Here is a 57671-nt window from a genome sequence, read left to right on the forward strand (position 1 = left end):
GCGAGTTCATAGTCAACGCGGCACTGCGTCGCCGTGATAATGGTGAAATCTTCACTAACGTCATCGCCGCGAGTGATGAGTTCTTTGCCCTGCCAGCCGGTAATCCGGCGGGCGGCCAGGCTGTTCGCACCAGCCAGGGCAGCTTGAGCGCCTGGGCGACCGAGTATGAACTCTTTGATGACGCCACTACGTGGGCATCATCTGAGAAGGCCTTCAATTCCCAAGATGCCGATGGCAAGCAGCAGACCACCCCGAATATGCTGTATTGCCCCGCAGCCGAGAAATTTCATAAAGATTTCAGCCCCCGTGGATTGAATCCTTATGCCAAGTTGATGGGTGAGATTTCAGAGATTAAGAAGCGCACCAATCAGCTGACTAAGCAGACTTTTACTATCGCGCTTATCAACTATCCTGCCGGTGAGTTGCCAGTACTTCTCCCATCCGATGCCCCAGTTAAGCCCGGCAATGTCTTCGATGGCACGGTATTTTTGGCCTTCGGTGCCGGCTTCTGGGCCAGCCGCGAGGATAAGTAGCGCCCGAGCAAGAATTAATGTGCAAGCTCTTTACGGTCCGCATGTGAGCGACTAGCATTTCCCATATCGGAACTAATTATCCGAAAGGGAATAAACTATGAATATTGGCGTGGCAGAGCTTGCGCTCATCGGGATCGCCTTTGCACCTGCAGTACTCTTTGTCTGGTTCGGAGCATATCTGGTGCTGAACTTTCTGCGGGGCTACTTCGATGACGCCCCACAGGCTTAAATAGTTGAGGATCAGCAAATCCCGCTTAGAGCCAAAGGGAGCCATAAGCGGGATATATGCGCAGTAAGGGCTGAAAATACTAGGCGTTTACGGAGACTGCAGCCTTTGGTTCAACTGAGATGGTGCGTTCAACAGCTGGGGACTTCGGGATGGCCATGGTGCAAATGACACCGATGACAGCCACGCCGGCGAACATGCCGAATGCCCAGGTGGACCCCAGACCCGCGCCGACAATCAGGCCGGTGACGGATGGGCCAACAATACCGCCCAGGCGGCCGAAGCCAGCACACCATGCCACGCCCGCAGCACGTGCGGAGGTATCGAAGTAATTTGAGGTCAGACCGTAGGTCAGCACCTGGGTACCCAGAACACCAACACCGGCAATCACGATTGGGATATACGTCAGCCAGACATTATTAGTAAATGGCAGAATCATCAGTGAGATAGCCGCCAGGGTAAAGGTCACGGCAATAACAGCCTTCGCACCAATGCGGTCAGCAACCATGGAGGCAAAGAGTCCACCAATCACGGCACCGCCATTGAGGAAGAGCAAGGTGTACATCGAGTGCGCAGAGGATGCGCCGTTATTTTCCATAATCACTGGCAGCCACGTATTCAGGCCGTAGGTCGAGAGCAGGCCGACAAAGCTCATGGTGCCAATCAACAAGGTGCCGGGCAGGTAGACGCGGGAGAAAATCGCTGCGAATCCAGTCTTTTCGGTAGCCACAGCTTTGCTTGCCGATTCCTCAGTTTTCTTTTCCACGCGTGGCGCCGCGAGGAATTGCGACTCGGGCAGGCCGTGTTTGTTGACTAGGATCTTGGCCTTTTCTGTTTGACCAGTTGCCACGAGCCACTTTGGCGATTCCGGAAGCAGGAACCAGGCTGCTGGCAGCAGGAAGAGGACTGGGGTTGCGCCGATGAGGAAGAGCCCGCGCCAGCCAATGGCATCTTCCAAGAGCAGCGCCAGAATGGATGCCATTACACCGCCGGCGGGGACACCGGAATAAGCAATAGCGTTAAAGAAATTACGGCGACCGGCCGGAGCGTACTCCGCGACGATTGCACCACCGGTAGCCACGATGATGCCCACACCCAGGCCGGTGAAGAAACGCAGTGCACCGAACGCAAAGATGGAGGTAGACAAGGCGGTCAAGCCCATGCCGATAGAGAACCAAGCAATCGCGGTGAGGAAAACGCGGCGGCGACCCAGACGGTCACCAATAGCACCGGCGGATAGCGCGCCGATGGTCACGCCGATCATCGCCCACGAGCCCAGCGTGCCGCCGACTGCGGGGCTCAGCTCACCGATATGTGTGGGGTCTGCCAATAGCGTGGATAGAACCGCGCCATAAACGACCAGGTCATAGCCATCAAATAGAATGGCTATGGCCACGATGGCCAAAACGCCATAAACTGTTCTCCTGTGGGCGGGTGACTCCCAAGTCTTATCCGCCGTATTTGGCTTAGTTGCTGATGTGGTCATCGCTGCTCCTTTAAAGTGTGGCCACGAAAGTCAAGTGAAATAGTGCAAGTGTGCTTTTCACATCTTCCATCCAACAGTGACGCAGAGCATTCGTCTTTAGGGAAATTCCTATATTCAACCTAGGCTGGCACGTTCCCTATACGCACTTCCCGTCTACGCCTGGAAAAGGGCATAAAAATAGCCCGGCGGGCACAACAATTGTGCACTGTCCGGGCTGGTGAAAGAAGGTTTAAGCCACCGATTCAGCAACCTTGAATGGTGCGCCGGTGATTTCCTTGAGCTCTTCAACGGTAACCTCAGGGGCCAGCTCCACCAGGGTCAGACCCTCGGTGGAGTCAACATCGAAGACAGCGTGGGTGGTGACAATCTTGTCCACGCACTTCGCGCCGGTTAGAGGCAGGGCACATTCTGCCAAGATCTTGGGGGTGCCCTTCTTGGTGACGTGATCAGTCATCACGATGATGGTTTCAGCACCGTGGACCAAGTCCATAGCGCCGCCCATTCCGCGGACCATCTTGCCCGGAATCATCCAGTTAGCCAGGTCGCCGTACTGGGAGATTTCCATCGCGCCAAGGACTGCGACGTCGACGGAGCGGGAGCGAATCATGGCAAAAGACATCGAGGAGCTGAAGAAGCTCGCGCCCGGTGCCTCAGTGATGGTTTCTTTACCGGCGTTGATAAGTTCCGGATCCAGCTGCTCTTCGGTGGGGTATGCGCCAACACCGAGGATGCCGTTTTCCGAGTGCAAGATGACCTCGCGGCCCTCTGGCAAAAAGCCTGGCACCTTGGTGGGAAGCCCAATGCCGAGGTTGACATATTGGCCATCGGAAAGTTCTGCGGCCACGCGTGCCGCCATCTGATCATGTGTCCAGGTCATTAGCTCTGCACCGTCCTGTACTCGATTCCTGTTTCTTGCTCGCCGACCACAACCACGCGGTCCACGAAAATGCCGGGGACGTCGACCTCATCCGGATCAAGAACGTCGACAAAGTTTTCAATCTGCGCAATGGTGATCTTGCCGCTCATCGCTGCATCTGGGTTGAAGTTCTGCGCGGTCTTGCGGAAGGACAGGTTGCCGTAGCGGTCACCCTTGTGCGCGTGGACCAGTGCGAAATCGGTACGGATACCGGTCTCCAGTACGTAGGTTTCACCATTGAACTCGCGAGTTTCTTTTGGCTCGGAGTACTGCGCGACGGAACCGTCGGGGTTATAGCGCATCGGCAAGCCGCCCTCCGCGACCTGCGTGCCCACGCCAGCGATGGTGTAAAACGCTGGAATGCCAGCGCCACCAGCGCGCATACGCTCAGCCAAGGTGCCCTGTGGGGTGAATTCAACAGCAATTTCGCCGGCCAGGTACTGGCGTGCGTATTCCTTGTTGAAGCCAATGTAGGAGCCGATGGAATAAGAAATCAGGCCATCTTCCAACAGCAGGCTCAAACCGAAGCCATCGGCGCCCAGGTTATTGGACACGATGGTGAGGTCATTCGGCGCGAGCGTGCGCACCGCTTCGATGAGCACCTTGGGAATACCAACGAGTCCGAATCCACCGACCGCGATCGATGAACCGGAAGTAATGTCTTGCACCGCCTCTGTGGCGGAATTAGTCCTTTTATCAACCATGTGGTTCATGCTACACTGAAGTTCATAATTAGTACAGTGGTTCGCAATGCGCACATATGGGTACGCATTCGCAGCTGTTCATCAAAGAAAGGAGCGGTGATGACCAGTCCCTCAAATGACTTCGTGCAGTCATTTGCCCGCGGCCTCATGGTGATTCGGTCTTTTGATGCCTCAGCGCCATCGCAAACGCTGTCCCAGGTGGCAAGCTCCACCGGGCTCTCACGCGCGGCGGCACGTAGGTTTTTGCACACGCTCGTGGAAGAAGGCTATGCCGTCAATAATGACGGGCAATTCTCTTTGACCCCGCGCGTGCTGGAGCTGGGCTATAGCTACCTCTCCGCCCTCACCTTGCCAGCACTGGCCCAGCCTCGCCTGGAAAGCCTGTCCGCGCAGGTGGGTGAATCCTGTTCGATGTCGGTGCTCGATGGCACGGAGATTCACTATGTCTCGCGTGTATCGGTGCGCCGAATCATGACGGTGAACATCACCATCGGCACGCGCTTTCCAGCGCACTCCACGTCCATGGGTCGCGTCATTCTGGCTGGCCTACCGGATGCTGAGATCACCGAGTTCTTGGATTCTGTCCCACTCGGCCACGGGCTTACCCCGCGTTCTTTGACCAATAAAGAACAGCTCTTTCAAGAAATCATTGCCGTGCGCAACCAGGGCTGGTCTTTAGTGGACCAAGAACTGGAATTGGGTCTGCGCTCTTTGGCTGCCCCCATCACCAATGCCGATGGCGATGTTGTTGCGGCGATCAATATCTCCGCGCAGTCCGCGGTCAGCTCCGTGAAGGAATTGACCACCAATTACCTACCAGTGCTGCTGTCGACGGCGCGGGAGATTTCCCGCGACCTCATCATGGCGGGCAGCACCTAGACCATTAGCTCACCATTTCTTTCCTCTCACTTTAAAAGGAGTCTTTTCAATGACTAACCAATCCGATAATGACATTGTTTTTTGCTCCCCTCTGCGCACGCCAGTGGGCCGTTATGGCGGAGTCTTCCGCGATATTCCAGTAGAAGATCTGGCTACCACCGTGGTGGATGCGATTGTGGAACGCACCGGCATTACCGGTGCTGATGTGGATGACATCATCTTGGGCCAGGCCAACCCTAATGGTGCAGCCCCTGCTCTGGGCCGTATCGTGGCGCTGAACTCTCAGCTGGGCATGGATGTACCAGGTATGCAGCTGGACCGCCGTTGTGGTTCCGGTCTGCAGGCAGTGATGACCGCCGCAGCACACGTGGCGATGGGCGCATCCGACCTCATTATCGCTGGTGGTGCGGAATCCATGTCGCGCACCGAGTACACCGTGGATGGCTCCATCCGCTGGGGTGTGAAGGGCGGCGACATGCAGCTGCGTGACCGCTTGGCTGAGGCACGCGAGACCGCCGGCGGCAAGAACCACCCAATTCCGGGCGGCATGATTGAAACCGCTGAAAATGTTCGCCGTGATTATAAGATCACGCGCGAAGCACAAGACCAAATGGCCGCGGCATCCCATGAGCGTGCACTGAAGGCACAGGCAGAGAACCTCTTTGAGGAAGAAATCGTGCCAGTCTCAGTTCCTGCTAAAAAGCGCGGTCAGGAGCCTACTGTGGTCACCACCGATGAAGGCCCACGTGAGGGTTCCACCCCAGAAAAGCTGGCTACCTTGCGCACCATTCGCGGCAAGATTGATGAGGAAGCAACCGTGACCGCCGGCAACGCTTCTTCCCAGAATGACGGCGCAGCAGCGATGATTGTCACCACCCGCGCGAAAGCGGCGGAGCTCGGCCTGACCCCGATGTTGAGCCTGAAGAGCTGGGCCGTTGCGGGCGTTGCACCAGAGACCATGGGCATTGGCCCAGTCCCTGCCACGAAGAAGGCGCTGGAGCGTATCAACCTGGGCCTGGATGCTCTGGATGCCATTGAATTGAATGAGGCTTTCGCAGCCCAAGCACTCGCCGTGCTGCAGGATTGGGGCGTAGCGTGGGATGATTCCCGTCTGAACACCTTGGGTTCGGGCATCTCTCTCGGCCACCCAGTGGGCGCAACCGGTGCCCGCATGCTGGTCACGCTGGCACACCGCCTCAAGCGTGAAGGTGGCAAGCTGGGTCTGGCCACCATGTGTATCGGTGGCGGTCAGGGCATGGCAGCAGTAGTAGAAAAGGAAGGCTAAACCATGACGCAATTGCACTTTGTTGAATACGGCCCACGCAAGGCTGAGCAGCCCCAGGGCACCTTGGTGTTCATCGGCTCCATTGGCTCCACCACCGACATGTGGTTGCCGCAGCTTGACGCGCTATCCGATGTCTTTCGCGTCATCGCCGTTGACCACCGCGGCCACGGTAATTCCCCAGTTGTCGAAGGCCCAGCTTCTATTGCGGACTTGGCAGCAGACGTGCAGGAAACCATCGGCACGCTCGGCGTTGAGTCTTATGGCGTCGTTGGTCTTTCCCTGGGCGGTGCCGTTGCGCAGTACCTGGCAGCCAATGATTCCAATGTCACTTCAGCAGCGTTCTTGTGCACCGCACCGAAGTTCGGCACGCCCGAGTCCTGGCATGAGCGCGCCCGCACCGTGCGTGCGGATTCCACTGCAGCGCTCGCCGATGGCATCGTCGGCCGCTGGTTCTCCGAGGGCTGGATTGCAGAAAACCCTGCATCCACCGACTTCTACCGCGAGATGATTGCCACCACCCCAGCCGAAGGCTACGCGTCTTGCTCTGAAGCACTCGCCGATTGGGACTTTGCGGACCAGCTCGGTTCCATCACCGTTCCGGTATTGGTTCTGGCAGGCGCTGATGACCCTTCCACCCCACCTGAGGTACTCAAGGGCATCGGCGACAAGGTCTCCGGCGAATCCACCTATGTGGAAATCTCACCCGGCGCGCACGTGCCCACGATCGAGGCACCCGAGGGCGTCACCGACGCCCTGCGCGCTCACTTTTCCAAGTAGTTCCCACTACTGACCAGCGTGTGCGGTGGCACGAACACGCTAAGTACCCCTGGCACCACGATTGTGGCTGCCGGGGTTTACTCGCGCAGTGCTTGCGCAAGCGCTGATGGCAGCTCCGTGCGGGTGCGGATGCGCAGTTTGCGGTAGATGCGGGTGAGGTGGAACTCCACAGTTTTTGGCGAGAGGAAGAGCTGCGCGGCGATCTCTTTATTAGTAAGGCCGCTGGCGGCATGCTGCGCGACTTCGAGTTCCTGGATAGTGAGCGAGGATGCGGAGCTTTGCCGCGGACCGAGGCCGCCCGCTCGGCGTTCACGGTTGATCTTTTCCACATGTGCGTGTGCACCCATTGATTGATAGACCTCAGCGGCGCGCGCCAGATAGTTGTCGGCTTGGCGCCTACGACCCAAACGGCGCAGAGACTGACCAAAAGCAAAAAGCGTACGGCCCTGGTAGGGACGCATGTGGGAGGTGGCCATCATTTCGATGGCATCTTCATAGAGTTTCACGCCACGGTCAGGCTCACCGAGAACAAAAGCTTGGTGGGCACGCTCGGCGACGAGTCGAGCTTGCAGACCAAAATTATTGACCTGATCGGCGTCTTCTTCAGCTTCGGATAACAGATCATCGGCTTCATCAAGACGCTTGGTATTAAGCAGTACATTAACGGCCAAATCACGCCATGGCCAGAAACCTGGCTGACTAATAGAGGTCTCTTTGTCCAAGGCTATGAGCTGGTCTGCGGCACGGGTGGCCTCCAGCATCTGGTTTTCCCGCAAGCCTGTAACAATCCGCGTAATCGCGGCGGGCACGCGCTGGACAACAAAAGCATCATTGCCGATAACCAACCGGTTGCGATAATTCGCCGCAATAGAATAGGAACCACGTAGCTGCGCGATAATAGCGCCGGTCCACAACATGAGTGGGTCAAGGAGATCAATACCGTATTGATCAGACTGGAAAAGGCCGCGTTCCACGGTGGCAACCGCCGCATCCCACTCGCCTAAGAGAAACTCCGCGCGCGCCAGCCAGGCCAACTGCCACAGGTCAATACGGGCAGCGCCTTCTTCGCGTGGAAGCTGCTGCAATTCTTGTCGCGCGGAAATCGGGTCATCATAAGCAACTTTGATCCAGCCATTGGCCATGTGACGACGCTGTGCCAACACCGAGGACTCCCCTGGCCTAGCCGGTAACTCCGCATGATTGCCGGTCTTCGCGGATCGAGCCACACTTGCGATATAACTTGCGGATAAGGCTGGTTCCGAGTCTGGTCCGCCCCAGCGTGCAGCATCATCAGCTGCAGCAATAACCTCATCAAGGTTCCAATCAGCAATCGCCGCGAGTGCTTTACGGCTAGCAAGCTGGGCCTTGACCTCATCGGGCGCGGCGGTATCGTGCGCCGCGTTGGTAAAACGCGAGATAGCTTCCATGCGCCGGCCCTGGTGAATAGCCAAGTACCCGAGCAAAGAATCCCGCCACATATTCGGCGCACGCGTGTCCAACGTACGGGCCCGGTGCGCTACTGCGCGAATATTCGAGGACGCGACAAGAGCCTCAAGCTGGTCCAGCTCATAACGGCGCTGCTGCTCGATGTTCGCGCTCAACTCGGATGCCAGTTGATAAAATTCCGCAGCTTCTCGCCAGCGCCCCGCACTACCTAACTCTGCGGCGGCGACAGCCAGCTCAGATGCAATATTTCGATCATGCGAGCTGATACTTAACGCATGATGCACCAGTGCCTGGGCTTTATCACCACGCGCTTCATAATAGGTATGCGCACCCTTATGGAATTCGCGGCGACGGGCAGGGCCGACCATTTCACCAAGAGTCGATTTATCTTCCACCGCGCTAAAGCGCAGCTCCGGCGGAAACACACCGGCAACTACTGACACCACTCCTGCTTCGATTGCTCGTTCCACAGCCTGGTCAATGTCCGGGGCATCCACCATGTGCTCTAGCAGGTCCAAAGTGACGGGCTCATAGATACATGCCATGGCCTGCAAAACCAGAATGGTGTCCGCATCAAGGCAGTCAGATTTATCCGCCCAGCGCTTGCACCATTGCTGCGGTACTTTGATCAACACATTGCGCTTATTCCACGCATCAGAAGGCATGGTCATCATCAGCTCATGAACCAATCCGAGATATCCACCGGACATGGTCTGAATCCGCTCAGCTAGATCAAGCGGAATACGCGCACCGATATCAGATAACGCGAAAGATTGAATCTCTTCGGCGCTCATCGCGGTCACCTGTGCCTTATAGCTGGCATAAGCAATATAGGCAGCATTGGACGAGCCAGTCATAAGGACAACGAAGCGTCCGACCTCAATATTTTTCAGCGTGTCTTGAACCTCACGCACGGTTGTTTCATTCAACAGATGGGCATCATCAATATGAATCAAGGTAGACGCAAAAGGCACATCCACCATCTTCAGTAGGCTCTCTAAGTTGTGCTCAGAAGCCTGCGTCTCTGCTTCGTGCTCGGATGGTGAGTCAACCGCCGAGTCGGATGAGTCAGCTACATTTTCACTTGGGGATTCGCTTGGGGCTTCGCTTTCGGCGTTCACCAGGACCTGATTCATCTTCTCCACTAGGTCTTCAGTGGTCATGTCTGAAGTAGCGGTCATGGAATAGGCAGACCACCCCTGCAGGTTACGCAGAATAGAGCGCGCCAAAGAAGACTTACCTGTCCCGGAATCACCATGGATTGCCAAAATATGACCAACACCAGGTGACATATTGTTAATCACCGACATCACTTGCTGGATGTCTGGGCGTGCCAACAAAGACAGATCAATTCCGCTGCGCTGTGAGAGAGAAGAGACCATTGAGGTCATTTTAAAGTATGAAGGCATCATAATATGCAGAAATGACAGGCGGCACTAGCCTTGCTTTAAGTCCAGTGCCGCCTGTTTACTTTCTTTATCTAGGAGGATGTCAGGCTTTTAGCCTTGGTCACCACCGGAGACGGGTAGAACGGAGCCGGTGATATAGCTTGCTTCTTTTGATGCCAGGAAGCAGATGGGCGCAGTCTGCTCATCAAGCGTGCCGTAGCGCTTCATCAAAGAAGAGTCCACGGTCTGGTCCACAATCTGCTGGTACCACTGCTTTTCCTGATCATCATCAGGCAGCGGTCCGCGTTGTACCGTACGGGCTGGTGCGAGAGTTCCGCCCGGCGCGGCTGCCACAACGCGCACATTGTGGTGTGCTGCTTCGTGCGACAGTGCCGAGACAATCGCGTTGACGCCGCCCTTTGCTGCCGCATAAGGCACACGGTTGATACCACCGGTTGCTGTCGAAGACACGTTGACAATGACGCCACCGGTGGATTCTTTGTCGGAAGAATCCACCGAAGAAGAATCACCAATGAAGGCCGGCAGAACCGCGCGGCACATCCACAGAGTTGGAAAAAGGGACCGGTTGATCTCTTTTTCAATCTCTTCTGGGCTGTAGTGCTCATAAGGCTTAGCCCAGATAGTGCCGCCAACATTATTGATGAGAACATCAACCCGTCCAGCCTTCTCCAGCGCAAAGTCCACGGCGGACTGCGCACCGGCGAAAGTTTCCAGGTCGGCGGTGGCGGCATACACTTCGCCTGTGCCGGCATCGGCAAGCTGCTCAGCTCGCTCATGCACCAAGTCTGCGCGATCGACGAGCACCACGGTGCCATCTTCGCGCGCAATGCGCTGGGCAACGGCAAAGCCAATGCCCTGGGCTGCGCCGGTGACAATCACAACCTGGTTTTCAAAGCGCTGCGGGGTGAAAATGCCCTGTTCGTCGGCAGCGCCGCCTTCCGGCATGCTCATCTAGACGCTCACCTTGTCAGCCACGTCCGCAGCCTTTTCCGCGACCTGCTCGCCGGTTTGTGCATCTGCAGCGCCCGGCTGCTGATTGGCGTTGAACTTCTCATAGTAGAAGTTCAGTGGCGGGGTGTCGTGGTTATCAAAGTACTTGCGTACTGCCTCAACCATTGGTGGTGGGCCACACAGGTAGGAATCAGCTTCGCCCTCAGCAAGGTGCTCCACCGGATCCATGTGGTCAGTAACAAAGCCCTTGCGCTCATGGTCATCATCCTGAGACAGCACGGTGAAGAAATCAAAGTCCGCGATACGGTCCTTGTAGGCTGCGATTTCTTCCAGACGCACCAGGTCCACGTTGGTGTTCGCGCCATAGATGAGACGAACTGGAACATCCAGCAGCTCATCATTCGCCAGTGATTCCATAATGGACATCACTGGCGCCAGACCGGTGCCACCGGCCAGCAGCAGAACTGGCTGCAATGGCTCACGCAGGAAGAAGGAACCCATTGGACCTTCAAACTCCAGCTTGTCACCAACCTTAGCCACGTCCTTGAGCCAATTGGTCATCAAACCATTCGGGGTGTTCTTGATCAGGAACGCAATCTTTTCCACGTCTGGACCGGTTGCAAAAGAGTAGGAACGGGTCTCACCAGAGCCTGGAACGGTGATGTTGACGTACTGACCAGGGAGGAAGTTGAGCTTTTCGCGGTTTTCTACCTCGAGCTCCAGCTCAAATACGGTGTCAGAGAGTGCGCCGACCTTGGTGACGGTTGCGTTGAAGGTTTCTGGACCGGTCTTTGCCAGTACAGAAGTGGTGCGGATCTGCAGGACCATGTCGGAGCGTGGCTTGGCCTGGCATGGCAGGCAGAAACCATTGTCCAACTCATCTTGCGTCATGGCATCATCAACGAATTCGCCTTCGTCGAAGTCACCGGACTCGCAGAATGCCTTACAGGTACCGCATGCGCCGTCACGGCAGTCAAAAGGAATGTTGATCTTCGCCTGGTAAGCAGCGTCCGCAACAGTTTGCTCTTCGCCACACGGAATGAACTTGGTGATTCCGTCTTCAAAAGCGAGAGCAATCTTGTGATCGGTAGTGGTAGACATTTCAATGTCCTCCTAAGAAATTTGAAAAAGTAGCAAGTATCCGAAAAGATTCGGATTTAGACCATGTACACGTCGACGATGTGGTGAATGAAGTCATTGCGCAGGATGATGCGCTGCTTCTTAAACAGTGGCTTGCCGGTGGACAAATCCAAGGTTGCAAAAGTGGTGCCGAAGTAGTTATCGGTGGTCTCGTAGCGGTAGTAGTAGTTGGTCCAGTTGAAGCGGATATCTACTTCATTCTCACGACGCTCGAGGATTTCCACGTTGGTGATGTTGTGACCGGTACGTGGGTCTGGCATGGAGGTTGCAGAAGAACGCTCAGTGCGAATACGGAAGATTCGGTCTTCAAGACCTGCACGCGTTGGGTAGTAGATGAGTGAGATTTCCTTCTGTGGATCTTCAGTTAGCTCATCATTGTCATCCCACGCTGGCATCCAGTACTCAGCGTCTTCGGTGAAGCACTCGATCCACTCTTCGAATTGGCGGTCATCGAGCAGGCGTGCCTGGTAGTAGAGAAAGTCCTCTACTTCAGTGCGGGTAATTTGCTGTGTTGCAAGTGTTTGAGTCATGGGGGTCAGACCTCTTCCTTGAAATTTAGAATGTGAAATTTTCTTGTGCGCTGTCTTGAGCTGCGCTGGGCGCTAGCGACGGTGCGCTTAGCGCCTGCGGGAACGGCGGCTACGGCGTCCAGTGCCCTCAGAGGAAGCGGATGCAGCTGCCGCTGCTTCCTTCTTGGCTGCTGCAGCCAAAGCAAATTCGCGGGAAGATTCGGAAGCCGCCTTGGCGTCAAAGAGGTCCTTATTGACGGAAGAATCCATCTTGACCGCGTTGCGCATGACGTCTTCCCAGTAGCCGTGCTGGATTGGGTACAGACCCTCATCCTCAGTACGTGCACCGGAAGAAAGTACTTCATTGAGCTGTAGCTTCTTAGCCAGCTCGCTTGGGCCGCTCTCCTGCTGGTGCAGACCACGGGTCATGTCATTCCATGGGAAAGAGGTTGCCAGGTAGGTCTTCTGGCAAGAGCGGAACTCTTCCAGGTCATCTGGGGTAGCCATACCGGTTGCGTTGAAGAAGTCCTCGTACTGACGGATACGGTTAGCGCGGGATTCTGCGGATTCGCCCTTTGGCGCGATGCAGTAGATGGTGACCTTGGTCTTATCCACAGAGACTGGCTCGAGGCGACGAATCTGGGTGGAGAACTGGTCCATGACGTACACATTTGGGTACAGGCACAGGTTGCGGGATGCGCCGACCATGAAGTTTGCGCGCTCTTCGCCGTGCAGTTCCTTCAGGGTTTCCAGGCGGTCATACACCGGACGGTCTTCTGGGTTTGCCCACTGGCTCCACAGCATGAGGTGGCCATTCGGGAAGGAGAAGTAGCCACCACCCTGGTTGCCCCAGTCACCGGCGCTCATCGCGCGGGTTTCGTTCTTGGACTCACCGGAGTCACGGCGGGAAGTAGTTGCCGCGTAGTTCCAGTGGGTGGAGGACACGTGGTAGCCATCAGCACCGTTTTCGGCCTGCAGCTTCCAGTTGCCATCAAAGGTGTAAGTGGATGCACCGCGCAGAACTTCCAGGCCTTCTGGGGACTGGTCAATGAGCATATCCAGGCTGGCGCGTGCATCACCCAAGTGCTCCTCCAGGGAGACAACGTCTGGGTTGAGGGAACCAAAGAGGAAACCGCGGTAGGACTCGAAACGTGGGACGCGACGCAGGTCATGGCTGCCGTCGGTGCGGAAGTTTTCTGGGTATCCGCCGGTTTCTTCATCCTTGACCTTCAGCAGGCGACCGTCGTTGGAGAAGGTCCAGCCGTGGAATGGGCAGGTAATAGTGGTGCGGTTATCCGTCTTGCGGCGGCACAGCATGGCGCCACGGTGAGAACAAGCGTTGATGAGCGCGTTGAGCTCGCCATCCTTGGAGCGGGTGATCATGATTGGCTGTCGACCAATGTTGGTTGTGTAGTAGTCACCGACCTCAGGGATCTGGGACTCATGAGCCAAGAAGATCCAGTTACCTTCGAAGATGTAGCGCATTTCCAGGTCAAATAGCTCCTGGTCAGTGAATACCTTGCGGTTGACGCGAACCACTCCGTCTTCTGGACGGTAGTCCAATGCGTTTTCCAGAGTTTCTTCAACCGAATTACGGCGCGCTTGTACAGACATTGTACGCTCCTTGAATTTTTAGTCTTGGGGAACTTTGGCCACTTGGCGATGATTCTCAGTGGAAAATCGTCTTTCTTTCCAAGCTTTCAAAGCGTGTTCTCACCTTCAGGTTCAGACACTTTTTGAAGTGTGTCTCTCGCAGGAATCTGTGGTGATGTACGACTCACAATACGGATTGAAGCGAAGCGGAACACTAGTTAAGGCCCTAGGGTTTACCAGGGTACTTTTGTTCGTCAAGCGAACTTCTGCCGATTTAATTGAATCTACCTGCAGTTTCATCTCGTAAAGCGCCCTTAGCTCAGTGAAATAAACTTTTTTGAGAGCAAAATTCGATTGACATTGGTCATGTTTCAGACCACAGTATTAAGTAGCAGGCAGTTCACATCACAAGTAATTTTTCGACGACACCGCGAGCGGCCGCTTGGAGCATCACCGCCCGCAATGATGTTCAACTCGCTGCTTCCCACCCATCCATCTTGCTTCTATTCTCCACGGTAGAAGTAATTACAAGGAGGTCTCCCCATGACTAATACTCCAGACGAGCAGAATGTAGAGCAGGCAACCGCCTCTGCTTCCGGTAATGCAGCAACTGACAAGTTCAAGAACTCCCGCACCCCACATGCGGACACTTCTCCTGAGCGCGCAGCGGCCATCTACAAGGACCTCTTTGCAGCATTCGAAGAGATCACCCTGAAGCACCAGGTCACCTACGATGAGTACGAGGTGCTTAAGTGGTGGATGATTCAGGTCGGCGAGAATGGCGAGTGGCCACTGTGGCTGGACGTCTTCTACGAGCATGTGGTTGAGAAGGCTAACTACAACCGCAAGGGCTACACCGGCACCCAGGGTTCCATTGAGGGCCCTTACTACGTAGAAAATTCCCCTAAGCTCCCAGCTGAGTGTGAGATGCCTATGCGTGACCAGGACCGCGAAGCACAGGCGCTGTACTTCACCGGCCAGGTCACCGACGTTGATGGCAACGGCCTGGGTGGCGCAACCGTTGAGCTGTGGCACGCTGATAAGGAGGGTTACTACTCCCAGTTCGCACCGAACATTCCAGAGTGGAACCTGCGCGGCACCATCGTCACTGATGAAGAGGGCAACTACAACATCAAGACCCTGCAGCCAGCGCCTTACCGCATTCCACACGACGGCCCAACTGGCTGGTTCATCGACTCCTACGATGGCCACCCATGGCGCCCAGCTCACCTGCACCTGCGCATCAAGCACCCTGGTTACCGCACCATCACCACCCAGCTGTACTTCGTTGGTGACGGCCACCTGAATGATGACGTTGCATCCGCTGTTAAGCCTGAGCTGGTTCTGGATCCTCAGCCTCAGGAAGACGGCTCCAACAAGGTTGTTTACCCATTCGCACTGGATAAGGAAGACTAATCCAGTTCCCTAGCTAAACGCTTACTTGGCCTCGTGCCCACACTTTTCCCGCAGCCCGCATTATCTGCGCGCGGGCTAATGTGGAGCACGAGGCTTTAGTCATGAAAGGACACTATAAGTACATGTCAGCACCAACTATTGAGGCCATTGAGACGCGAATTCTTGATGTTCCGCTTATCCGTCCGCACAAGTTCGCGACCTTCACCGCCAATGAGCAGCCAATCCTGCTTGTCCAGGTAAAGCTTTCTGATGGCGCAACCGGGTTCGGCGAAGGCGTCGTGCCAGGCGGCGCCTGGTGGGGCGGTGAGACCGTCGACACCATGCAGGTCATCGTGGAGAAATACCTCGCGCCAGCAACCATTGGCCGCAAAGCTTCGGAGATTTCCGGCATCGTGCATGATTGGGAACGCGTTGTTGCCAACATGCGCTTTGCCAAGGCTGGGCTAGAAATTGCACTTTTCGATGCTTATGCACGCTCCTTGAACATCCCACTCGCCGACCTTTTGGGCGGCAAGTTCCGCGATAGCCTCGATTGCACCTGGGCACTCGGCGTCTTGCCGCTTGAGCAAGCCGTGGCTGAGGTCGAAGAGCGCATTGCATCACACGGACACAAGTCCTTCAAGCTCAAGATGGGCTCCGGCGACCCGGCAACCGATGTCTCCCGCATTGCTGAGCTTGTCGATGCCCTCGAGGGCCGCGTCTCCTTCCGCATTGACATCAATGCCCGCTGGGACCGCCTGACTTCCCTGCGCTTCCTGCCTGTTCTGGCAGAAGCCGGTGTGGAGCTCTTTGAGCAGCCAACGCCTGCCGATGACCTCGATACCCTCCGTGAGATCACCCAACGCATTGGCGTGCCCGTGATGGCCGATGAGTCTGTCTGCTCCCCTGCTGACGCACTCGCTGTCGTCTCCAAGCAAGCTGCCGATGTCGTTGCCATCAAGACCACCAAGCTGGGCGGTCTGCTGGCTTCTAAGAAAACCGCCGCCATTGCTGAAACCGCCGGTCTCGCATGCCACGGCGCTACCTCCCTGGAGGGCCCTTTCGGTACCGCCGCATCCCTGCACTTCTGTGCTTCTACCCCAGCGGTCACCTACGGCACTGAGCTCTTCGGCCCAATGCTGCTAAAGGAAACTTATGTCGAAAACGACATCGAGTACCGCGACGGAAAGGTCTTCGTCCCCGAAGGCCCCGGCACCGGGGTTAACCCTGACTGGGACCAGATCAACAAGTTCACGCGTAAATAGTCTTGCTAAAGCAAGAACTATTTACGCGTGAAAGAACCGAATAGACACTATTTAGTAGAAAGGGCACCACATGCTGTTTTTAGCACGAATGGACGTTAACTTCCCCGACTCTCTCACCCCTGAGCAGACCGCTGATTTCCAGGCCCGCGAGAAGGAATACTCCGGCAACCTGCAAGAAAAAGGCATCATGCGTGCTATCTGGCGCGTCGTCGGCGAGTACGCCAACTACTCCATCTTCGACGTCGATGACCACGATGAGCTGCACACCATCCTCAGCGGCTTCCCCATGTTCAAGTACATGGACGTAAAAATCACGCCACTATCCAAGCACCCAAATGCGCTGAAGTATTACCTGCGCGAGGATTAAGTTCTTCGTACAAGCGCTGAGAACTTAATCCCTGAAATAAGACACAAGCCCGGGCGTCACTGCAGAATATTGCAGGATGCTCGGGCTTTTGGACTCAGGCACCTCTATTCCTGTTCATCTAATTCAGAAAGTTAAGGAATCTCTCTCAGCGGGGCATGCAGGAAAGTCAGCGCTGTGGTTGTCAAGGGCTCTATTGAGCTTTCCTAGTGCAATAATGACCTCACGCATTTGTGTCTTTCCTTTGCGTTCATCGCTCATCTGATAACAGTCAATAATGCATTGACTGGCGTGCCACGCAAGCTTTAACGGCTGTTCCGGTTTTAGAGTGCATGAAATTGATTCGATCTCGTCTAGGGAAGAAATACCCCTTCCAAAATCGCGCAATTCCCGCCCTTGCAAATTGAAAGCAACTGCTATATATTCCCAACCAAGGAAATTAAACCTCGAGAAGGCGGAATACTGGACGAGCAGAGTTCAGGTTCAGTAATCAGCAATGCCTCTTCGGCTTCCCAGAGATGAATCCCTTACCACATCACAACACGGGATAATATCCCTACCGAAGGACCTTGAATGAAAATTCCATTCCGGAAGCAAACAATTTCCTGCGCTGTTGCCGTCGCAATTTCATTGACAGCAATACACTCGCCAAGCGCACTAGCAGAAAATTTGGAACCAGTGAACGCAGAAACGTGTGTGGCCTGGGGCGAAGGCGATCCAGTTCAGATTCCCTACCATGCCATAACAGAGGCGAACGAACTCATTGCCAATAGTGCAGCCGAACCTGAAGTAATAGAAGCCCTCGAAGGCGTCGACGTAAACTACGAGATTGTCGGCCCTCAGCCTATGGCGCTTCCTGCTGTTGCTGCCATAGCAGTTGCTGCAGTTGCTTGGTGTGTCAAGGGAGCCCTCACAAGCCTTCCTGCATCTGGGATACAACAGATGGCAAGTATGGCGCATGACGACATCGCTCCCCCAACCTGGGTAATGAACGCGATCTTCGGTTGCGCCGGCAGCCCTGTTTTGGGAGCTCTCACTAGTCAGGCGATGAGAGTGAATTTTGCCGCAGTCGTTCTAGCTACAGTAATTAAGTTGAGGAACTTTGGGTAGTATTTGGTTTCCCCTCCTAGTCGTAATTGGTGCTGCAGTAGTTTCCGCGAGTGCGTTTGTCTCCTCCAAGAAGCCCAATCCTAACCACCCGTTAGTAGTCCACCCATCAAAATTAGGTGCGTGGTCATTTCTTATAGCAACTCTGGCCTACGCTTCAGCAGGGTTTCTTCTCATTAGAGAACAAACCATTTTTGCACTAGTCCTAGCTTTCATCGGACTCTTTGCTTGCGCCATAGGCTATGGAGCACCACGGAAGAAATAGATATAGCCCTAGTATCACTGCACTTCACATGCAGGATGCACGGGCCTTATCGCTTAATCCCTGAAAGTGGGAACCGCTTTCGCTTACTTCACAACCAGGTTGACCATGCGGCCAGGAACGTAAATCTTCTTGACTACGGTCTTGCCTTCGGTGAGTACGATGATCTTTTCATCGGCAAGCGCGGCTGCAAGCACGGTGTCCTGGTCGGCGTCCGCTGGGACGGAGACGCGGGACTTGACCTTGCCCATGACCTGGATTGGAATCTCAATCTCATCGTCCTTGAGCCACTTCTCATCAAAGATTGGGAAGTCGACGAAGGTGATGGTGTCATCATGGCCGAGCTTATTCCACAGCTCCTCAGCGATGTGCGGCGCAACCGGTGCCGTCATGACGATGGCCGGCTCAATCGCAGCACGTGGCACCTCATTGCCGTAGTGCTTGGTCAGATAGTTGGTGTACTCAATCAACTTCGCCACGGCAGTGTTTGCGCGCAGATTAGCGTAGTCATCACGAATACCGGCGATGGTGCGGTGCAGCTGTTTATTGTCATCATCGGAAAGCTCGGCATCATTAACCGTAATCTCACCAGTGTTTTCATCGATGACCAAACGCCACAGGCGCTGCAAGAAGCGCTGCGCGCCGACAACGTCCTTGGTTGCCCATGGACGTGAGGTATCCAATGGACCCATGGACATCTCATATACACGCAGGGTATCGGCACCGTATTCTTCACAGAACTCATCCGGAGCAATCGCATTCTTCAGCGACTTGCCCATCTTGCCGTACTCCTGGTTGACCTGCTCACCGTTGTAGAAGAACTTGCCGTCCTTCTCCTCTACCTCAGCGGCTGGCACGTAAACACCGCGGGAATCGGTGTAGGCATACGCCTGGATGTAGCCCTGGTTGTAGAGGCGGCGGTATGGCTCCTTGGATGATACATGTCCAAGGTCAAAGAGTACCTTGTGCCAGAAACGGGAGTACAGCAAGTGCAGCACGGCGTGCTCCACGCCGCCGACGTACAGGTCAACACCACCCGGATCATTCGGGCCATGGGTCTCTGGCTGCGGACCGGTCCAGTAGCGCTCATTTTCAATATCCACTACGGCTTCATCATTGACCGGGTCAATGTAGCGCAGCTGGTAGAAGGAAGAACCCGCCCACTGCGGCATGACGTTGGTATCGCGGTAGTAGGTCTGTGGACCATCGCCCAAATCGAGTTCAACCTCTAGCCATTCCTTCGCCTTCGCCAGCGGTGGCTGTGGCTCAGAATCAGCATCATCCGGATCGAAAGACACCGGCTGGTAGTCCTCTACCTCAGGCAGCTCAATCGGCAGCATGGATTCAGGCAATGCGTGTGCCTGACCGTCTGCGTCGTACACGATTGGGAAAGGCTCGCCCCAGTAGCGCTGGCGTGCAAACAACCAGTCACGCAGCTTGTACTGAATCTTCTCTACGCCCAGGTCCTTTTCCTGCAGCCACTCAATGGTCTTGGCAATTGCATCAGCCTTGTTCAGGCCATTGATATCCAAGCCCTCAGCATTAGCGGAATTCACCAAAACGCCATCGCCGGTGTAGGCCTCCTGCGTGATGTCGCCGCCGGAAACAACCTCCGTGATAGGCAGCTCAAATTCGGTGGCGAACTCATAGTCACGGGTATCGTGCGCAGGTACCGCCATAATCGCGCCCGTACCGTAGCCCATCATGACGTAGTCGCCGATGAAGATAGGGATCTGCTTGCCATTGACAGGATTGGTGGCATAAGCACCAATGAAAACACCGGTCTTTTCCTTATTCTCTTGACGCTCCAAGTCGGACTTGGCGGCAATATCCTTCAGGTACGCGGCAATCGCGTCCTTTGGATTGCCCTTGCCATAAGTCCACTTAGTGTTGATATCCGCGCCATAAGCGTCATCGCTGGCCAGCTCCTGCACCAGGTCATGCTCAGGTGCCAGCACCATGTACTCAGCACCAAACAGGGTGTCAGGACGCGTGGTAAATACGCGGATGTCGTGGCCCTGGGCATCGAAAGTAACTTCTGCACCGCGGGAACGGCCAATCCAGTTGCGCTGCATGGACTTGACCTTGTCCGACCAATCCAGCAGCTCCAGATCATCCAACAGGCGATCGGAGTACGCGGTAATGCGCATCATCCACTGGCTCAAGTTCTTGCGGAAGACTGGGAAATTGCCGCGGTCAGAACGGCCATCAGCAGTAACTTCCTCATTCGCCAAAACCGTACCCAGACCCGGGCACCAGTTCACGGTGGAGTTAGACAAGTAAACCAGGCGGAACTCATCGACAGCCTTAGCCTGCTCAGCCTTGGACAGCTCGTTGTACACTGCGCCATCCTTGGTAGCACGGGTACCAGCTTCTAATTCTGCAATGAGTTCAGAAACCGGACGCGCCTTATTCTGCTCCTCATCAAACCATGCGTTATAAATCTGCAGGAAGATCCACTGCGTCCACTTATAAAATTCTGGATCCGTAGTAGCTACCGAACGGCGCTGGTCATGGCCCAAGCCCAGCATGCCCAGCTGACGACGCATGTTTTCAATATTCGCCATCGTGGTCGTGCGCGGGTGCGTACCGGTTTGAATAGCGTACTGCTCCGCGGGCAGACCGAAAGCGTCATAACCCAAAGTGTGCAAAACGTTCTTGCCTAGCATGCGGTTATAGCGCGCAAAGACGTCAGTTGCGATATAACCCAGTGGGTGACCAACGTGAAGACCCGCACCGGAAGGATAAGGGAACATGTCCTGGACAAAGAGCTTGTCCTTAGGCAATGGCTTATCGGTGGCTAACTTCCCTACTGGGTTGGCGGCATCAAAAGTACCGTTATCAATCCAGTACTTCTGCCAGCGCTGTTCAATCTCAGTCGCCAGTTCCGGGGTATAGCGGTGCGTAGTGGTTTCACTAGGGTTCGTCATAGCATCACAGTCTAGTAGGTCAACCCACCAGCAGCGTAAGTTGGATACTTCTCCCCTGCGCTTAGCCACATCATGATGTCGAGTCCATCACATTCAGGTCGCTCGAACGTCCACCCCGGCGCGCTGAATGTCCTGGGCCAGGACGACGATGGTTTCTCCGTCATGATTGAGGGCGGCGCCATTGACTGGACTGGTCACGCTAACCAGTCCGCGCGTGAGATTGAAGAAATGCAGGACTTCAACGCTTCCGTTGACGCTGCTATCGAGTGGGTCGAGACCAACTCCAACTGGGAAGAAACCCTGTTGATTGTTACCGCTGACCACGAAACCGGCTACCTCTCCGGCATGAATGAGCCAGAAGACGGCAAGTGGAACGTCATGGCCGGTGACACGTCTACCCTGCCGACTCACGAGTGGTACTCCGGTAACCACACCAACCAGGTTGTTCCTTTCTTCTTCAAGGGCGCGGGCTCTGAAGACATCATGGGCCAGGTCAAGGGCACCGACCCGGTGCGCGGTGACTACATCGACAACACTGACATCGCAAAGCTAGCGAAAAACACCTGGTGGACCGACGGCAGCAACGCCGGTGGCAACGACAATGACGACAAGAAGCCTGTTGCTTCTGGTTCCAGCAACGCTTTCTCTGGCCTTGCGGGCGCGGGCATCATGGCTGCTGTCATTGGCGCGCTGGTAGCACTCGCCCAATCCGTAGGCGTTGTCTCCATTGACACCTCCGCGATTGACCGTTTGATCCGCCAATTCAAGTAGTTCGCAATCACCAGTTTCTGGCTGGTGCTTTAATGGACTGCATGAACGCACGCGTTGCCTCCACCAATATTGCCGTCCCCCGCGACAATGCGGCTGGTACTTACAGCCGCACCGGGATCGATAAGCAGCCGGCCGAATCCATCTCTGTGTTCGCGCCCGGGCCCAACTACGGCGACGGCTCCGGCGTGACCGGAGATTTTATTGGCGATGACCAGCACCACGGCGGCGCACACAAAGCCGTGTATGCGTTCTCGCGCGAAGAGCTGGACTTTTGGCAGGATGAGCTAGGCAGAAAGCTTATCGATGGCTCCTTTGGAGAAAACCTCACCACCCACGGCATCGACCTGGGTGGTCTTGTCATCAATCAGCGCGTTCGAATTGGAACCGCGGTTTTAGAGGTCTCAGTCCCCCGCACCCCGTGCGCGACTTTTGCCGCGTGGTTAGCAGAAAAAGGGTGGGTGAAAAAGTTCACCGCACGCGGCGACTGTGGTGCTTATTTTCGAGTTATCTCCCCTGGCACCATCACCCCGAATGATGAGCTGATTCTTGAAGAAGCACCGAGCCACGGAGTCACCATGGCTGAAGCTTTCGCCGTGAAGATGGGCGCCAAAGAAAACCTAGAAAAAGTGGTGAATGCCCATTGTTTACCTGGGCATCACCACGAACAGCTTGCACGCCGTTTAGAGCGGGTAAATTAGCCGTTCACCACGTGTGGGTAGGCCAGGCCCTTGAGGCCTTCGACACCGAACTCGACGCCGTAGCCGGAGTTCTTGGTACCGCCGAATGGGATGCGTGGGTCCACGTTGCCGTGGGCATTGATCCAGGTGGTACCGGCTTCGAGCTGCGATGCGACCTCGAGGGCGCGCTCGCGGTCAGCGGACCAGACTGAAGACCCAAGGCCCACATCGAGGGAGTTGGCCATCTCAATGGCTTCATCGACAGTCGAGTACTTAATGATCGGCAGGGCTGGGCCGAACTGTTCCTCGGCAACCAATGGGTTGTCGTTGTCGATATCAGCAACCAGGGTGGTAGGGAAGAAGTAACCCGGCTGGTCGTAGTCAGGCTCACCACCGACGAGCACGCGTGCTCCGCCGTCCTTTGCAGCCTTGACCAGCTTGTCGACGATATCGAACTGCTGCTTATTCTGCAGCGGCCCCAGCACGTTCTCTTCTTCCAGGCCAACGCCCATTGGCATGTTCTTGGCTACCTCAACGAGCGCTTCAACAACCTCGTCATAGATGGATTCCGGAACATACAGACGCTTCATTGCGGCACAAGTCTGACCAGTGTTGATGAATGCGCCCCAGAATAAACCTTCAGCGATTTCCTTAGCGTTGACATCGTCAAGCACAATGCCAGCGTCGTTGCCGCCGAGCTCCAAGGTCACGCGCGCAAGGGAAGCGGCGGTGGATTCCACAATCTTGCGGCCGGTCTCGGTAGAGCCGGTGAACATCAGCTTGTCGATGCCCTGGCTCGTCGACAGCGCCGCGCCCACCTTGCCATCGCCAGTAACGATGTTGAGCACGCCTTCTGGCAGCACACTGTTGATGACCTTGACCAGCGCCAGAACAGACAGCGGAGTGTATTCGGAAGGCTTCATGACAACCGTGTTGCCCATGCGCAATGCTGGGGCCAGCTGCCATACGGAAATCATCATTGGCCAGTTCCATGGGCCAATTGCGCCAACCACGCCGAGCGGACGGTAGAAGACCTTCGCGGTGGTCTCACCATCTTCCACAACAGTGTGGTCAGGGGACTCGAAGGATGCGGTGGCGCGCAGCCAAGCGGAACACGCACCAACCTCAAAGCGGGCGTTTGGACCGTTGAGTGGCTTGCCCTGCTCGCGGGAGAGCAGCTCTGCGAGTGGTTCAGCCGCGGCTTCGATGGCATCGGCGGCAGCGAGCAGCAGTTCATTGCGCTTTGCCTCGCCGAGCTTTGCCCATTCCTTCTGCGCATCGCGTGCGCGGGTGATCGCTGCTTCCATATCTTCTGGGGTGCCGGCCGGGGCAACGCCCACAACTTCGCCGGTGGCTGGGTTTTTCACTTCATCGCCGGATTCAGCAACGATGGAAGCGAGTAGGGAATCATAGGTATCGAACTGGGACACGAAGTGCTCCTTATGTGTAGGTAACCGTGAAGAATACGCTTATCTCTAGGATATATATCACTTGCTTTTATTGTTGTGTTTGCGCGCACAGCACTTGTTTCTTAATGTGAACCACACCGCGCACGTGAGCGATATAGTTGGAACATGCCGCAATTACCTGCAACTACCTTGGACCTGACTAGGTGGCGAATGGCGTCGCGCTCAATATTCGGACAGCTTTCCGTGGACACGGATGACCCGGATGCATTCGAAGTCGAACTGCGCACTGCAACAGCAGGGGATGTGTCCCTGTTTGATATGCGCACCAGCCCGCATACGGTAGCCCGGCGCGCTGAGCACATCGATGCTGCCGATGTGCCGTATTGCAAGCTCAGCCTGCAGATTCAGGGCACGTCCACCATGCGTCAGGATGGCCGCGAGTGCACGTTGGAGCCAGGGGACTTGGCGCTGTATGTCACGCAGCGGCCTTATGAGCTGGAATATACCCATGACCAGCATTCTTTGGTGGTGCATTTTCCGCAGTCTTACCTGCACCTGACGCCGTTCCAGTTGGAGGCAATCACCGCCCGCACGGTTTCACGTGACCAGGGTTTGGGCCGTGTGATGGTGCCGCTGTTTGAGCAGCTCGCGGAAAATATTGATGTCCTGGAGGGACCACACGCGGTGGCGTTGGTTCAGTCTGCGTTGAACATGCTGGTGACGGTGTTCGCCTCGGAACTTGATTCGCAGCCGGGCATGAATTCAGAGAACTTGTTGTTTGAGCAGGCGCAGCAGTTCATTGATCAGAACATTGGGAACTCGGACTTAGGCCCGCAGATGATCGCCGATGCTTTGTTTGTCAGCGTGCGTCAGTTGCATGCGCGTTTTGCCGCTCAGAAGACCACCATCGGCGGGCACATCCGCGCCAAGCGCCTGGAACATATCAGGGAAGACCTGGCTAACCCGTTGATGAAACAAGACTCCATCGCCACCATTTCGGCACGCTACGGGCTACATGATGCATCGCAGGTTTCACGCGCCTTCAAGTCCGAATTTCGGGAATCACCCAGTGCATTCCGCGCGCGAGTGTTTCAAAGCTAGCCAGAGTTAAACCAGAGCTAAACCAGCAACAAGCAGGGGAGAAGCCCATGACTAACCAGTTTCCGCAAGCCTTTACCTACCAAGCCCTTCCCATGCGTGTGCGCTTCGGCGAGCCCGCGTTTGATGTCATTGCCGAGGAGCTTTCACACTTGGGCCTGCGCAAGGTTGTGGTGTTGTGCTCACCAGGCAGGGTAGAGCTGGGGCAGTTGCTTGCCGGTGCCATCCGCAACACCGTCGGCACCAGCGGAGGAGACTCCGACGCCACGTGTGCAGGTGTCATTGCGAAGGCGGTGATGCACGTGCCGCGTGAAGTAGCGGAAGAAACCATCGCTGAGGTGAAGCGCCTGGGCGCTGATGGTTGTGTGAGCATCGGTGGTGGTTCTGCGATTGGCCTGGGCAAGGCCATTGCGTTGGAGTTGGGATTGCCCACGGTTGCTATCCCAACGACCTATGCCGGTTCTGAAATGACCACCATGTGGGGCATGACTACCGATGGCAAGAAGACCACCGGCCGTGATGAATCGGTTCTGCCGAAGAGCGTTATTTATGACCCGGCGCTCACTTCCGGACTGCCCGTTGCAACATCTGTCACCAGTGGTTTCAACGCCATGGCCCATGCGGTTGAAGCGCTCTACGCACCCGATGCCTCACCGATCACCTCGCTCATGGCGGAAGAGGGAGTGCGGGCTTTGACCGCAGCTTTGCCTGGCGTCGTGGACAATCCTGAAGGGCTCACCGCGCGAAGCGAGGCCCTGTACGGCGCATGGCTATGCGGGGCGTGCATGGGTTCCACCACCATGTCGTTGCACCACAAAATCTGCCATGCCCTCGGCGGCACATTGAATCTTCCACACGCAGAAACCCACACGGTGGTGTTGCCGCACGTCCTGGCCTTCAACCAGCCGGCTATTCCAACAGCCGTCGGCGCACTATCCCGCGCGCTGGGCGGCACGAAGAACCCCGCGAAGCGCCTGTGGGAACTCGCCCATAAACTGGGCGCACCAATGTCTCTGCAAGAACTGGGTATGGACCGCGGCGACATCCCGAGCATCGCAAAGCAAGTGCACTCCGGCACATACGGAAATCCGCGTGAAGCTTCCGAAGAAGACATCACGCGGATTCTCAACGCCGCCTGGGCAGGGGAGTCACCGGCCATTTAGGTAAAGTTAGACAGATGATTCTCAAGGTTACCGTCGCGTCTCCTGCCAGACACGGGAACTAGCACTCAAAGTGCCAAAGCGAAGTCTCCTTCAATGCGCTATTCCCACTTCACATGAATGTTTGACCTGTGGGTTTCGCACGATCAGCAAGGTTTCCAGAAAGTGAGAAGCGAGTATGTCCCGAATTAATCCCTATTACCGCACAATCATTGATTTGCTGCAGTCGCGTTCGTTCTCTATCGATGATTACCAGCGTGAGTATAAATGGGATACCCAGAATATTGACGAGCTTTTATCTGACTTGCTTAATGCCTTCGAGAGGGATTACTCAGAGGGAGATTTGCCGAATCGGGTCCCAAATTACGGGGAGTATTTCCTTGGCTCAATCATCGTTTCCAAGAGGGATGGCAAGAACTTTCTTGTCGATGGTCAACAGCGCGTAACTTCATTAACGCTCCTGCTGATTCACCTCTACAGAGTAGCTTCAGAACGTGGGCTTGGTGTCGCCAGCACCATGAGCCCATTAATCTCTTCCGATAGTTTCGGCCAAATGAAGTTCAACCTCGATATCCCCGAACGCGTGGGAGCCCTTCATGCGATGTACGAGGGGACTGACTATAACGCCGACAATGACGACGAATCCGTAAAAACAATGCTTGCTCGTTTTGATGACATCGCGAACTCTGATCTTGAAGAGGAACTCGGAGCAGGATTTGAGGTCTTTGTTTACTGGCTCCTGCACAATGTAGGGCTTATTGAAATCGTCACAGAGTCCGACCAAGATGCGTATGCAATCTTCGAAACCATGAATGACCGCGGCAAGCCGCTTAGCCCTACTGACATGCTTAAAGCATATTTATTGGCGCCAATCTCTACTGCCGAGGCACGAAGCCGCGCCAATAAATCATGGCGCGACATTGTCCAAAGCCTCAACAACTCCGGAGATGATTCACACTCCGACCGCGATGTTGACTTCTTCAAAGCCTGGTTGCGCTCACAATACGCTGACTCCATGCGCGAAAGGAAGGTTGATTCCAGGGACCGAGACTGGGAACTCATTGGTTCTACCTACCACCGCTGGGTGCGTGACCAGTCGGAGAAGATCGGTGCCGGCAGCGAAGCAGGTAATCAGGAGATTATTACTAAAGAAATTCCTTTCTTCGCCCGCGCCTACCATCTGATTATCTCCGCTTCCAGGACTTACCAACCAGGCCTCGAAGCAGTCTTTTACAACGCCCATAATGACTTCACCTGGCAGCCAACCGTACTTCTAGCGGCACTAGATATGAATGATGACGAAGAGACAATCCGCCGAAAGATTAACGCTACGGCGACCTTCCTCGACATCTGGATTATGCGCCGAACGGTGAACTACATCAGGGTCGCTTACTCGAGCGTCTCCTACGCCATGTTTGCGCTCGTCCGCGATATCAGGCGTCTGCAGCTCGATGAGCTAATCGATGTCCTTCGCGCCAAGCTTGATGAGGAGGAGCCACGTATTGGTTTCCACGGCAGCCCGTCTCGTCATCGTGGCGGCGTTAAGGATCTGGCTCTCAATCAGTTCAGTCGACGCTACATCTACCACTTGCTCGCTCGCGTAACTGCCTTTGTGGAAAAGGAATCAGGCAAACCAGATCTCTTTGCAACCTTTGTAGACCGAGAATCAAAGAACTCCCTCGATCTGGAACACATTTGGCCTGCCAAGTACGAGCCTTATTCCAACCAATTCGAATCAAGGGATGAATTCTTCGCGTATCGGGACTACATCGGTGGCCTGTTGCTTCTTCCAGCAGATGTAAATCGAAGCTTCAAAGACAAGCCTTTTGAAACTAAGTCCTTGCACTATGCCAAGGAAAATCTTTGGGCAGCAAGTATGACTAAGCAGGCTTACGAGCATGCTCCGCAGTTCAAGAATTTCATTGCTCGTCACGGACTCAATTTCCATCCTTATGAGGAGTTCGGACGTGAAGAACAATAGGAACGCAGAGAGTTGCTGGAGCAACTGTGTGAGTTGATCTGGAGTCCTGACCGTCTGGAAAAGGAACGTCCTGGGCAGTAATAGATTCGAGGGTTAGGAACCTCGAACCCTGTAAGAAATGAAAAGTCTCGGTTCTTCCAATAGTTTGTGGAAGAGCCGAGCCTTCAAGCGATTTCCGCCCGCGCTTTTACTTCTTAGAGTCCACCCTTGAACTTGTCGGCCAGGCCGCGGGTGGCGGTGGCGAGCTGCTGGACGTCAGCGCCGATGCAGACGAACGCTGCGCCGGCGTCGACGTAGGCCTGGGCTTGTTCGAGATTGAAGGCGTTGATGCCCACGAGCTTGCCGGCATCACGCACAGCCTTGAAGGTCTTGTCCACCGCAGCGAGCACGTCGGGGTGCTGCTGCTGGCCAAGCAGACCCATGGATGCTGCCAGGTCGGATGGGCCGATAAAGACGGCATCCACGCCATCGACAGCCGCAATGTCGGCAGCGTCCTCTACTGCCTCAGCGGATTCCACCTGCACGGTGAGGCTCACAGTTTCGCTTGCCTTGTTGAGGTAATCCTCCACACCATTGAAACGAGACGAACGGGCGAGTGCCGCGCCAATACCGCGGACGCCACGTGGTGGATAGTGCATCGCCGCAACAGCCTTTTGTGCCTGCTCAGCGTTGTACACCATCGGAACCATGAGGTTCTGCGCGCCCAAGTCCAGATACTGCTTGATCAGCACGGTGTCATTGACCGGAATACGTACCACTGGGGTTGCTGGGTAAGCCTGCACGGTGCGCAGCAAACTGGTGACAGTCTCCAGACCGTAAGGGGAGTGCTCCGCATCAAGCAGCAGCCAGTCAAAGCCAGCAGAGGCAACAATTTCAGCGTTGGTCTCAGAACCAGAGGTAATAAACAGACCAACCTGTGCCTTGTCCGCGTCCGTGACGCGCTTGGCAAAGGTCTGTGGAAGTTCTACTGGAATCGGCATGTGATTGCTCCCAACTCACCGTAATCGGCATGGACGGTATCGCCTGGGTGAACCCACATTGGCTTGGTAAAGGAACCAGCCAAAATGATTTCCCCGGCCTTGAGGGTTTCACCGTGTGCGTGCAGCTTATTAGCCAACCAGGCAACACCCATCGCTGGGTGATTGAGCACAGCAGCGGCAACGCCGGTGTCTTCGATGGACTCATTGCGGTACAACAACGCGGAGACCCAGCGCAGGTCAACAGCGTCTGGTGCAACGGGGTTTCCGCCGTACACCATCGCGCCCAGCGCCGCGTTGTCAGAGATGGTGTCCACAATCGTGCGGCCTTCCATCTCAATGCGGGAGGAAAGGATCTCCAACGCAGGAACGACGTATTCGGTTGCGCGCAGCACATCGAAGATAGACGCGTTTGGGCCAGAGAGGTCTTCCTTCAGCACGAAAGCCAGCTCTACTTCAATGCGCACATTGGAAAACTGCGCGTGCTCAATGACTGAACCATTTTCAAAGATCTGGTCTTCAAAAATCGCGCCGTAGTCTGGCTCGGTAATGCCGGTGGCTTCCTGCATGACCTTGGAGGTCAAACCGATCTTGCGGCCAACCAGCTTCTGACCCGCATCAATCTTGCGCTGTACACACTGGCCCTGGACCGCATAGGAATCCTCCACGGTCATATCTGGATAGGTCGCGGTCAGGCGCGGAATCATGGTGCGGTTATTTTCCGCCTCATGCAGCTGTTTAGCAATATCTTGTAGTTGTTCTTGAGAAAGCATGTGATTTTCTCTCTTTTGCTCGAAGGGTTCTAAAGCGTAAACAAGCCCAAGCGCAGGTATCCCTCACGCTTGGGCTTGATTCTAGGCGGAGGGTTTAAAGCTGGTTGCCCAACTTGTACTCGCCCTTCTTCCAATCCGGTAGTTCCTTCTCGTCCTCTTCACGGGTGTAGGAGAAACCATCAGCACCGATGGTCTTTTCCATCTCGGAGGCATCGGAACGCTCAACCAGTGGCTGCACGTTGCCATCTAGGTCCAGAACGCGGGAGCCATCGGTGTACCAGGAAGGTACAACCGGGGTGCCCCACCAGTCACGACGCTGGTTATCGTGCACGTCCCAGGTCACGGTTGGGTTGTCTGGGTCGCCGGTGTAGTAGTCCTGGGTGTAGACCTCAACGCGGTGGCCGTCTGGATCGCGCAGGTAGAGGTAGTACGCATTAGAGACACCGTGGCGGCCTGGGCCGCGCTCAATCGCATCAGACTGGCGCAGCGCGCCCAGCTTGTCACAAATCGCGATGATGTTGTGCTTCTCGTGCGTTGCGAATGCAATGTGGTGCATACGTGGGCCATCGCCACCGGTCATCGCGGTGTCATGCACGGTTGGCTTGCGGCGCATCCACGCAGCATAGACGGTGCCTTCATCATCGCGGATGTCCTCGGTGATGCGGAAGCCCAAGTCCTCCATGTACGCAACTGCCTTAGGTACGTCTGGGGTGATCTGGTTGAAGTGATCCAGGCGAACCAGCGCGCCCGGAATGTGTGCATCATAAGCCCACGCGAGGCGCTCACGGTGCTCAACCTCGTAGAAGAACTCATAAGGGAAGCCCATTGGGTCCACAACGCGGACGGAGTCACCAATGCCGCGGACAAAGCCCTCTGGGTTGCGGCGGACTTCGCAGCCACGTGCCTCATAGAATGCCACTGCCTTATCTAGCTCCTCTGGGGAGCGGACGCGGTAGGAGAACGCTGCCACAGCAGCGGTATCGCCCTTGCGCAGAATCAGGTTGTGGTGGATGAACTCTTCATAGGTGCGCAGGTAGATGGCCTCATCATCTTCGTAGGTCACAACCAGGCCGAGGGTGTCCACGTAGAACTTACGGGACTCTGCCAGGTCGGTAACGATGATCTCCATGTATGCACAGCGCAAGATATCTGGTGCTTGAACTTCAGTCATGATGACTCCTTAGATATTAAGAAGGAAAAGGGGAGTGAGGGATAGCGCGGATTAGTCAGTCTGCTTGCCGAAGACTGGGTTGTGTACTTCACCGAGGTTGATGTGTACTGCCTGCTGGTCGGTGTAGAAGTCGATGGAGCGGTAGCCGCCCTCATGACCCAGACCGGATGCCTTGACGCCACCGAATGGGGTGCGCAAGTCACGGACGTTGTTGGAGTTCAACCACACCATGCCAGCGTCTACGTTCTGTGCGAAGTTGTGGGAGCGCTTCAAATCAGAGGTCCAGATGTACGCTGCCAGGCCGTACTTGGTGTTGTTGGCCAGCTCCAGTGCTTCCTCATCGGTGTCAAATGGGGTAATTGCAACGACTGGGCCGAAGATTTCTTCCTGGAAGATGCGTGCTTCTGGGTCAACATCCACGAACACGGTTGGCTGTACGAAGTTGCCTTCTGGGAACTCTTCTGGGCGCTCGCCGCCGGCAACCAGCTTTGCTTCCTGCTTACCGATTTCGATGTACGAGGTGACCTTGTCATAGTGCTCTGGGTGAACCAGGGCGCCGACCTCAGTCTTTGGATCGGAAGGCAGACCGACCTTGACGCGCTTTGCCTGTGCTGTGTAGCGCTTAACGAACTCATCGTAGATGCCGCGCTGAACCAGGATGCGAGAACCAGCGGTGCAACGCTCACCGTTGAGGGAGAAGACGCCGAAGATGGTGGCATCAATAGCTGTGTCCAGGTCAGCGTCATCGAAGACAACTGCTGGGGACTTGCCGCCCAGCTCCATGGACAGACCCTTCAGGTAAGGAGCTGCGTTGCCGAAGATGATCTGGCCGGTGCGGGATTCACCGGTAAAGGAGATAAGTGGCACATCTGGGTGCTTGACTAGTGGGTCACCGGCGAAGCCTTCTTCACCGAAGCCGTTGACCAAGTTGAAGACACCCTTTGGAAGGCCAGCTTCCTCGAAGATGCCTGCCCACAGCTGTGCAGACAGTGGGGTGAACTCAGCTGGCTTCAGGACGACGGAGTTACCGGTGGCCAAAGCTGGCGCGAGTTTCCAGGATTCCAGCATGAATGGGGTGTTCCATGGGGTGATCAGGCCAGCAATGCCGATTGGCTTGCGGTTGACGTAGTTGATCTGACGGCCAGGTACCTTGTACGCATCATCAGCCTGAGCCACAATCAGGTCAGAGAAGAAGCGGAAGTTCTCAGCCGCACGTTTTGCCTGACCGGTTGCCTGAGTAATAGGCAGACCGGAATCGAAGGACTCCCAAGCAGCGAGGGTCTCCGCGCGGGTCTCGACAACATCAGCGATCTTATCCAGCACGCGTGCGCGCTCACGTGGCAACATGGTTGCCCATGGGCCGTTTTCAAAGGCTTCCTTTGCCGCAGCAACTGCCTTATCAATATCTTCTGGCTTACCGGATGCAGCCTTGATGTAAGGCTCATTGGTTACTGGGTCGATGACATCAAACTCATCGCCGTCAACGGAAGCGACGAATTCACCGTTGATGTAGTGAAGGATCTTCTCTGGTAGGTCCTGTGGCTTTGCAGCGCCATTGTTAAAAGTCATGTCTTACTCCTTATTCTTGTGCGATTCTTAAGCGTTTGATTGAGCAAAAGTGGGATCTTCAGCAGCCAGCTTCTCTTCTGAATCCAGCTGCTTACGGTAGGAAACGGAGGTTTGTAATCGGTGGTTTCGGGCTTGAGCTTCGATGTAAAACTGATCCGCCTGGGCCTCAAGGAGAGCAACGAGTCTGTCATGTTCTGTCACCGAATCACGAGCCCGGTGCGGGACGTACCTGAAGGTAGAAACGCGGTGGTACTGCAGGTTCTCCCATTCATCGAAAAGCAATTGCACCAACCGGCTATTGGGGCACTTACGAAATAGCACTCGATGAAACTCTTTATTCAATTGTGTAAATTCCACCGGGTCGAAGTCATCCAATAGTGCGCGCATCTTGTCATTGACTCTGCGGGCCTCAGCGATATCCTGCGCGTCCAACAACGGCGCCGATAGGGCAGTGGCGCGCCCTTCCAGCACGGCGACGGTCTCCATAGTTTCGAAGTACACCTCTTGGTTGTAGGTAGAAACCCTGGCGCCTACGTTGCGTTCGTAGGTGACCTGGCCTTCTGCCTCCAACTGACGGATAGCCTCGCGCACGGGGACCACGCTGACTGACAGCTCATCAGCAATGGAGGAGAGCACCAGCCGGTGCCCGGGCTCATACTCACGGGTCCGGATTTTCTCCCGAATCCATGAATAAGCAATCTCCGCTTTGGATTTATTAGCTGTTTGAACTGTCATCAGACTGTGCCTGCGCAGGTTCCGGAACCGGGTTGGCTGCCAGGTATTCCTGGTAGGCCTCCTTGTTCTTTCCGGTCGGCGGGAAGAGGCCATCTAAGCTGGCGCCTTCTTTGACGCGTTCTGCAACCCATTCGTCTTCGTGTTCCTTGGCCAGTGCGGCATCGACGACTTCTTCGGCCATGTCGCGTGGGATGACCAGGACGCCGTCATCATCACCGACGATGATGTCGCCTGGCTGTACCGCGGCGCCACCACACGCAATGGTGATGTCGGAGTCCCATGGCACGTGCTTGCGGCCAAGCACGGATGGGTGTGCTCCCTGGGTGAATACCGGAAGGCCAATGTTTTTGACTTCCTCATAGTCACGCACACCGCCATCGGTGACCACGCCGGCAGCACCATTGGCTTGAGCTCGCAGAGCCAAGATATCGCCGAGCGTGCCCGAGCCGCGCTCACCGCGTGCCTCGATGACAACAACTTCGTCTTCGCGCAGCGTGTCAAAGACGTGCTTTTGCTCATTGAGGCCACCACCGTGGGACTTGAACAAGTCCGGACGGAACGGAATAAAGCGCAAGGTGCGCGCAACGCCAACCATCTTGGTACCCGGGGTCTGTGGGAAGACACCTTCGATGAAGCAATCCACGTTGCCACGGCCGCGCAGCTGCGCCGATAGACCTGCGGTTGGGGCTGCGAGCAGCTTAGCCTTCAGGTCAGCTGGCAGAGCCTGCTTGTCCTCGACAGGCGGCAGGCCAGCAGATTCACGGTCACCATAAGCATCTTCGCGCTGCTTGTCATCAACATTTGGCAGCATGCCCACGGCTGGATCGAACTCCGCAGGAACCTCAGTCACGGTGGTCTTCAAACGGCCAGAGGTCACGCCACCAGGAACATCAACTTCCACCTCAACGACGTCACCAGGGACGATGACGGTGGAACCAGCAGGAGTGCCGGTAAGGATGATGTCACCGGTTTCAAGGGTCATGTGCTGGGACAGGTCTGCAACGAATTGTGCGAGCGGGAAGATGAGGTCCTCATCGGAGGTGCCATCTTCCTGAACAATTTCGCCGTTTACCCAGGTGCGCAGACGCAGACCCTTCGGGTCAATGGTCTGAGCATCAATCAGCTCAGGGCCGATTGGGGTGTAACCGTCGCGCGACTTGGAACGGGTGTTGGAACCCTTATCCTGCGCGCGGTAGTCATACAGGCCGATATCGTTGGATGCCGTCACGTATGCGACATGCTCCCAGGCCTTATCCAAAGAAACGTTGCGCGCTGGCTTGCCGATGACCAAAGCCACCTCACCCTCAAAGGCCAACAGCTCCGTGCCGGCGGGACGCTCTACAACGCCACCGGATTCGGCCAGGGTGCTTGTCGCCTTGATGAAGTAGCTGGGATACTTTGGCCGGCGTCCACGCTGTGCGGCACGTGACTCAAATGCCACATGCACGGCTATCATTTTGCCCGGGTTCTCCGGGAGGAACGAAGGAACAGCCACGAAGAATTCCTTTCTGCTCATTGCTATTTGTCCTAAATCGTATATTATTTGATTGCGTTGGGCAAGTGCCTCACATCACAAACGCCCGTCTTGAACAATCAGCACCACAAAATTGAAAGGGGTTTTAATGACCTCGACAACCACAACCAGCGCCAACGCGTCTGCCAAAGAGCGTCGGCGGGTTTTGGCCGCAACAACCATCGGCACAGCCATCGAATGGTATGACTACTTTCTTTATGCATCAGTGGCCGGACTTGTATTCAACCAGGTCATGTTCGGCCCCCTCGAAGGCGGTCTGGCCAGCATCATTGCCTTTCTGACGGTGGGCATCTCATTCTTATTCCGCCCGCTTGGCGCCTTCTTGGCCGGGCACCTCGGTGACCGCTTGGGACGTCGCTGGGTTCTTATGGTGACGCTTTTTGCCATGGGTGGCGCAACCACCTTGATCGGTCTGCTTCCGACCTACGAGACTATTGGTTACTGGGCGCCAGTTCTTCTGATCCTCCTGCGTATCGTGCAGGGCGTTTCCGCCGGCGGTGAGTGGGGCTCCGCCGTTCTTCTGGCCGTTGAGCACGCACCACGTGAAAAGCGTGGCTTCTTCGGCGCGGGCCCCCAGATTGGTGTACCTATCGGTCTGCTTCTGTCATCTGGCGTGCTGTCTGTGATGAACTACATCGCTCCGGGCGATGCCTTCATGGAGTGGGGCTGGCGCGTACCGTTCCTACTCTCCATCGCACTGGTCGCTGTAGGCTACTTCGTCCGCATGGGCGTGGATGAATCTCCAGTCTTTGAGGAGATGTCTGAGCGCAAACAGGTTGAAGCTGAGAATCCAGCAAAGGTTCTGTTCAAGCGCTTTACCCCGCTGGTTATCGTCGCAGCCCTGGTCTTTGCCGGCAACGGCACCGTTGGTTACATGACCACCGGTGGCTACATCCAAAGCTATGCCTCCAACCCGGATGGCCCAGTCGGACTAGAGCGCGGCGATGTTCTCAACGCCGTCACCCTGTCTGCGGTGACCTGGATGCTATTTACCCTGTTTGCAGGTTTCATTTCTGACAAGATCGGTCGCCGCACCACCTACCTGATCGGCTTTGCCCTGCAGGCCATCGGCGCAGCAGCTCTCTTCCCACTGGTCAACACCGGCAGCTTGGGTATGTTGTACCTCGCGCTCGTCGCACTGACCGTCGGCCTGGGTCTGACCTACGGCCAGCAGTCAGCCATGTACGCAGAGCTCTTCCCAGCGTCAATCCGCGCTTCGGGCGTGTCCATCACCTACGCGATTGGCTCCGTCCTCGGCGGCGCCTTCGCCCCAATGATTGCTGCAGCCCTGGTTGAATCCACCGGCACCACCACCGCCGTATCCATCTACCTGGTCTCAGCCTGCGTCATCGGGTTCATCTGTGCCTTCCTGCTGCGCGAGCGCAAAGGAATTCCTCTGGATTCCGCACATGAAGAAGAACAGGCCGAAAACCACTTCATCTTCAGCAAGAGCTAAGAGCGCTTTCACCCCAATTGCCCCCGTTGCTTCCTTCAATCAAAGAAGAAGCTGGGGGCTTTCTTCTGGTCTCCACAGCCAATACTTCATTCACCCAGCAACACCCGCACGACACCACCCATAAAACAAGACCTGCAGTTTTGTTAAGTAAACCGGACTCAATACCACCTGTTTAGTGGGTCACTATTGCCAGTTGCGGCCGTATCATATATGATTTACCGCATAGGGTCTACGTCACAACAGCAACGTATCCAAGCGTGCAGTCACGTTCGCCTCCCTGAGGTCTCACACTCACATTGGTCGAGGACTACCCCCGATAGAGATTCACTCATCTAGATCATCTAAGGAGAGCCACATGCAGTTCCATCACAACGGCTATGTTTCAGAAGATCCTCGCGTCTTACCGGCCGAGGACTACGGAATTGACCGTCCAACCGAACTTCCGGATGAGATGGACGTCCTCATCGTGGGTTCTGGACCAGCTGGCATGATCGCTGCAGCACAGCTGTCCATGTTCCCGAACGTTCGAACCCACATCATTGAGCGTCGCCCGCACCGCTTGGAACTGGGCCAGGCAGACGGCATTCAGTCCCGCTCGGTGGAGACCTTCCAGGCTTTCGGCTTTGCTACTGAGATCACTGATGAAGCGTACGAGATCACTGAGATGTCCTTCTGGAACAAGGATCCAGAAAATCCAGAAAAGATCGTCCGCGGCGCACGCCCTCTGGATGATGAATTCGGCATCTCTGAATTCCCACACCTCATCGTGAACCAGGCACGCGTCTTGGACTACTTCGCACGCTTTGCCAAGCATGGCCCGGCGCGCATCACCCCTGACTACGGTTGGAAGTTCATCTCGCTCGAGGTAGGGGAGGGCGAGTACCCAGTTGCCGCAACTGTTGAGGATGAAGATGGCAACCAGCGCGTCATTCACGCGAAGTACGTGGTGGGCTGCGACGGCGCGCACTCCCGTGTTCGCAAGTCCATCGGCCGCACCATGGAAGGCGACAAAGCCAACCACGCATGGGGCGTTGTTGACTGCGTTGTAGAAACTGACTTCCCAGACTGGCGCACTAAGGCTGCTATCCACTCCAAGGCTGGCTCTTCCCTACACATCCCTCGTGAGGGTGGCTACCTCTCTCGCATGTACATCGACCTGGGTGAAGTTCCAGCAGATGATAATGGCAATATCCGCAACACCTCTGTTGAGACCATCATCAAGAAGGCGAATGAGATCTACGCGCCTTATAAGATTGACGTCAAGGAAGTTGCTTGGCACTCGGTTTATGAGGTCGGTCACCGCCTGGTTAATGCGTTCCATGACCATGAAGAGACCCCACGCGTCTTCCTCACCGGCGACGCTTGCCACACTCACTCCGCGAAGGCGGGTCAGGGCATGAACGTTTCTATGCAGGATGGTTTCAACATTGCTTGGAAGCTCGGCCACGTCCTAGAGGGCCGCGCGCCAGAGGACTTGCTGTGCACTTACCACGGTGAGCGTCAGCCAGCGGCGCAGAACCTCATCAACTTTGACCGCGAGTGGTCCACCTTGATGGCAACCCCAGTCGAAGAGCTGGAGGATCCAGAAGCAGTGGAGAAGTACTACGTGGATGCTGAGGAGTTCGCTGCAGGCATGCTCACCGAGTACGCACCGAATGCCATCGTTGCGGATTCTTCCCACCAGGACCTGGCTACCGGTTACCCAGTGGGTAAGCGCTTCAAGTCTTATGTGGCAAAGCGCCGCGCTGATGCGCGCCTGCTGCACATTGGCCACGAGCACGTTGCTGATGGCCGCTACCGCATCTACGTCTTCGCGGACCAGACCGCCCCAACTGCAGATGACAAGAACTCTCCAGTTGTGCAGTGGGCTGATGCCGTCACCGACACCGTTGCCAAGTACACCCCATCTGGCGCTGATGAGAACGCCTTGTTCGACATCAAGGTCATCTACCAGCAGCACCACCACACCTATGAGCACGCCGATGCCCCACGCATCTTCCGCCCGCTCAACGGTAAGTACAAGATCACCAACTGGGAGAATGTCTGGAACGCGGACAAGGACCAGGACATCTACGAGGCTCGCGGTATCTCTCGCGACGGCGCTGTCGTCATCGTCCGCCCTGACCAGTACGTCGGCGCTGTCTTGCCGCTGGATAAGCCTAAGCTTGTTGATGAATACTTCACCGGCAACCTGATTGCTCGCTAAATAAAGCGGCATCAACACCTAAACGCACCGAAGGACCGGAGCCTTTCACACACGGAAGGCTCCGGTTCTTTTTGTCCTTATCTTCAAATGGACAGAGAATGCGGCAGACCGCCATAGCAATCCGTGGTCCGCAATCCTTTCATGTCACACTGCCCGCAAAAAGTAATTCATTGCAGAAAGTACTTTAGTTCTTTGTTGTGGTTAACATGCATCATTACTCCTGAGTAGACTCACCTGCGTGCGCACAAGTTGGAAGATTTTAACCCGTGACCTGAAACGGCTTGGGCGAGTGCCCAAAGCCTGGATCATCTTGATCGGCATGCTTGTTGTCCCAGCGCTGTATTCCTGGTTCAATATTGCGGCCTTCTGGGACCCCTACGGCAATACAGAAAACATCAAAGTCAGCGTGGTCAATGAGGACCTAGGCGGTAATTCTGATGCCATTGGGCACTTAGATGTGGGTAAGCAAATAACCGAACAGCTGCAGGACAATGACCAACTGGGCTGGCAAATTCAAGACGCTCAGACCGCAGAGGACCAGCTCAGACGCGGGGATACCTATGCCACCATCATTATCCCGGAGAATTTCACCGCGGATCTATTAGCCATAACTGAAGGCACCTTATCCCGTCCCGCGCTGGAGTACCGGGTTAATGAGAAGTCCAGCGCCATTGCCCCACAGATCACTGATACCGGCGCTACCGGGGTCGATCAAGCAATCACCTCGGCTCTCAAGCAGGAGATAGCGAAGGCGGCCGCAACCACGATCAGTGATGAGGGTAAGTCTCTAAAGGACGCCATCATTGATGCACGCGATTCGACAAATTCTTCCTTCGGCGAAACCGCAGCGAACCTGCAATCCACACGTGGAGGATTGGATGATTTCGCCTCGCGCCTCAGCGAGGCTGAGACGTCCATGACCGGGGCCAAAGACACCATTTCTTCCATCGACCAAGCGCTGGTGGAGAGCCAGGATGCACTCACACAGGTCCAGGACCTGGCCGCCACCGTACAGTCGGAGATGGCCAACTTTACGGACCAGACCACATCAGCCTTCGTGGAGGGAACAACGGCAGTAGCGGAAGGGACGGCATCGGCACGCGCATCTGTTGCTGATATCAATGCCATGCTGCAGCAGACCAGCGGGCGGCTGGATACCGCAAGCAAACAAACCGGCGATGCCATCGCCGCTGGTGACGCCGCCATCGCGCAGGTTCAAGGCTTGCTCAATGACAATCGGCTTAGCCCGGATGTTGCCGCACCACTGGAAGAGACCTTGCAGCGTCTGGAGGCCGGCAACGCCGCGAGTGAGCAATTGATTGCCGATGTCTCCCAGCTTGGCTCCGACACCGCCTTCACCGTCGATGCCGTATCGCAGGCCGCCGATGCCATTGACACGGCTGCCCAGGATACTCAGACTGCATCGCAAGCATTGCGTGATGCAGTAGGCGGCGGGATTCCTGCGCTTAATAGCGCGCTGAGTAATTTAAGCTCTACTGCAGGAGCCTTCGCGGGCTCTTTGGAAGGCCAAAGGACCACCCTAGGGGAAGCGAATAACCTGATCGATGGGGTAGTGGCGCAGCTGGAATCTACCCGCGGGGCACTCGATGATTTCGATCTGACCCTGGCGGGCCTTGAGGACGACGTGCAAGATGTCCGCAGCGACATTCTGGCGTTGACTGCGTCCTCCAACTCTGAGGCATTGCGCACCGTTACCGGTCTTAATCCTGAAGACATCGGCGAATTCTTTGCCTCACCGGTGACCATCAACAGCGAACCGGTCTATGAGGTTAATTCCTATGGTTCCGCCATGGCTGGGCTCTTTACTAACCTGTCGCTCTGGATCGGCGCCTTCATGCTGCTGGTTGTCTTCCGCGTCGAGGTAGATACTGAAGGCCTCAAGCGCGTGAGCGTCCGCCAAGCCTATATCGGGCGGTTTCTGCTCATGGCAATAATGGTTGCGCTCCAAGCCATCATCGTGACCACCGGCAATCTCATCATTGGCGTGCAAACCGTGAATGCCGTCGCGTTCATCGGGACCGCTATCCTCGTCGGCTTGGCTTATCTCAGCATCATCTATGCGCTGGCTTCCACACTGGGATTAGTGGGTAAATTCATCGCCGTACTGCTGGTGATCATGCAGATCCCTGGCGCATCAGGGCTCTATCCCATCGAGCTCATGCCAGGATTCTTTAAAGCCATCTATCCATTCCTTCCCTTCTCCTACGGCATTGATGCTCTACGTGAGACCATCGGTGGGTTCTATGGCACCCACTACCTACAATTTATGGGCATGCTTGCGCTCATGGGGACCGTTGCCTTCATTCTTGGTGTCTTCATGCGTAAGAACCTGGGACATTTCAATATTGTCTTCAATCGTGAGATGGCAAAGAGCGAACTCATTGAATCTGAAAACGTTCAGGTGGTGGGCAATGGCTACCGACTCGCGGATATTGCCCGCGCACTCGAGGACCGCGAGGATTTTGCCAGGGGAATCCAGGAAGAAGCTGAACGCTATACCCGCCGCATCCACATCACCGCGGGCATCGGCGTAGCCGGCATCATCGCTCTCGCCATCGCCGCATGGGTAGTGCCAGATTCAAAGGCGCTGCTTCTAGGATTGTGGACTGCCTGGACTCTATTACTCATGGCTCTAGTCATCACCTTTGACTACATCCGTAAATCCCTCAAGCAGTCTGAAGAGATCGCACAGCTCGATGAGAAGGCTCTGCAGCAGTCCGTCTCTGCCCAAGCTGCTGGCCTGCACACCGTTGACATCGCCAATGCCAGCGGCACCAAGGAAGGGGAGAACTAATGCGCGATGCTCTTTCTGTCATCAAAAATGACATCACCAAAGTACGCCGCAGTGTGATGGCTTCTTGCCTGATTCTCTTTCTCATCCTCATTCCACTGCTTTTTACCTGGTTCAATGTGTTGGCCAGCTGGGATCCTTTTGGCAATACCAAAAACCTAAAGATTGCCGTGGCTAGTGAGGACACCGGATACACCAGCGATCTTTTCCCTATTGACATCAACGTTGGTGAGCAAGTGCTTTCACAACTTCGCGCCAATGACCAAATGGATTGGGTAATCACCGGCGCTGATGATGCCCTGGAAGGCACCCGATCCGGTGAGTATTACGCTTCCATAATCCTGCCGGAGTCATTTTCCGATGACATGCTGACTTTCTATGCCGATGGCTCTTCGCCAGCAGAGATTGCGCTGCACACCAATGAGAAAAAGAATGCGCTAGCGCCGACTATTGCTAATCAAGGAGCGCAAGGGCTATCCACGAGTATTTCTGAAACCTTTACCCGCACCGTGGGCGATGTCTCGCTGGGGCTGGTGACATCACTGTCTGATTTCCTTGATCAAGATGACACCCAGGATGCTCTGAACCGGATTGAAGCTCGCGCTGAAGGTTTACAAACGCAACTACGCAATGGCGCGCGCACCGCCCGAACCATGGGAGAGCTGGCCGAGTCCACCATTCCGCTGATAGAAAGTGCTCAACGCATCATCGATGCTCCGTTGCCTGAACTTCCTGAGACTGCACAAAGTAACGCCGGGGATATCACCGGTGCTTCCGATGCCCTCGATGGCGCACTATCCGCCACCCGCGAAAGCTATGTTGTTGTGGAAGAGCGCATCAATGCTCTCTACGAGACCGCCAATGTTTCACGTGAAACCCGTTCGGAAACACTGAATACTCTGGCCGATAATGTTCAACTCAACATCGATGCCTACCACGGTCTAAAGGCGACCGTTGATTCTCGAATTCGCCCGGTACTACCGGCCGAAGCTGCGACCTTACGAGGCCAACTCGATGAGGCCATCGCCGCGCAAGAAAGCGTCCGCGATCGCCTTCGTGCGGCCGCCGAGTCCGACAGCCCCGAGCGCCCCGATTTCTCGTCTCTAGACCAAGCGGCAAGCGCCATCGATGATGTTCGCAACTCCGGCATTCGCGATCAGATAAGTGAACTAGGGGAGACCCTGCGCGGAATCGGCGACACCATTGAATTGCCCGAGGGCAACATTGAGCTCAACACTGAGTCTTTAACCGGCGCCAGCCAAGCCTTGAACAATGTTGGCGATACCCTCGATGAAAACGCCACTAGCCTTAACGCTCTTCGTGACCGCATCAGCACCGCTGGCGAAACCGGTGACCTTTCTGAATTGGCCAACATGGTCGGCGATGACCCAGATGCCTTTGCCCAGATCCTAGCTTCACCCGTCACGGTTGACCGCCAAGCCATCTATCCGGTCACAAGCTTCGGCACTGGCATGACCCCGCTGTACACTACCCTCGCGCTCTGGGTTGGCGGCATCTTAGCCGCGGTGGCATTGCGTACCGATGTCGCCGCAAAGCTCACCAAGCGTCGCCGCACAAACGACGACGCTGTCGACGACTCTGAAGACACTGCCGTATCTGAGACGATCACCAGCGAGTCCAACAATCCAGAAGCAGAAACTGAACCCGAAGAGATCGGCCCTTTGGCGAAATACTTTGGACGCTACGGCACTTTCGCTCTCATTGGATTGGCCCAATCTACGCTGCTAACACTGGGCTTAATCTTCTTCGTCAAAATAGAACCGGCCCATCCATTCCTATTGGTGTTAGCCGGTTGGGTGACATCGATCATCTTCATGCTCTTGATTTATGCGTTCACGGTGGCACTAGGTAATGCTGGTAAAGCACTATCGGTGTTCTTGTTGGTCATTCAAATTTCCAGCGCCGGTGGTTCATACCCACTACAACTTCTTCCAGAGTGGTTCCAGAACATCAGTCCGTGGCTTCCAGCAACCTATACCGTTCGCGCATTCCGCGCTGCCATTGCAGGAATCTACCAGGCCGATTACTGGATTGCTCTTGCAACCTTGCTGCTGTTCATCATTCCAGCATTGATACTCGGCGTTGTGCTACGCAAGCCTTTTGCCAAATACACATCCAGCCTGAATGAAGCTCTGGCGAAGACCAAGATGATGTAGTTAGACTGGGAACTATCAGGAGATAGTCCCCATTTAAGGAGGAGCAACAATGGCAAAACTAAGCAACCTTAAGGTAGCCGTTATCTCAACCAATGGCTTCGAGGATTCTGAGCTAATCAGCCCAGTGGAGGCCGTCAAAGAAGCTGGCGCGGAAGTCACCATCATCTCTACCGAAGCCGCCACCATCACTGGTAAGAATGGCACCGAGGTTGCAGTGGACACCACGTCCGCAGCAGCTAATGCCGCAGATTTTGATGCGCTGATTCTTCCAGGCGGCACCGGCAATGCCGACAAGATTCGCATGGACGGCGATGCCGTAAAGTTTGTGGCTGATATCTTCGCAGCAGGCAAGCCCACCGGCGTCATCTGTCACGGCGGCTGGATTCTTACCGATGCCAATGTGCTTGAAGGCCGGACCCTCACCTCCTTCCCAAGCATCAAGACCGACCTGATCAACGCAGGCGCTACTTGGGTTGATGCGGAAGTCCACACCGATAACGGCCTGGTGTCCTCCCGCACCCCTGATGATCTACCAGCATTTAATGCGAAGATCGTCGAAGAGTTCGCAGAAGGTGAGCACTAAAAGCCGTAAGAGGCTTCCTTCTCTTCGCGGATCCTTTGATAGGTCTGCGTCAACACCACGGCATCTTCCACCATGCGGCCAAGTCGCTGGATGACATCGTGGTTTACTATTTCACCACGCAGTACATCCGCGCTTTCGACGAATACATAGGGCTGAACAAGTTGGGCCTTCATGTACGTCAGGATCGGTTGAAGCTGCTGTGCCAACACCAAATAGTGCTTGGCAGATCCTGCGGTAGCGAACATGCCAACGACTTTGTCTCGGAAGGCGTTGGCTGGGAGTACATCAAAGACATTCTTTAGTGCCGCAGGGATTGAAGCTTGGAAGATAGGTGTGCCGATAATGAGCGCATCCGCTTCCATAATTTCGCGCGCAATCCGACCCGTATCACCCGTGTATTCCAGGTAGTTGCGACCATCGGCAAAAACCATTTCGACTTCCGCTAAATCAATAACGTGGACATCAATCGTCGAGTCATATTCATCGAATTCCTGCTGCAAACGGTTAATGACTGTTCGAGTTGTGGTGCCCACATTCGAACCAGAAATCAGTACGACACGCACTAGTCTTCTCCTTCGGTGTTCTCATTAAGGCTGTTCTTAATGCTGGTCTTGTCTGTGGACTCTCCCGATGACTTCAACGGGGTAGTCGCGGTGTGTTTGCGGATAGCAGGCAGAATTTCCTCACCGAGGATGTCAATCTGCTTCATAACGTCATCAAATGCGACGCCGCCAAAATCAATCTGGCCAATATAACGCTGGTGGCCAAAGACCTCATGCTGGTGCAAGATCTTCTCAATCACCTGCTGTGGGCTGCCGAGGTTCGCGATACTCATTGGGTCCACGCTTTGGGCATACATTTGCTTGGACATGCCTTGGCCGTTGACACGAATCATGCCTTCATTCGTGTGGTAGTACGTATTTTGCAACGCCTTCTGGGAGGTTTCTGCCACATGGAAAAAGCCCGCAGTAGTAATCGGGAGCGTATAAGGGTCATAGCCTGCATGTGCGGCTGCCTGACGGTACGCATCAACAGTGCGGCTGAAAATAGAGGTGGTTCCGCCAAGGTGGGCCATGACCATGGGCACTCCAGCAAGACCTGCCTTAATGGCGCTTCCGGGCGCACCTCCAACTGCACGCCAGATGCGAAGGCGTTCCTCAGCTGGGCGTGGGATAACTTCAGCGTCATTAAGCGGCGCTCGGAATTTACCTGACCAGGTCACGGATTCCTCACGGTTGATCTGAAGCAATAGTTCTAGTTTCTCCTCATAGAGTTCTTCATAATCCCGCAGGTCATAACCTAGGAGTTCAAAGAGTCCCACCCGAGATGCCCGACCAGCAACAAGCTCAATGCGGCCATCGGAAATGAGATCCAGCGTGGAGAAATTCTCATAAACCCGAACTGGGTCCGAGGTACTGATAATCGTTGATGAGCTACCAATGCGCATCGTCGAAGTCGCTTGCGCGATTGCTCCTAGGATGACCGCGTGGGCCTGGGATGCAAAGTACTCTTGATGCGATTCACCAAGGCCAAAGAAGTCTAGCCCTGCCTGCTCGGCGGCTTGGGCATAGCGAATGAACTCATGAATTCGCTCTTTGGGACTCACCCGTGAGCCATCAACAGGGTTCGGGAGATGATCACCGAGTGTGTAAATACCGATTTCTAAGCCTTGACCTTTGTCAAAGCCAAATTCGTGCATAGGGTTAGATGCGACAGTCACGGCGGTTCCTTGTTCAGTTCATTGAAGGCGTTTACTAACTAATTCAATGAGTAGCTCAGAGTGAACATTCCCTCTACTTCGCCATTGTGACATGTCACCTAACCCGAAAGGGGGCAACCTCACAGAAAACTCTTGTGGGGTTGACCCCTGGAAAAGTCGGACTAATTAAGAAACCGACTCAATAGCCTTAAGGAGAACATCTGTCTCGAAGGCAGTCGTGGACGTAATTCGGATGCCCTCGGGGAATGCGCGGACAAGGACGCCGGCATCGGCAAGCAAGGCGGCAAGCTCTTGTGGCTGCTTGGAAAGCGCATCCTTAGGGCACCAAACGAAGTTAGCCTCAGAAGGGATTGCACCCCACGCAGACAAGGCGTCGACGATACGGGCGCGCTCGATGACGGCTTCATCTATACGCTCTTTAAGCTCTTCCTTCGCCTCCAACGCGGCAACAGCGCCAGCCTGCGCAACCGAGTTCACGGAGAAGGGGATAGCCACCTTGTTAACGGCCTCGATAATGTTCTGCGGGCCGAAAGCGTAGCCCACGCGCGCGCCAGCCAGGCCATAAGCCTTAGAGAACGTACGCAGGCCAACAACGTTGTCATACTTTGTGATGACTTCCGTAGCAACGGGCTGGTTCTCAGCACGGTTGTACTCAAAATAAGCCTCATCCAGTCCAACCACGATGTTGGAAGGAATCTTCGCCATGAAAGCTTCAAATTCATCATTGGAAATGGTGGTACCCGAAGGGTTATTTGGGTTGCAGATAAAAATGAGGCTGGTCTTTTCAGTAACCGCTGCAGCAATGCCCTCTAGATCGACTGCCTGCCCCGCCGTGAGCGCTACTGGGACAGGAGTTGCGCCGACGACCTGCGCGAAGATCGGGTAAGCCTCAAAGCTACGCCATGGGAATACAACCTCATTGTCAGCGGTCGTGGTTGCCTGCACAAGCTGCTGGCACAACGCCGAAGAACCTGCACCGACAGCAGTCTGTTCAAACTCCACGCCCAAGTGCGCTGCCAACTGAGTACGTAATTCCACCGCTCCCATATCCGGGTAACGGTTCACGCCCGCTGCCGCTTCAGACATTGCTTTAGCTGCAGCCGGTAGTGGGGCGAGAGACGATTCATTGGATGACAACTTGACGGCATCATCCATGCGCGCGCCAGGAACGTACGCTGGAAGGCTTTCGAGATCTTTTCTGATCATTTCTTTAAACTCACCTTTTCTCTTGTGCCAAATATGACGAGCGATGTCATCAACGGATAGCTCCATCCTAGTCCGTGGATGATCCGTCCCACCTTATGGATTGCGGGGGCCGCGTGGACCGAAGTCAAACTCCGCAGTCATTGGGCCAAAGGCCTTCAGCCCCTGTGGCGCGTCCTTGGCGTCGAGATGGACTTCTAAGAAGGCACCTGCATCTGAGTTGCTGATCTGCTTTAGAGCCTCCTCGAGCTCGCCTTCGGTGCGTGCCTGATAGGACACCATGGTTGTATCCGGCACGAAGACCTTCGGCAGTTCGGCGTACTTCCAATCGGCGATGTCGTTGTACTTCTCATCCATGCCCAGGATGTAACGCTCGATGGTGTAGCCTTTGTTGTTGACCAGAACGATGATTGGCCTTAGGTCCTCACGCAAGATGGTAGACAATTCCTGCGCGGTGAGCTGGAAGGAACCGTCACCAATAAACAGCACGTGGCGGCGCTCGCGATTAGCCAACATACTGCCCAGTAGGGCCGGAAGCGTGAAGCCGATAGCGCCCCAGATAGGGGAGTTGATGTACCGAGCACCCTTGGGCAAACGCTCCGGAGTCAGACCAATGTGGGAGGTTCCTGATTCCGCGATGACGGTGTCATCTTCTTCCAGAAAGCGAGCAAACCGTGGCCACATACGCGCATGCGTCAGCGGTGCCTTCTCATCGATCTCCCACTCGTCATAGACAAATGGTTCCTTCTTCTTTTTCCGGGAAGCCTTCGTACGTGCGATGAGTTCATCGAGGAACTCCAGAGTATTGATACCGGTGTAGAACTCACCACCAACGTTGACGTGCTGGTCGCCGAAATTAATGATTGCCTCATCCGGCAGGTGGTGGGTAAAGGAACCGGAGTTCACCTCAATAAAGCGCGGGTTGGTGGTAAAGAGCAGGTCAGAGGACTCAACGGTCTTCTGCACGCCCGGCGCGGAAGCCTTGCCATTGTAGGAGCCCAAGAACAGGCCGTCGCACTCGGACAGCGAGGCCTTTCCTGAGGTTAACTGAGAATAAGGAATTTGCAGCTTATCCACCAAGGTGCGGAACTTTTCCGTGAAACCGTGACGGTCAGTGTCCTGGTCAAACAGGAATACTGGTTTCTTGGACTCAGCGATGCGCTCGAGCACATGGGTGACAGCAGCCTCGAGGCGCTCCGGATCAGAAGAAGGAAGCTTCCTGTTGAATGGCGCATCTGGCGCTTCGATCTCCAGGTGCGTGATATCGGATGGAATTTGAATGTGCACCGGGCGCTTTTCGCGCAGACAGATGTGCAGGGCGCGGTCGACTTCTTCGACGACATTCATCGGCGTTACTCGCACGGCAGTGCCCGTAAACGGTGCGATGGCATCCAGCATGTTTTCAAAGTCGCCATCAGCCAAAGAGTGGTGGAGGTTCCAGCGATACTCGGTCGAGTACAGCGGGGGAGCGCCTGCCAATGACACCATGGGGACGTGCTCAGCGCGTGCGCCGGCAATACCGTTGAGAGCCGAAAGCTCACCCACGCCATAGGTGGTCAAAAGCGCACCCACGCCATGCTGCCGGCCATAGCCATCCGCGGCATAAGCGGCGTTGAGCTCATTACACGCACCGACAAACTCAATATCTTCCGCATCATTAATTTGCTCAATGAAGCTTAAGTTGAAGTCTCCTGGCACACCGATGATGTGCGAAATTCCCAACTCCTTGAGCCTGCTGACAATGAAATCACCAACTGTGGTGCGCATATTTTCCTCCATGAATCACGCTTGAACATGCCGCTTTGAGTGCATTAAGCACCTCACTATCCACCATTGTGCTTCACATCACTTTCAATGTCACTAGACAAAACGCACGAACTTCTTCGACATATGTCAAAGTGTGGAAGACTTTGACCATGGCCAGCACTCAACGACATTCATCTCCTGACATTGAGACCCCGGGGCTGCCACCCGCGGCGGCACAGCTGGGTGAAATCCAGACATTGATTGATGAGCTCGCGCATAAGCTTCAACGATCCGTACAGGTGGATACACCCGCGTTCTACGCGTTTTGCTCAAGCCCACAGTACGGCGAAGTGGACAACGCGCGCGTGTTCAACGTGCTGCACCGAGCACCCGACCCGGCACCCATTCCGTGGTTGGTAGAAAACGGAGTGCAAATATCCCGCCAACCGGTTCGGCTTCCTTCCCATGAAGAATTCGATCTCTTGCCCAGGCTCTGCGTTCCTCTATGGGACGGGGACACTCTCTGTGGGCACATTTGGGTCATCGATGCACCGCAACTTGCCGTGGATGAATTGGAGGTCATCCGCGGCTATTGCCAGCCGATCATTGATTTGATGGCTGCACGCAATGAGACTTCTATCCGACGCGTGGCAAATATGCGTGAGATTACCCGTGATGTCCTATTGGGATTAGACGGGTCTTTGGCACAGGCAGTTGATAACAATCTCTTTCCACGCAAAGGAACCATCAGGGTCCACCAATTGACCATTGAGGATGCCACGAAGGATTCACCTCGGACGCCGGGCGCGGATGCTCCGGAGCGTTTGATGCTGGAGCTATTGCGCTTTCGTGGGCGCAGGCCATACCTACTTAATGACACCCACGATGGTCTCACCATCATTGAGCGCGCCGATGACGATGAGGTTTCCGAAGCACTCTTTGACACCGTCCGCGCGGCTGCAGTAGCTGTCGGCGCTGACATTGTTTCACGTGGAACCTCGATCATGAATGAGCTCAGCGGAGCTCGCAATAGCGCCCGGCGCGCAAGTTTTATGGCTACCGTGGCAGCCTTGCGGGGAATTCCACACCTCACCTGGGAAGAGGCTGGAGCATGGCGGCTGCTGCTCGGTTGGGAACTTACATCCGCAACAGTTGCGGCTATATCTCCAGCAGCGGCACAACTCATTGCACAAGAATCAGAAATTATCTGGCAATCGGTACTGGAGTACCTCGATCACGCCCGCAATGTCACCACCACTGCGGAGAAACTCTTCATCCACCGGGCGACATTGCACTATCGCTTGGAAAAAGCCCGTGCACTCATGCCACAAGGCACACTGGATGATGGCTGGACCAGCGCCTGCCTGCATGTCGCTCTCCGCTTACACGCAGCCCTTGACCAGTAGCCTTCCCTTAACAAGATTGGGCACTAGTGGGTTTCATGTGGCAGTCCCAGCGGCACCACCTCTGATCGGGAAGAGGTTGTCTTCGTCGCCGTAGTGAGAACAACCAACGATAGGGCGATAGCGAAAAGTCCGAGCCAACCAAACATCGGCAAGCGCTCGCCCACAATGACAACGGCCAGCACCGCGGCCAAGGCAGGCTCAGCAAGCGTGATGGTGGTGGCCGTACTGGGACTTACTTTGCTCAGTCCATAACCAAAGAGCACGTAGCCAATAAACATGGGCACGAGTGCCATGTATGCACCAACCGCAAAGTTCTGCGCGCTTGCTAGCAGTGGCGCACCAGTAATCAGCAAAACCGGAACAAGGGCCAAACCGCCAAGCCCGAAGATGGACCCCATCGCGGCAGCGCGACCAATGCCGCGACTCATCATCTGATAAGCGCTCCAGGAGTACAGCGCATAGGTCACGCCAGCGACTAGCCCTAGACCAACCCCACCGATAGTCCCCGCCATGCCATCTGGTGCATCGCTCATCTTGGCAACACACAACACGGCGCTACCGCCAATGCCCAGAACTGCTGCGGCCATCCAGCGGTGGGTGGGGCGGCGGCTATCGATGAGCCATTCCATCACTCCAGAAGCGATTGGCGCAGATCCCAAGGAAACCACTGTGCCCACGGCAACACCGGCGAGGTGCATGGAGCTGTAAAACACCAGGGGATAGATGAAGACACCTAGGGCACCAATGAGGATGAGGCGCGTTTGTTGACGTAGGGCAATGTGGTGCCGGTGGAGATCGGGAATAGCAATAAGTCCTTGGAGTAAACCACCCACGCCGAGGGCTGCCGCGCCAATTGCAAGCGGGCCGACATCAGGCGCAAAGGTTGCCGCGGTACCAGTGGTACCCCAAAGGATGGCTGTCACCATGATCGCCGCAACGCCGGCAAGAGAGCTCTGTGCGGGGACGGCGCTGCATCACGATGTCACTGGGTTCCATGCTTCCTCCCACACCCTGCTAAACATAATCTGCACCTTGTGACCAACGCCGATTTGAAAGCCTCGCGCCGCAGGACAAGCTTTAGCTCGCCATCCTACTAAGCATCTTCATTCGCTGGGTTTCACGTGAAACATAGGTCCGGCCCTCCTCGCTTAAGGCAAGGAGGGCCGGACCTATGTGAAACAGAGATGAAAAGGAAAAGGGGCGAAAGGAACTACACCTACTGAAGCATCGTGCGGTCAGAGGCTTCAGCTTTGATCTTGGAGAACTCAGCCATGAGGTCTTTTACCGTCAAGTGCTTCTTTTCCTCTTCTGACGCCTGGTAGATGATCTGGCCATCGTGCATCATAATCAGGCGGTTGCCCACCTGAATTGCTTGCGCCATGTTGTGGGTGACCATCAGCGTGGTGAGCTTGCCCTGGGAGACAATGCGTTCAGTCAGAGTTGTGACGAGCTCTGCGCGCTGCGGGTCAAGAGCAGCGGTGTGCTCATCCAGCAACATGACATCTGGGTTAGTAAATCCGGCCATAAGTAGGCTCAGGGCCTGGCGCTGCCCACCAGAGAGAAGACCCACCTTAGCCCCCATGCGGTTTTCCAGCCCTAGCTCCAGGGTCGTGAGTTGCTCACGGAAGAAGCTCCGGCGTTTAGCGTTGAGCCCTAAGCTCAACCCACGGCCTTTTCCACGCAAATACGCGAGCGACAGATTTTCTTCGATAGTCAGGTTCGGGGCGGTACCTGCCATGGGGTCCTGGAATACACGGCCAACAACCTTGGCACGCTTGTGTTCAGGTTGGCGGGAGACATCCTTGCCCTCAATCGTGATGGAACCGGAATCTGCGATGAGACGTCCAGAGATCGAGTTGAGCAAGGTGGACTTGCCCGCACCGTTGGAACCAATCACGGTGACGAAATCACCGGGCGCAAGGTCCAGGGAGACATCGACAAGCGCTTTGCGTTCATTCGCTGTGCCGGGGAAGAAGGTCTTGGAAATGCCGTTAATCTTAAGCATTCAGCCTCCTTCCCGCAATCTTTGGCGCTTTGCCCGTGATCTTCGGCAATAGCAATGCGGCGATGACCAAGAGCGCGGTAATCAGTTTCATGTCATTCGGGTTCAGGCCAACAGTCAATGCCGCATAAATGATGAGGCGGTAAAGCACTGCACCGAGCGCCACCGAACCCACAACCAGCCAGAGGCGACGCTGCGGGATGACTGCTTGACCCACGATGACGGATGCCAAACCAACCAGGATGAGACCAACACCCATGGAGATATCCGCAAAGCCCTGGAATTGGGCGATGAGAGCACCACACAAACCAACCAGGCCATTAGAGAGAGCCAGGGTCAATGTCTTGGTGAAATCGGTGGATACGCCGAAGGAGGTAATCATCTGCTGATTATCACCAGTAGCACGCAGCGCTAAGCCCAAATCGGTGGACAGGAACCACACGATGATCATGACCAAGATAGCCGCGCCAACGATAAGCATGCCGACACCCACCCAGGTGCCCATGATGCCATCCAGAGGAGTGAACACAGAGTCCTGGCTCAGCAGTGGAATATTCGCACCACCCATGATGCGCAAGTTGATGGACCACAGACCAATCATGGTCAAGATACCGGCCAACAGGCCATCAATCTTGCCTTTGGTGTGCAGCAGACCAGTGATACAGCCGGCAATGAAGCCAGCGGCAAAACCGACGAGTGTGGCGATGAATGGATTAACGCCATTCGTAATGAGAACGCCAGCGGCGGCCGCACCAGTGGTGAAGCTGCCATCAACGGTCAGGTCGGGGAAATCAAGAACACGGAAGGTGAGATAGACTCCCACCGCCATCACGGCGTAGAGGAGTCCAAGCTCAACTGCACCGATCATACGGTCTCAGCCTCTTCCAAAATTGCCTCAGGAATCTCAATACCCTGAGCTTCAGCTGCCTCTGGGTTAACCACATAGGTGAATTCATTAGCGGTCTCCACCGGGGTGGATGCTGGCTCTTCACCATTCTGGAGGATGCGCAAAGCCATCTCACCGGTCTGGCGGCCAAGCTGCTCATAGTCAATACCCAAGGTTGCTGCCGCGCCACCTTCAACGGTGCCGGCTTCAGCGCCGATAACTGGGATCTGGTTGTCATTAGCAACGTTGACCAAGGATGCGATGCCGGATACGACCATGTTGTCAGTAGGAACATAGATGGCATCCACGTCACCGAGCGCTTGGACAGCCTGAGGGATTTCGGTTACGGAGGTAACCGTCTGGGAGGTGACGTCCATGTCAGACTCTTCAGCCACGGTGGTCAATTCATCCACCTGCACCTGGGAGTTGACCTCGCCAGAGGCGTAAACCACACCGATGGTTTGCGCGTCGGGCACCAACTCCTTCAGCAGATCCACCTGATCAGAAATCGGCGCGATGTCAGACGTACCCGTGACATTGCCGCCGGGCGCATCATTGGATTCCACCAAGTCGGCTGCCTCAGGGTCGGTCACAGCTGTAAACAGTAGGGGAGCGTCGCTAATGGATTGTGCCATCGCCTGCGCGGCAGGGGTCGCGATGGCCAAGTAGAGGTCATGGTCAGCATTTGCCATCTGCTGGGCGATGGTCACCGCAGTGGACTGCTCACCATTGGCGTTTTGTTCATCCCATTCCACCTCAACGCCTGCTTCTTCAAATGCAGCTTTGAAGCCGACGGCACTGGCGTCCAGTGCCGGGTGCTGGACCAGCTGGTTGATACCGATGGAGTAGCTTTCGGCGGCGTCATCGCCACCTGCGGCGTCGTCGCCAGCGGCAGCATCATCGCCACTTTCTGATGAACAGCCTGCCAATACCAACGCAGACGCCGAGAGCGCCGCGATGATGGTCTTGGTGCGGGAAGGCTTTGAGAAACGAATGTGTGTCATGTGAGAGCTTCCTTATGTGTCGAAGGGAAGTCACAGGCAACTTCAGCCAATCAAGCCGAACAAGATCCAATGGATAAAGCCTTGCTAATCTGCGGCTGAAAGTTCCCTATGTAAAACCAGTACGGTAGCTCTAAACCTAGCGTTTAAGCAGGGCTTTCAATACGCTTTCGGCAAACTAATTCCGCAGCCACTGTCGACGACGGAGACACTTGCGTAATGCAAGTCACATAACACGCAGCTCATGAGACTGCCACACATTTATTCAGACCCCGATTTAACTGTCCTAACGGTCAGTAAGGAATTCTTAAATCAACCCCAGACGGGGGCATGACCAGTCGGTCATGCCCCCGTCATGCAGAACGTAGAGGAAACGATTAAGGAGCGGAAGCCGCTTCAAGCTGCCGCACATAGGCACGGCTGTACTTAATCACATTGAACGCGGTAACGACCCATGTCGCCCCCACCACCAGGGTCCCCAGGACTGCACCGTTGGCAGCCAGGCCGCCCAAGCTCACGGAAATGAGCAGAAACCCGAAGGTGAGGCGCCTCAAATAATTCTTCTCAACCCACATCTTGCGACTCCTTTACCCCTCTACGTAATACATCCAAACCTACTCTCAGCCCGAGATATCAGGCCCTCATGGGGGAGTTCCAAGCCCGGCAACTAACTCCGTACTCAACATAGTAGTTAACTCCGTACTTTTACTGAGAAGTACTATGTTGAGTACGGAGTTAAGTACTATGCTCATAAACGTGCACTACAGAGTCATTTTTACAACAGTTTCCGGTTCCATGCTGGGGAGAAATGCTGAGTTAGCAAGTACCAAGTTTTGGGTAGCTAGCGGGATTCAGAACTAGATTCCCGAAGTGAGTTAAGCACGCGACTGAGACGATTTAGACAAGATACCCGCGCATATTCCACTGTCTTTTGATGGCCGTTTATCAGCGATCGTAGACCTCGCGGCGGTGTCCAGCACGAACAACGGTCACCACCAGCTCGGCATCGAATACGTCGTAGATCACGCGGTAATCGCCAACATGGATGCGCCACGCGGTCTGTTCCCCAGAGAGCTTTTTAACGCCATGGGTCGGGGCTCTTCCCCACTGTAGCCATGTGTCAACAGTGGCATGATATGCAACTATGTACACGCGGGGCTTTTCGCCACCCGGTTTGATTCAATGCCTGAACACATAAGGGCACTGCCATCACCAAGGCAGCTTCTAAGCTTTGGTTCGTACGGGAATACGGGGTACGAAGCTCAGTACTCCGCACTTCGGGGGTGCAGCAAGAATAATTTTCGGGATCCAGATCCCATTCTTTGAAAGGTAGTGCTACAGTGTTCATCATGAAGAACTTAAGCACCTTAAACACTTGGTGGTGGCGCGCGTAATCCGCGGGCCCTCTTAAGCTTCCTTTTCTCAAGCTTTACCCAATAAACAGGCTCGCAGTGTTGCGGGCCTTTCGTTGTCTTAAACGGACAACTAACCGGCGTAGACCGCGGCACTGAAGAGTTATAAACACCCTTTAACCTCTTAAAAACCACAGTCGCGAAAGAAAATTAACACGCTATGACCGGATTTCATACCGCATCACAGCAGCTGCCATACACAACAGATGCAGCCGCACTCTTTGATGCTTTAGCTACTCAACATGACTCCATGCTGCTGGAATCAGCAGACATTGAGTCCAAGAAAAACGTCCAGTGCCTGGCCGTTGTTGACGCTGCTCTCAAAGTCACGTGCCACGGGCAGCGTGTAAAGACCACGGTTCTTAATAGCACCGGGGAAGCAATCCTTAACCGTCTGGAAGAGCAATTATCCGATTACGTGATTGCGCCAGGGGAATTTAAATTTACCCCCTCCACAGACAGTGATGAACGCCGTCGCCTGAAGGCCATTTCTAATGCAGAGGTTCTGCGTAAACTGCAGCTAGATGCAGGTTATGAACATAAGATGCTTCCTTTCTTAGGCGGCGGCTTTGCTTATGACTACCTCGATACCTTTGAGGTTCTTCCTGAGGTCACCGATGGTGAGAATGAATACCCAGACTATGAGTTCATCGTTGCGCAGACTCTGCTGCACGTGGATCACCTCAACCAGAACATAGTTCTGCACGGCGTTGATGTGGATGAATCTGCACTTCAAGCACGCCTAGATGCGCACCTCGCTTCAGCAGAAGCACTCGTGAATGCACCAGCCGATGCGGACAGCACCAATGACGCAGGTGAGCAAAAGACCGTGCAGGTCACTGCCGATATTCCGGATAAGGACTTCCGCAAGCACGTGGTTGAGCTGCAAAACAACATCTATGAGGGCGATATTTACCAGGTCGTTCCGGCGCGGTCCTTCAGCATGGACTGCCCAGATGCGTTTGCTGCATACCGGAAGCTGCGAGAGACCAACCCTTCTCCTTATATGTTCTATATCCGCGGCGCGGATTATGAACTCATTGGTGCATCCCCAGAGTCGAACCTGAAGTTCTCCGCTGATACCCGTGAGGTGCAGCTTTACCCCATCGCAGGTACGCGCCCGCGTGGTGCCACGCATGAGCTGGACATTCGCAATGAGCTGGACATGCGCACTGATACCAAGGAAGTTGCTGAGCACACCATGCTGGTGGACTTAGCACGCAATGACCTGGCCCGCGTCGCGGTTCCCGGAACCCGTCGCGTCGCCGACCTGCTGCAAGTGGACCGCTATTCCCGCGTCATGCACTTGGTCTCCCGCGTGGTGGCGGAACTCCACCCAGACTTTGATGCGATTGATGCCTACCGCGCATGCATGAACATGGGCACTCTTACCGGTGCACCGAAGTTACGCGCCATGGAATTGGTTCGCCATACCGAGAAGAAGCGCCGCGGTTCCTACGGTGGGGCAGTGGGGTACCTGCGCGGCGATGGCTCCATGGATAACTGCATTGTCATCCGTTCCGCTTACATCAAAAACCAGACGGCCATTGTTCAGGCGGGTGCTGGCGTTGTCCGTGACTCCGTTCCACAATCTGAAGCCGATGAAACTTTGCACAAGGCATACGCGGTTCTGCACGCGATTGCCGCCGCTGATAACGCCACCCTGGAGGTCATCCGATGAACAACCCAAAAGTTGTACTGATAGATAATCACGATTCTTTCGTTTATAACCTTGTTGATGCCCTCTCCGGCTATAACACCGTGGTTATGCGCAATACCGTCACTGTGACGGAAATCCTGGATCAGAACCCAGACATGATTGTGCTCTCCCCAGGCCCGGGTCACCCGACTGATGCCGGTTGCATGATGGAGCTCATTGACACCTGCCTGGGCAAGATCCCCATCCTGGGCATCTGCCTCGGATTTCAGGCACTGCTGGAATATCACGGTGGGAGAGTGGCACCGTGTGGTCCGGTCCACGGCTCCACAGACACCATGTTCCTCACTCAGGCGGGCGCGAAACATCCTG

Annotated in this window: 48 protein-coding genes and 1 pseudogene (2 of these 49 cut by a window edge); 22 read left to right on the plus strand and 27 right to left on the minus strand. The window is 55.3% G+C overall.

The window, feature by feature from the left end; all coding sequences use genetic code 11:
• Positions 1-533 carry the 3' portion of a hypothetical protein gene (locus tag ACG98I_RS07455; RefSeq protein ID WP_394719676.1) on the plus strand. It extends 238 nt beyond the left edge of the window, so the window shows 533 of its 771 coding nt (coding positions 239-771); its start codon lies off the left edge, out of view; the stop codon is at positions 531-533.
• A 97-nt stretch (positions 534-630) separates the two neighbouring features.
• Positions 631-762, plus strand: coding sequence for a hypothetical protein (locus tag ACG98I_RS07460; protein ID WP_394719678.1), 132 nt, complete (start codon positions 631-633; stop codon positions 760-762).
• Positions 763-841: 79 nt separating this feature from the next.
• Here the strand turns inward: ACG98I_RS07460 and ACG98I_RS07465 are convergent, their stop codons facing one another.
• The 3 genes from ACG98I_RS07465 to ACG98I_RS07475 form a co-directional block, all read right to left on the minus strand.
• Positions 842-2245 carry an MFS transporter gene (locus ACG98I_RS07465; protein WP_394719680.1) on the minus strand — a complete coding sequence of 468 codons (1404 nt, stop codon included), beginning with the start codon at positions 2243-2245 and terminating at the stop codon, positions 842-844.
• A gap of 229 nt (positions 2246-2474) precedes the next feature.
• On the minus strand, positions 2475-3122 hold the full coding sequence (locus ACG98I_RS07470) for a 3-oxoacid CoA-transferase subunit B (RefSeq protein WP_394719682.1): 648 nt from the start codon (positions 3120-3122) through the stop codon (positions 2475-2477).
• On the minus strand, positions 3122-3865 hold the full coding sequence (locus tag ACG98I_RS07475) for a CoA transferase subunit A (protein ID WP_394719683.1): 744 nt from the start codon (positions 3863-3865) through the stop codon (positions 3122-3124). The genes ACG98I_RS07470 and ACG98I_RS07475 overlap by 1 nt, the downstream gene beginning before the upstream one ends.
• A gap of 99 nt (positions 3866-3964) precedes the next feature.
• On the opposite strand from ACG98I_RS07475, the gene ACG98I_RS07480 reads away from it, so the two are divergent.
• The 3 genes from ACG98I_RS07480 to pcaD are packed head-to-tail and all read left to right on the plus strand — an operon-like array spanning position 3965 to position 6806.
• A complete protein-coding gene (locus tag ACG98I_RS07480; RefSeq protein WP_394719685.1) occupies positions 3965-4744 on the plus strand; it encodes an IclR family transcriptional regulator C-terminal domain-containing protein in 780 nt (259 codons plus the stop codon).
• 49 nt (positions 4745-4793) lie between these two features.
• Positions 4794-6029 (plus strand): acetyl-CoA C-acetyltransferase, encoded by a 1236-nt coding sequence (locus ACG98I_RS07485; RefSeq protein ID WP_394719687.1) that lies wholly within the window; start codon positions 4794-4796, stop codon positions 6027-6029.
• A 3-nt stretch (positions 6030-6032) separates the two neighbouring features.
• Positions 6033-6806, plus strand: a complete 774-nt coding sequence (pcaD, locus tag ACG98I_RS07490) for a 3-oxoadipate enol-lactonase (protein WP_394719689.1) — start codon at positions 6033-6035, stop codon at positions 6804-6806.
• A gap of 77 nt (positions 6807-6883) precedes the next feature.
• Here pcaD and ACG98I_RS07495 read toward each other — a convergent pair whose 3' ends face one another.
• From ACG98I_RS07495 to benA, 5 genes are all read right to left on the minus strand, one after another.
• Positions 6884-9634, minus strand: coding sequence for a LuxR C-terminal-related transcriptional regulator (locus ACG98I_RS07495; RefSeq protein ID WP_394719691.1), 2751 nt, complete (start codon positions 9632-9634; stop codon positions 6884-6886).
• Positions 9635-9751: 117 nt separating this feature from the next.
• Positions 9752-10612 carry a 1,6-dihydroxycyclohexa-2,4-diene-1-carboxylate dehydrogenase gene (locus ACG98I_RS07500; protein WP_394719693.1) on the minus strand — a complete coding sequence of 287 codons (861 nt, stop codon included), beginning with the start codon at positions 10610-10612 and terminating at the stop codon, positions 9752-9754.
• Entirely contained in the window at positions 10613-11713 is a 1101-nt protein-coding gene (gene benC, locus ACG98I_RS07505) for a benzoate 1,2-dioxygenase electron transfer component BenC (protein WP_394719695.1), read from the minus strand.
• A 56-nt stretch (positions 11714-11769) separates the two neighbouring features.
• A complete protein-coding gene (benB, locus tag ACG98I_RS07510; protein ID WP_394719696.1) occupies positions 11770-12282 on the minus strand; it encodes a benzoate 1,2-dioxygenase small subunit in 513 nt (170 codons plus the stop codon).
• 87 nt (positions 12283-12369) lie between these two features.
• Positions 12370-13875 carry a benzoate 1,2-dioxygenase large subunit gene (gene benA, locus ACG98I_RS07515; RefSeq protein ID WP_394719698.1) on the minus strand — a complete coding sequence of 502 codons (1506 nt, stop codon included), beginning with the start codon at positions 13873-13875 and terminating at the stop codon, positions 12370-12372.
• Positions 13876-14397: 522 nt separating this feature from the next.
• On the opposite strand from benA, the gene catA reads away from it, so the two are divergent.
• From catA to ACG98I_RS07535, 4 genes are all read left to right on the plus strand, one after another.
• The gene (gene catA / locus ACG98I_RS07520) at positions 14398-15270 is read left to right on the plus strand and encodes a catechol 1,2-dioxygenase (RefSeq protein WP_394719699.1); all 873 of its coding nucleotides are present in this window, start codon (positions 14398-14400) and stop codon (positions 15268-15270) included.
• Between the two features lie 122 nt (positions 15271-15392).
• Complete coding sequence (locus ACG98I_RS07525; protein WP_394719701.1) at positions 15393-16514, plus strand: muconate/chloromuconate family cycloisomerase; 1122 nt, start codon at positions 15393-15395, stop codon at positions 16512-16514.
• A gap of 70 nt (positions 16515-16584) precedes the next feature.
• Positions 16585-16881, plus strand: coding sequence for a muconolactone Delta-isomerase (gene catC, locus ACG98I_RS07530; protein ID WP_394719703.1), 297 nt, complete (start codon positions 16585-16587; stop codon positions 16879-16881).
• A 570-nt stretch (positions 16882-17451) separates the two neighbouring features.
• A complete protein-coding gene (locus tag ACG98I_RS07535) occupies positions 17452-17988 on the plus strand; it encodes a hypothetical protein (protein WP_394719705.1) in 537 nt (178 codons plus the stop codon).
• Positions 17989-18333: 345 nt separating this feature from the next.
• Here ACG98I_RS07535 and leuS read toward each other — a convergent pair whose 3' ends face one another.
• Positions 18334-21177 carry a leucine--tRNA ligase gene (gene leuS / locus ACG98I_RS07540; RefSeq protein ID WP_394719707.1) on the minus strand — a complete coding sequence of 948 codons (2844 nt, stop codon included), beginning with the start codon at positions 21175-21177 and terminating at the stop codon, positions 18334-18336.
• Between the two features lie 75 nt (positions 21178-21252).
• Between leuS and ACG98I_RS07545 the strand changes: the two genes are divergently transcribed.
• A complete protein-coding gene (locus ACG98I_RS07545) occupies positions 21253-21948 on the plus strand; it encodes an alkaline phosphatase (RefSeq protein ID WP_394719709.1) in 696 nt (231 codons plus the stop codon).
• A gap of 41 nt (positions 21949-21989) precedes the next feature.
• The gene (locus tag ACG98I_RS07550; RefSeq protein WP_394719711.1) at positions 21990-22646 is read left to right on the plus strand and encodes an MOSC domain-containing protein; all 657 of its coding nucleotides are present in this window, start codon (positions 21990-21992) and stop codon (positions 22644-22646) included.
• Here ACG98I_RS07550 and ACG98I_RS07555 read toward each other — a convergent pair.
• On the minus strand, positions 22643-24055 hold the full coding sequence (locus ACG98I_RS07555) for an aldehyde dehydrogenase family protein (protein WP_394719713.1): 1413 nt from the start codon (positions 24053-24055) through the stop codon (positions 22643-22645). The two genes, ACG98I_RS07550 and ACG98I_RS07555, sit on opposite strands and share 4 nt — an antisense overlap.
• Before the next feature lie 144 nt (positions 24056-24199).
• On the opposite strand from ACG98I_RS07555, the gene ACG98I_RS07560 reads away from it, so the two are divergent.
• The 3 genes from ACG98I_RS07560 to ACG98I_RS07570 all read left to right on the plus strand — a co-directional run bounded on the left by ACG98I_RS07560 (position 24200) and on the right by ACG98I_RS07570 (position 28273).
• Positions 24200-25135, plus strand: coding sequence for a helix-turn-helix domain-containing protein (locus ACG98I_RS07560; RefSeq protein WP_006822226.1), 936 nt, complete (start codon positions 24200-24202; stop codon positions 25133-25135).
• A 47-nt stretch (positions 25136-25182) separates the two neighbouring features.
• Positions 25183-26295 (plus strand): maleylacetate reductase, encoded by a 1113-nt coding sequence (locus ACG98I_RS07565; RefSeq protein ID WP_394719714.1) that lies wholly within the window; start codon positions 25183-25185, stop codon positions 26293-26295.
• A gap of 175 nt (positions 26296-26470) precedes the next feature.
• Positions 26471-28273, plus strand: coding sequence for a DUF262 domain-containing protein (locus ACG98I_RS07570; protein WP_394719716.1), 1803 nt, complete (start codon positions 26471-26473; stop codon positions 28271-28273).
• A gap of 194 nt (positions 28274-28467) precedes the next feature.
• Here ACG98I_RS07570 and ACG98I_RS07575 read toward each other — a convergent pair whose 3' ends face one another.
• The 6 genes from ACG98I_RS07575 to ACG98I_RS07600 all read right to left on the minus strand — a co-directional run bounded on the left by ACG98I_RS07575 (position 28468) and on the right by ACG98I_RS07600 (position 35014).
• Positions 28468-29253 (minus strand): HpcH/HpaI aldolase/citrate lyase family protein, encoded by a 786-nt coding sequence (locus ACG98I_RS07575; RefSeq protein WP_394719718.1) that lies wholly within the window; start codon positions 29251-29253, stop codon positions 28468-28470.
• Positions 29238-30023 (minus strand): 2-oxo-hept-4-ene-1,7-dioate hydratase, encoded by a 786-nt coding sequence (hpaH, locus tag ACG98I_RS07580; protein ID WP_394719720.1) that lies wholly within the window; start codon positions 30021-30023, stop codon positions 29238-29240. The genes ACG98I_RS07575 and hpaH overlap by 16 nt, the downstream gene beginning before the upstream one ends.
• A gap of 94 nt (positions 30024-30117) precedes the next feature.
• Positions 30118-31194: a 3,4-dihydroxyphenylacetate 2,3-dioxygenase gene (gene hpaD / locus ACG98I_RS07585; RefSeq protein ID WP_394719721.1), complete on the minus strand. Its 1077-nt coding sequence runs from the start codon at positions 31192-31194 to the stop codon at positions 30118-30120.
• A 51-nt stretch (positions 31195-31245) separates the two neighbouring features.
• Positions 31246-32763 carry a 5-carboxymethyl-2-hydroxymuconate semialdehyde dehydrogenase gene (gene hpaE / locus ACG98I_RS07590; protein ID WP_394719723.1) on the minus strand — a complete coding sequence of 506 codons (1518 nt, stop codon included), beginning with the start codon at positions 32761-32763 and terminating at the stop codon, positions 31246-31248.
• 27 nt (positions 32764-32790) lie between these two features.
• On the minus strand, positions 32791-33498 hold the full coding sequence (locus tag ACG98I_RS07595) for a GntR family transcriptional regulator (RefSeq protein ID WP_394719725.1): 708 nt from the start codon (positions 33496-33498) through the stop codon (positions 32791-32793).
• Complete coding sequence (locus ACG98I_RS07600) at positions 33479-35014, minus strand: fumarylacetoacetate hydrolase family protein (RefSeq protein ID WP_394719727.1); 1536 nt, start codon at positions 35012-35014, stop codon at positions 33479-33481. Before ACG98I_RS07600 ends, ACG98I_RS07595 begins: the two co-directional genes overlap by 20 nt.
• A gap of 106 nt (positions 35015-35120) precedes the next feature.
• On the opposite strand from ACG98I_RS07600, the gene ACG98I_RS07605 reads away from it, so the two are divergent.
• The 5 genes from ACG98I_RS07605 to ACG98I_RS07625 all read left to right on the plus strand — a co-directional run bounded on the left by ACG98I_RS07605 (position 35121) and on the right by ACG98I_RS07625 (position 44266).
• A complete protein-coding gene (locus ACG98I_RS07605; protein WP_394719728.1) occupies positions 35121-36488 on the plus strand; it encodes an MFS transporter in 1368 nt (455 codons plus the stop codon).
• A gap of 355 nt (positions 36489-36843) precedes the next feature.
• Positions 36844-38694: an FAD-dependent monooxygenase gene (locus tag ACG98I_RS07610; protein WP_394719729.1), complete on the plus strand. Its 1851-nt coding sequence runs from the start codon at positions 36844-36846 to the stop codon at positions 38692-38694.
• Between the two features lie 238 nt (positions 38695-38932).
• Positions 38933-41509 (plus strand): YhgE/Pip family protein, encoded by a 2577-nt coding sequence (locus ACG98I_RS07615; protein ID WP_394719731.1) that lies wholly within the window; start codon positions 38933-38935, stop codon positions 41507-41509.
• Positions 41509-43683 carry a YhgE/Pip family protein gene (locus tag ACG98I_RS07620; protein ID WP_394719733.1) on the plus strand — a complete coding sequence of 725 codons (2175 nt, stop codon included), beginning with the start codon at positions 41509-41511 and terminating at the stop codon, positions 43681-43683. Before ACG98I_RS07615 ends, ACG98I_RS07620 begins: the two co-directional genes overlap by 1 nt.
• Before the next feature lie 49 nt (positions 43684-43732).
• The gene (locus ACG98I_RS07625; protein WP_394719735.1) at positions 43733-44266 is read left to right on the plus strand and encodes a type 1 glutamine amidotransferase domain-containing protein; all 534 of its coding nucleotides are present in this window, start codon (positions 43733-43735) and stop codon (positions 44264-44266) included.
• On the opposite strand, the gene ACG98I_RS07630 is transcribed toward ACG98I_RS07625, so the two are convergent.
• The 4 genes from ACG98I_RS07630 to ACG98I_RS07645 form a co-directional block, all read right to left on the minus strand.
• Positions 44263-44829, minus strand: coding sequence for an NADPH-dependent FMN reductase (locus tag ACG98I_RS07630; protein ID WP_394719737.1), 567 nt, complete (start codon positions 44827-44829; stop codon positions 44263-44265). The two genes, ACG98I_RS07625 and ACG98I_RS07630, sit on opposite strands and share 4 nt — an antisense overlap.
• Positions 44829-45986 carry an LLM class flavin-dependent oxidoreductase gene (locus ACG98I_RS07635; RefSeq protein ID WP_394719739.1) on the minus strand — a complete coding sequence of 386 codons (1158 nt, stop codon included), beginning with the start codon at positions 45984-45986 and terminating at the stop codon, positions 44829-44831. The genes ACG98I_RS07630 and ACG98I_RS07635 overlap by 1 nt, the downstream gene beginning before the upstream one ends.
• 165 nt (positions 45987-46151) lie before the next feature.
• The gene (locus ACG98I_RS07640) at positions 46152-47192 is read right to left on the minus strand and encodes a histidinol-phosphate transaminase (protein ID WP_394719740.1); all 1041 of its coding nucleotides are present in this window, start codon (positions 47190-47192) and stop codon (positions 46152-46154) included.
• 93 nt (positions 47193-47285) lie between these two features.
• On the minus strand, positions 47286-48956 hold the full coding sequence (locus ACG98I_RS07645; protein WP_394719742.1) for an alpha-keto acid decarboxylase family protein: 1671 nt from the start codon (positions 48954-48956) through the stop codon (positions 47286-47288).
• A 149-nt stretch (positions 48957-49105) separates the two neighbouring features.
• On the opposite strand from ACG98I_RS07645, the gene ACG98I_RS07650 reads away from it, so the two are divergent.
• Positions 49106-50341: a helix-turn-helix domain-containing protein gene (locus ACG98I_RS07650; RefSeq protein WP_394719744.1), complete on the plus strand. Its 1236-nt coding sequence runs from the start codon at positions 49106-49108 to the stop codon at positions 50339-50341.
• A gap of 23 nt (positions 50342-50364) precedes the next feature.
• Here ACG98I_RS07650 and ACG98I_RS07655 read toward each other — a convergent pair whose 3' ends face one another.
• The 7 genes and pseudogenes from ACG98I_RS07655 to ACG98I_RS07685 form a co-directional block, all read right to left on the minus strand.
• The gene (locus ACG98I_RS07655; protein WP_394719937.1) at positions 50365-50874 is read right to left on the minus strand and encodes a DMT family transporter; all 510 of its coding nucleotides are present in this window, start codon (positions 50872-50874) and stop codon (positions 50365-50367) included.
• 24 nt (positions 50875-50898) lie between these two features.
• A pseudogene (locus ACG98I_RS07660) lies at positions 50899-51273 on the minus strand (EamA family transporter); the annotation flags it as partial.
• A gap of 284 nt (positions 51274-51557) precedes the next feature.
• Entirely contained in the window at positions 51558-52346 is a 789-nt protein-coding gene (locus ACG98I_RS07665) for an ABC transporter ATP-binding protein (RefSeq protein WP_394719746.1), read from the minus strand.
• Complete coding sequence (locus ACG98I_RS07670) at positions 52339-53211, minus strand: ABC transporter permease (RefSeq protein WP_394719747.1); 873 nt, start codon at positions 53209-53211, stop codon at positions 52339-52341. Before ACG98I_RS07670 ends, ACG98I_RS07665 begins: the two co-directional genes overlap by 8 nt.
• Positions 53208-54233 carry an ABC transporter substrate-binding protein gene (locus tag ACG98I_RS07675; RefSeq protein WP_394719749.1) on the minus strand — a complete coding sequence of 342 codons (1026 nt, stop codon included), beginning with the start codon at positions 54231-54233 and terminating at the stop codon, positions 53208-53210. The genes ACG98I_RS07670 and ACG98I_RS07675 overlap by 4 nt, the downstream gene beginning before the upstream one ends.
• 374 nt (positions 54234-54607) lie before the next feature.
• Entirely contained in the window at positions 54608-54805 is a 198-nt protein-coding gene (locus ACG98I_RS07680; protein WP_394719751.1) for a hypothetical protein, read from the minus strand.
• Positions 54806-55175: 370 nt separating this feature from the next.
• Positions 55176-55382 (minus strand): type II toxin-antitoxin system RelE/ParE family toxin, encoded by a 207-nt coding sequence (locus ACG98I_RS07685; RefSeq protein ID WP_394719752.1) that lies wholly within the window; start codon positions 55380-55382, stop codon positions 55176-55178.
• A gap of 420 nt (positions 55383-55802) precedes the next feature.
• Here ACG98I_RS07685 and ACG98I_RS07690 point away from each other — a divergent pair, with 420 nt between their 5' ends.
• Both ACG98I_RS07690 and ACG98I_RS07695 read left to right on the plus strand, forming a co-directional pair.
• Complete coding sequence (locus ACG98I_RS07690; RefSeq protein WP_394719754.1) at positions 55803-57323, plus strand: anthranilate synthase component 1; 1521 nt, start codon at positions 55803-55805, stop codon at positions 57321-57323.
• On the plus strand, positions 57320-57671 hold the 5' portion of the coding sequence (locus tag ACG98I_RS07695) for an anthranilate synthase component II (protein WP_394719756.1). It continues 287 nt past the right edge of the window; the window shows 352 of its 639 coding nt (coding positions 1-352); it begins with the start codon at positions 57320-57322; its stop codon lies beyond the right edge, outside the window. The genes ACG98I_RS07690 and ACG98I_RS07695 overlap by 4 nt, the downstream gene beginning before the upstream one ends.

The sequence above is a fragment of the Corynebacterium sp. L4757 genome (genome assembly GCF_043673995.1).
Classification (GTDB): domain Bacteria; phylum Actinomycetota; class Actinomycetes; order Mycobacteriales; family Mycobacteriaceae; genus Corynebacterium.

What these genes read in the sequence shown, in the direction of transcription:
- ACG98I_RS07570 (WP_394719716.1), top strand. Translation starts at nt 26,471, where the DNA reads ATGTCCCGAATTAATCCCTATTACCGCACAATCATTGATTTGCTGCAG.
- ACG98I_RS07650 (WP_394719744.1), top strand. Translation starts at nt 49,106, where the DNA reads ATGGCCAGCACTCAACGACATTCATCTCCTGACATTGAGACCCCGGGG.
- ACG98I_RS07665 (WP_394719746.1), bottom strand. Translation starts at nt 52,346, where the DNA reads ATGCTTAAGATTAACGGCATTTCCAAGACCTTCTTCCCCGGCACAGCG.
- hpaH (WP_394719720.1), bottom strand. Translation starts at nt 30,023, where the DNA reads ATGCTTTCTCAAGAACAACTACAAGATATTGCTAAACAGCTGCATGAG.
- ACG98I_RS07670 (WP_394719747.1), bottom strand. Translation starts at nt 53,211, where the DNA reads ATGATCGGTGCAGTTGAGCTTGGACTCCTCTACGCCGTGATGGCGGTG.
- ACG98I_RS07550 (WP_394719711.1), top strand. Translation starts at nt 21,990, where the DNA reads ATGAACGCACGCGTTGCCTCCACCAATATTGCCGTCCCCCGCGACAAT.
- ACG98I_RS07645 (WP_394719742.1), bottom strand. Translation starts at nt 48,956, where the DNA reads ATGCGCACCACAGTTGGTGATTTCATTGTCAGCAGGCTCAAGGAGTTG.
- benB (WP_394719696.1), bottom strand. Translation starts at nt 12,282, where the DNA reads ATGACTCAAACACTTGCAACACAGCAAATTACCCGCACTGAAGTAGAG.
- ACG98I_RS07675 (WP_394719749.1), bottom strand. Translation starts at nt 54,233, where the DNA reads ATGACACACATTCGTTTCTCAAAGCCTTCCCGCACCAAGACCATCATC.
- ACG98I_RS07485 (WP_394719687.1), top strand. Translation starts at nt 4,794, where the DNA reads ATGACTAACCAATCCGATAATGACATTGTTTTTTGCTCCCCTCTGCGC.
- ACG98I_RS07655 (WP_394719937.1), bottom strand. Translation starts at nt 50,874, where the DNA reads ATGAGCGATGCACCAGATGGCATGGCGGGGACTATCGGTGGGGTTGGT.
- ACG98I_RS07640 (WP_394719740.1), bottom strand. Translation starts at nt 47,192, where the DNA reads ATGATCAGAAAAGATCTCGAAAGCCTTCCAGCGTACGTTCCTGGCGCG.
- ACG98I_RS07465 (WP_394719680.1), bottom strand. Translation starts at nt 2,245, where the DNA reads ATGACCACATCAGCAACTAAGCCAAATACGGCGGATAAGACTTGGGAG.
- ACG98I_RS07690 (WP_394719754.1), top strand. Translation starts at nt 55,803, where the DNA reads ATGACCGGATTTCATACCGCATCACAGCAGCTGCCATACACAACAGAT.
- ACG98I_RS07610 (WP_394719729.1), top strand. Translation starts at nt 36,844, where the DNA reads ATGCAGTTCCATCACAACGGCTATGTTTCAGAAGATCCTCGCGTCTTA.
- ACG98I_RS07560 (WP_006822226.1), top strand. Translation starts at nt 24,200, where the DNA reads ATGCCGCAATTACCTGCAACTACCTTGGACCTGACTAGGTGGCGAATG.
- catC (WP_394719703.1), top strand. Translation starts at nt 16,585, where the DNA reads ATGCTGTTTTTAGCACGAATGGACGTTAACTTCCCCGACTCTCTCACC.
- benA (WP_394719698.1), bottom strand. Translation starts at nt 13,875, where the DNA reads ATGTCTGTACAAGCGCGCCGTAATTCGGTTGAAGAAACTCTGGAAAAC.
- ACG98I_RS07480 (WP_394719685.1), top strand. Translation starts at nt 3,965, where the DNA reads ATGACCAGTCCCTCAAATGACTTCGTGCAGTCATTTGCCCGCGGCCTC.
- ACG98I_RS07625 (WP_394719735.1), top strand. Translation starts at nt 43,733, where the DNA reads ATGGCAAAACTAAGCAACCTTAAGGTAGCCGTTATCTCAACCAATGGC.
- ACG98I_RS07525 (WP_394719701.1), top strand. Translation starts at nt 15,393, where the DNA reads ATGTCAGCACCAACTATTGAGGCCATTGAGACGCGAATTCTTGATGTT.
- ACG98I_RS07565 (WP_394719714.1), top strand. Translation starts at nt 25,183, where the DNA reads ATGACTAACCAGTTTCCGCAAGCCTTTACCTACCAAGCCCTTCCCATG.
- catA (WP_394719699.1), top strand. Translation starts at nt 14,398, where the DNA reads ATGACTAATACTCCAGACGAGCAGAATGTAGAGCAGGCAACCGCCTCT.
- hpaD (WP_394719721.1), bottom strand. Translation starts at nt 31,194, where the DNA reads ATGACTGAAGTTCAAGCACCAGATATCTTGCGCTGTGCATACATGGAG.
- ACG98I_RS07575 (WP_394719718.1), bottom strand. Translation starts at nt 29,253, where the DNA reads ATGCCGATTCCAGTAGAACTTCCACAGACCTTTGCCAAGCGCGTCACG.
- ACG98I_RS07470 (WP_394719682.1), bottom strand. Translation starts at nt 3,122, where the DNA reads ATGACCTGGACACATGATCAGATGGCGGCACGCGTGGCCGCAGAACTT.
- ACG98I_RS07475 (WP_394719683.1), bottom strand. Translation starts at nt 3,865, where the DNA reads ATGGTTGATAAAAGGACTAATTCCGCCACAGAGGCGGTGCAAGACATT.
- ACG98I_RS07680 (WP_394719751.1), bottom strand. Translation starts at nt 54,805, where the DNA reads ATGTGGGTTGAGAAGAATTATTTGAGGCGCCTCACCTTCGGGTTTCTG.
- hpaE (WP_394719723.1), bottom strand. Translation starts at nt 32,763, where the DNA reads ATGACTTTTAACAATGGCGCTGCAAAGCCACAGGACCTACCAGAGAAG.
- ACG98I_RS07535 (WP_394719705.1), top strand. Translation starts at nt 17,452, where the DNA reads ATGAAAATTCCATTCCGGAAGCAAACAATTTCCTGCGCTGTTGCCGTC.
- leuS (WP_394719707.1), bottom strand. Translation starts at nt 21,177, where the DNA reads ATGACGAACCCTAGTGAAACCACTACGCACCGCTATACCCCGGAACTG.
- ACG98I_RS07545 (WP_394719709.1), top strand. Translation starts at nt 21,253, where the DNA reads ATGTCGAGTCCATCACATTCAGGTCGCTCGAACGTCCACCCCGGCGCG.
- benC (WP_394719695.1), bottom strand. Translation starts at nt 11,713, where the DNA reads ATGTCTACCACTACCGATCACAAGATTGCTCTCGCTTTTGAAGACGGA.
- pcaD (WP_394719689.1), top strand. Translation starts at nt 6,033, where the DNA reads ATGACGCAATTGCACTTTGTTGAATACGGCCCACGCAAGGCTGAGCAG.
- ACG98I_RS07605 (WP_394719728.1), top strand. Translation starts at nt 35,121, where the DNA reads ATGACCTCGACAACCACAACCAGCGCCAACGCGTCTGCCAAAGAGCGT.
- ACG98I_RS07495 (WP_394719691.1), bottom strand. Translation starts at nt 9,634, where the DNA reads ATGGTCTCTTCTCTCTCACAGCGCAGCGGAATTGATCTGTCTTTGTTG.
- ACG98I_RS07620 (WP_394719733.1), top strand. Translation starts at nt 41,509, where the DNA reads ATGCGCGATGCTCTTTCTGTCATCAAAAATGACATCACCAAAGTACGC.
- ACG98I_RS07600 (WP_394719727.1), bottom strand. Translation starts at nt 35,014, where the DNA reads ATGAGCAGAAAGGAATTCTTCGTGGCTGTTCCTTCGTTCCTCCCGGAG.
- ACG98I_RS07595 (WP_394719725.1), bottom strand. Translation starts at nt 33,498, where the DNA reads ATGACAGTTCAAACAGCTAATAAATCCAAAGCGGAGATTGCTTATTCA.
- ACG98I_RS07500 (WP_394719693.1), bottom strand. Translation starts at nt 10,612, where the DNA reads ATGAGCATGCCGGAAGGCGGCGCTGCCGACGAACAGGGCATTTTCACC.
- ACG98I_RS07460 (WP_394719678.1), top strand. Translation starts at nt 631, where the DNA reads ATGAATATTGGCGTGGCAGAGCTTGCGCTCATCGGGATCGCCTTTGCA.